The following is a 51,908-nucleotide window of genomic DNA, read 5'->3' as shown; positions in this document are numbered from 1 at the left end:
TACACCCTAAATATTTCTATTAAAAGAATTTACACACAATAGTTTACGTTACCATTCATTCCATTTTTAAAATCGAACATTTGTTCGAAAAAGAAGGCGGTGGTTTCCTTGACACCGACCATGCCCCCCGTTATAATAACCCTATTCTTTTACGAGCTCAGGAGCATTTTTATGAAGAGAACTTATCAGCCGAAGATAAGGAAAAGAAAAAGGAAACATGGATTTAGAATCCGAATGTGCACAAAAGCGGGAAGAAAAATCATCGCCAACCGGAGGAGAAAAAATAGACAACGACTTTCCGCATGATCCTCGGTGATTATGGTGAGGAAAACCACTCTCTCTTCGCTCAGGGACTTCAAAGGGATATATAAGTATGGATTGAAGGCTTCAAATAGGTACTTGACCATAAGGTTTCTCAAAAGGGAGAATAGCGGGGGAAACCGAATAGCCTTTTGCATCAGTGGCAGAATAGGGAAAGCGGCGGCTCGTAATAGATTGAAGCGTCTCCTTAGAGAAGCATACAGAACAAATGAAGAAAAATTTAAAAAATGCTATGATTTAATCGTGATTGCCCATCAACCTCTCAAGGAGAAAACCTTCGAAGAGGTAGAGCAAATTCTCATGAGCATCTCTGGGGAGGCCAACCTTTTAACGAGGAAATGAAGATACTCATTCTTTTGTTGATAAAAGGATATAGAAGATTCATTTCAAGATATTTGCCTCCTGTCTGCCGGTTTTATCCGAGTTGTTCCCAATATGCTATTCAAGCGATAGAGAGATATGGACTATGCAGGGGATTATTCCTTTCCATAAGTCGAGTCCTACGCTGCCATCCATTCTCTCCGGGAGGTTATGACCCAGTCAAATGAAAGGGGAAACACGATAATTGGGTGCAATATTAGAGCCCATAGAAAAAATATTGTTGGAAGCTCTTAAATTTTTTTATGGCTATGTTCACAGTTATGGTCTGGCTATAATTTTGCTTACGGTCGCCGTAAAGGTGGCTTTGCTTCCCTTGACCATTAAGCAGGTTAAGTCAGCACAGGAACTTCAAAGATTGCAACCTAAGCTAAAGAAGATTCAGGAGAAATACAAACACGATAAAGAAAAACTGCAAAAAGAATTGATGAAATTTTATTCTGAACATAAGGTTAACCCATTAAGCGGTTGTTTGCCCCTCCTCCTGCAGCTTCCCATCTTTATCGCGTTATTTAGAATGCTTTCAGTAAATAAAGAGCTAGCCCAAGCTGGTTTTTTGTGGCTCACAAACTTAAGTAAACCTGATCCCTATTTTATTCTGGTCGTATTAATCGTCGTATCGACCTATCTTTCTTCGAAGACCATGGGCACCGATCCTCAACAGGAAAAGATGATGACCTTTATGTCCTTATTCATGGGCTTGATAGCATTACGGCTACCGGCCGGAGTTTTATTGTACTGGGTTACCTTTAACGTTTTGACCGTAATTCAGCAGTATTTGACGTTGAGAGTTGAATCCACTCCAGTTCTGCCTTCAAAGGCGAAGGAATTACCCTCCCGGGACAAGGAGAGGGTTTAATTAGGAGGGTAGAAATGAACCGAGTCATCGAGGCTGAGGGAGCATCCACCGAGGAGGCGATCGAAAAAGCCTTAAAGGATATCGGTGAAAGCAGGAAGGATGTAGAAATAGAAGTTTTGAGCGAGAATGAGGGGGAAGTTGGGGTAAAAGTTAAGCTGGCCATAAGGGACAGGAGGGTAAGCAGAGGAATAGATTTCCTCAGAGACGTTCTCCGGGAAATGAAAATTGAGGCGGCTGTGAATCCCATCGAAGAAGAGGACCACATGCTCATAAACATCGAAGGGGAAGGCATGGGACCATTAATCGGTCGCCGTGGAAAAACGCTCGATGCTATGCAGTTTCTCCTCAACACTGTGGCAAATAAAGGAGCTTTCCACCGAAAGTACATCATACTGGATATTGAAAAATATAGAGCGCGAAGGAAGAAAGGACTTGAAGAATTGGCCAGAAAAATGGCGGAGAAAGCCACAGCCACGGGTAAGGCGGTAACCCTAAGACCCATGACCGCTTATGAACGCAAGATAATACATTCCATACTTCACGATTATCCAGACATTGAGACTAGGAGCGATGGAGAAGAACCTTATAGGAGAGTAACGATATATCCGAAGCATGAAAAGGTAAAGGATTAAGGTGTATCAGCTTGACTTGTTTATAGTCCAGTTAAGGGTTAGGTGTTAAGAGTTAAAAGGTTAAATGTATTATTAACAAGATGAGTTGACACCACTCGAATGTCTAAGATGTAAACCTAAGACCATCCCAATGCCAAAGGAGATTGTGACAAAAATTCTCGTTCCAAGAAATTTTGGCATAGCACCCCTAAAATGCATTTATTCAACCGAGTTCCACGTGGAACTACCTGCTCTTTTTCTGAGGCGAAATGCAGTTTAAATCGCCTCTAATCGCAGAGAGAGGGAAGCTAGAATGAAGGGAATCGAAGAAATACTCATTGAAGGAGCAAGAATTTTTGGGGTCGCCCTCACTCCTCAACGGGTGAACGCTTTCCTATTTTACCTTGATGAGTTAAAGAAATGGAATAGGCGGGTTAATCTCACTAGTCTTAAGGATGATCGTGATATAGTGGTTAAGCACTTTTTGGATTCTCTAAGCTGCCTGGTCAGCGATAAAATTGAGGGTTACTCCAAGGTGGTTGATGTGGGAACCGGAGCTGGTTTTCCCGGTCTCCCCATAAAGATCGCTAGACCCAAAATTGAATTGACGCTCCTTGATTCTTCAAAAAGAAGAGCGCAATTCCTCATATATATGGTTGAAGCGCTGAAGCTTGAGGACTCCCAGGTTGTTTGTCTCCGAGCTGAAGAATTCGCGAGAAAGGAAAAAGTTAGAGAATCCTTTGATATAGTTTTGGCGAGAGCCGTCTCCTCCCTTCCCGCCCTTATGGAGTACACCCTTCCTCTCCTCAAAATAGGAGGATACTTCATAGCCCAAAAGAGTCAGAAGCTTAAAAATGAGCTAGAAGTCTCCCAAAGGGCAGCTTCCATATTGGGTGGAGAAGTTGAGAAGGTGATGGATATAGCCATACCCTTCTTGAACGCACAAAGGTATCTGGTTCTAACCAAAAAAGCAATGCCCACCGCAGACCGATATCCACGGAGGACAGGAATACCCACTAAGAGACCACTGGGTTTTTGCAGCAAAAAATTTCAAAAAATTTCGTTTTTAAAAAAGGAATTTTGAATGCGATAAAGAATAATAGTTTTGGATATGGTACTAGAAATCTTTAGACGCAGAAAAGAAGCAAAATCTGCAGCAAGGGTCAGAGAAGGTGTGCATATCAAAACCCCCGAGTTAGCTGAGACCCCAAAGGATCTTCAATTCCGCGAAAAATCCTCTCTCCGGAAATCTAAAATTTTCGCTATTGCCAATCAAAAAGGAGGGGTGGGGAAAAGCACCACCGCAGTTAATTTAAGCGCGTGCCTCGCGCAATCAGGGTACAAAGTTCTACTCATAGATATCGATCCTCAAGGTAATGCCACAAGCGGTGTGGGGTTAGATAAAATTGAGCGAAAATATTGTATCTACAATGCTCTAGTTGAAGATAAGTCCCTTGGAGAACTCATAGAAAAGACCGATATCGAACATTTGTTTGCAATTCCTGCCACTCTTCAGCTGGCGGGAGCGGAGATAGAACTGGTTTCATCCATCTCTCGTGAGTGCAGACTAAAGAAGGCCATTGAACCCATAAGGGAAAAATTTGATTACATCATCATCGATTGTCCTCCCTCTTTGGGCCTCCTAACCATAAATGCCCTTACGGCTGCAGGCGAAATCATAATCCCCATTCAATGCGAATATTATGCTCTAGAGGGACTGAGCAAATTGTTAGAAAGCATAAGGCTGGTGAAAACTCACCTGAATCACGATTTGGAGATCGCGGGGGTTCTCATGACCATGCACGACATCCGAACCAAATTATCTCAGCAGGTCGTTGATGAGGTTGTAAAGTTTTTCCAAGATAAAGTCTATAACACCATCATTCCCCGGACGGTGAGGTTGAGCGAGGCTCCCAGTTATGGTCAACCCATCACCGTTTATGATGCTACATCTAAGGGAGCCGAAGCCTACAAAAATTTTGCAAAGGAAGTGATGCAACGTGGTTAAACGAGGATTGGGGCGAGGCTTGAGCGCACTCATTTCTACCTTAGGCCAGGAAGAGGAGGGGGTTTGGGCTGAGGAGATTCCCGTGGAGAATATCTCTCCAAACCCGAATCAACCTCGAAAGCAATTCGACCCCCAAGCTTTTGAGGAGCTCGTTGCCTCAATAAAGGAATTCGGTCTCGTTCAACCCGTGGTGGTAAGACCCAAGAGCGACGGCTTCGAGCTTGTAGCCGGAGAAAGAAGATGGAAAGCTGCCAAGGAAGCGGGGCTCACCACCATTCCCGCGGTGATCAAAGAATCGACGGATACGGAGTCTCTGGAGATTTCGCTCATCGAGAACCTGCAGCGAGAGGATCTAAACGCCATAGAGGAAGCCATGGCTTACCGCCAACTCATTGAGCAATACAACATCACTCAAGGAGAGCTGGCGAACCGTGTTGGGAGAAGTCGCGTTGCCATCACCAATACGCTACGCCTCTTACAATTGCCCGATGAGATAAAACAGCTCATTACCGACGGAGATATCTCTTCTGGTCATGCTCGTGCCCTTCTTTCCTTGGAGGATCCGGAGCAGCAGAAAAAATTGGCCAAGCGAGTTGTGGCTGAAGGGCTTTCCGTGAGGCAAACTGAGAACATGGTACGACTCTGGCAAATGTCCGGCGCCAAGCATCGCAGGGTTCTTCAGCCAAAGGCTTTTAAAACGATCGCCAAAAACTTGAGCGAGACGCTTTCCGCCAGGGTTAGAGTGAAGATGGCTCAAAAGAAGGGAAAAATCGAGATAGAATTCAAATCCATTGATGAGCTTGAGAGGATCTACAAACTGATAATGCAAAGGATCCCCGTGCAATAATCGAAAGCAAGCGGAGATGCGAAGGCATTCATCGAAGGTATAATAATCTATACCCCACCGCCCTCGGTGGGGTATAATTTTAGGCATTGAAGAGGAGAGGAGTTAGATGATATATCTGGACAACGCCGCAACCTCCTATCCCAAACCGAAGCCAGTGATGGAAGCAATCGAGGAATGTTTCAAGCGGGCGGGGAGCCCGGGCCGAGGGGCTCATAAAATGGCACTCGCAGCGAGCCGGGTCATTCTAGAAACGCGGGAGCTTTTAGCCGAGCTTTTCAACGTCAAAGATCCCGCAAACATAGTTTTCACTCTCAATGCCACCGAAGCCATAAACTTGGGACTCAAGGGGCTCCTTAAGCCCGGCGACAATGTCATCACCACGAGCATGGAGCACAATGCCGTGACCAGACCCTTAAAGGATTTAGAAGCACAAGGGATCAAGGTCACGAAGATAAAGTGCTCTCATAAGGGCCATCTTGACCTCGATGATCTCCGGGACTCCATCTCACACGATACTAAACTCATCGTGATGACCCATGCCTCAAACGTCACGGGAACACTGATGCCCATCGAGGACGTTGGGGAAATCGCGCGGGGAAAGGCCATTTTTTTCATGGTCGACGCAGCTCAAACTGCTGGGATCTTCCCTATAGACGTTCAAGACATGAACATCGATCTTTTGGCCTTTTGTGGGCATAAAGGGCTTTTGGGACCTCAAGGCACGGGTGGTCTTTATATAAACCCCGATATCGATCTCAAGGAGCTAAAACAGGGAGGCACTGGCGGATATTCCGATGACCCATTTCAGCCGCGCATCCGGCCGGAGAGATACGAGGCGGGAACCCCAAATACGCCCGGGATCGCCGGTTTGGGAGCGAGCTTAAAATTCATTCGAGATATAGGACTTCAAAGCATCCATGATTTGGAGAGGGATCTTACTCTTCATTTATTGGAGGGATTGAGGAAAATGCCCCGGATTAAACTCTATGGACCACAGGCCGGTGAGGAGAGAGCACCGGTGGTTTCCTTGAATGTGGAGGGAATGAACCCTCACGAAGTGGAGTTCATTTTGGATCAGGCCTTCGATATTACAGTTCGGTCTGGGCTACACTGCGCACCAGATGCTCATAGGACCATTGGCACAGAGGGGCTTGGGGCAGTGAGATTCAGCATGGGATACTTTAACACAATGGAGGATATAGATCAAGCCATAGAAACCATGCGATATATTTGTGAAAAAAGCTGACGATATCAGCGCAAGGGCTGGGAGAGAAATGACCACCAAATTGAGGAGAAATTGCCTCTTTTTTATCCCAGTTTTTCTGGTTATTGGATTATTCTCCCTGTTCTGCCCCGTGAGGACAGAGGCAAGAGAGAGCAGAAAGGTCATTCTCATTGTCATCGATGGGGTTGGCATCGAGGATTTAAGCCACCGTGATTTAATCCATCTCCATGGGCTGATCGAAAAAGGCGCCATGGGATTGATGAACACCAGGACGGCTTCGAGGATATCCCCTACTAACAATTATCTTTCCATTGGAGCGGGAGCGAAAGCGGAAGGCGGAGCCCTTGGGGGTTTAGCCTTCAATTCCTCTGAGGTTTATGAAACAAATCCCACCGGTGAAATCTTCTGGCAGCGGACGGGGATAAAACCCCCGCCAGATGGAGTAGTCACTTTGACCATTGCCAAGATTTCCCGCCAAAACGCAAGACTTCCTTGGAATATTTTTCCAGGAAGTTTGGGGACGGCATTGAAGGAGGCGAAGCTCAAAGCGGGTGTCCTCGGAAACGCCGATGTGGATCAAGAATTCCATCGAGAGATATCCTTAATATCCATGGATCAGCTGGGGAGAACTCCTTTTGGGGATGTTGGACGGAATATTCTTCGAAAAAATCCCATGAGCCCAGGTGGTTGGCAAACGGACTACGATGTTCTCCTTTCCAAATCCCTTCATCTCTTGAGAAAAGTCGATTTTCTGGCGATAGAGACGGGCGACACATCGCGGGTCAATGCCTGCTCCCCACTGCTCATGGATTGGAAGGTATCCAGTGAGAGAAAATCCGCTTTAAAGCGAGCAGATGAGTTCATCGGGAGGCTAATCTCGCGGATTGACCTGGGCAAGACCCTCATCATTGTGGTTACACCCACCCCACCGATTGAGATGATCAAGGAGGGCAATAGTCTCACACCCATCATCGTGGCTGGGGGAGGCATAAAGCCGGGGGTACTCACCTCTGAAACCACGAGAAGCCATGGAATTGTGAGCAACATCGACATTACCCCGACCATACTTTCATACCTCGAAGCCAAAATTTCCAGCGAAATGTTGGGATGCCCTCTCCAATCGGAACCACAAGACCAACCCATTTCCTATTTGCTCTCCCTCAATGAGCGAATATTCAATAGGTCTAAAATTCGCGTCCCCGCACTAAAAATGTACGTTACCACCATCGCACTCGTTCTGATCATCTCCACCATACTTTTGCTTATGGGTACGACTCGCAAGCGACTCAGAGCTCTGCAATTTCTGTTGCTGTGGCTTATCTGTGTCCCTGTCACCTTGCTTTTTTTGCCTTTTTCGATCTATTCTTCTCTCGCTTTGACTATGATTTTGGCCTTCCTGGGAAGTGCGGTGGTTGTGTTAATAAGTTTGTTGCCGTGTCTGCCGACAGGCAGGTCTGGAAGGAGAGCCCTTTCACCTATCATCTTCATAACCTTGCTCACTTCAGGCGTGCTTTTGCTGGATGTGCTCACGGGATCTCATCTCATGCAGCGTTCGATAATAGGATATTGCCCCATTATCGGGGCACGATTCTACGGTATAGGCAACGAATGCATGGGGATTTTAATCGGTTCAAGCATCGCTGGAATTACCGCGCTCCTGGAGATACCAAATTTTACTCGAAAATCCCATGTAAAGCTAGCTGGGCTGACCTTTCTGTGCCTGGTAGTCATATTCGGGCATCCAGCTCTGGGGACCAATGTCGGAGGAGCCATAGCCGCAGTTGTGGGATATCTTACCACCTATTTTGGGCTTCTGAAGCGCAAGATATCTTTGAAATTGATTCTCTTCATCGCCCTTGCGGTAATCATTGCTCTTGCATTCCTTATATTCCTCGATTTATTCGGGATATCGCCCCCATCCCATCTGGGGAAGGCCATCACCCTAATTCGAAAAGGAGGCTTAAGTGAGGGATTAAAGATAATTCAACGCAAGTTTGCCATGAATGTCAAGGGAACCAGGTACACTTTCTGGACGAGGGTCTTGATAGCGGTATTGGTGATTTTCCCCATTTTAATAATTCGACCGGCTGGTATCTTAAAGAAGATAAAAGGCGATTATCCCTGTCTCACTTCGGGGTTAATGGGCATAGCGGTTGCCAGCATTGTTGCCTTTATCTTCAACGATACGGGAGCAGCTGCTGCTGCAACTACCTGCATTTTTGCCGTCGTAACCCTCTTGTATATTATAATAGAAGAGCAAAGGACTTAACTATAAGAAAATCGAGGCAATGGGAGGAATGAGATGGAGGATCGGCGATTCGGCTATGAGGAATTCGGATTGGGACTCCTGCTCGGTGTAGCCTTGGGTTCCGTAATTGGTCTGCTCTTAGCTCCTCAATCTGGAGCGGCAACGAGAGAGAAGATCACCAGCAAGGCAACGGATCTGAAAACCTCTGTGCAAGAGCTCATTGAGCAAGCCGGGAAGAGCTTGGAACAGGCAGCAGCCAAGGGCGAAAGTGCCCTTGGGCTCGAGGGCAGGAGCATGAGACGGAAGCTGGATAAACTCAGGGCAGAGCTGGAGAAATATAATTTGAACAAGGTTTAAAAAGAGGACAAATTCGGTCATGAACACTAAGCCAAAAGTGGCTGTTTTAATGGGCGGACGGTCCGCGGAGCGAGAAATTTCCATAATGACTGGAGAGGAAATATATAAAGCTCTGGTTCAGAAGGGTTACCCGGCGGTCAAAGTATATTTGGATGAAAATGTGGTCGAGAATTTAAAGAGGGAAAGGGTGGATGTGGTATTCATCGCCCTCCATGGACGATACGGAGAGGATGGAACTGTCCAAGGAATGTTGGAGATCCTGGGATTGCCATATACCGGTTCGGGGGTTCTGGCCAGCGCTTTAGGCATAAATAAAATTATGGCCAAAAGGATTTTTAAGGCTTCCGGAGTGAACACCGCCGATTTTTGCACTATCTCTCAAGAGGAATACAAAAAAGATCCGGCTTCAGTCAGGGAGAAGCTGATCGGAGAGATCAGTTTTCCCATGGTCATTAAGCCCGCGCGGGAGGGCTCGACCATTGGTTTGAGTGTGGTTCAGAAAGCTGATCAACTCCATGCTGCCCTTCAAGATGCTTTCGGGTACGATGAGCAACTTTTAGTGGAGAAATTCATCGAAGGAACGGAGGTCACCGTGGGCATCTTGGGCGATAAAGACCCCGAGGCATTGCCCACTTTAGAGGTCATCTCCAAAAAAGGGATATATGACTACCAGGCAAAATATACACCAGGCATGAGCGAGCATATCATCCCCGCTCGCATTCCCCCCGAGCACCAAAGAGCGGTTCAGGAAATGGCACTCAAGGCCCATAAGGCTCTGGGTTGTCGGGGATTCTCTCGAGTGGACACCATTGTTACCAGGGAAGGGATTCCCTATATTTTGGAGGTAAATACCATTCCCGGGATGACCAGCTTAAGCCTCTTCCCCGATGCAGCCAGAGCGGCGGGTATCCCATTCCCCGATTTGGTCTCCAAAATAGTGGAAATGGCGCTGGAGAAGTAAATCATTTCCTTATTGCATTCCTTAGCGCATCGACGATTATCAGTGGAACCAAAGAAGCCGTGAGGATTATACCCCATTCCCTGGTGCCGAGAAACGCCGTGTGAAAGATGGATTGAAGCGGGGGAATGTACAGCACTCCCAAGTGGAGAATTATTGAACCCCAAATTGCAGCGAGAAGAGGCTTATTGGCTAGGGAGTGGAGGGTAAAAACCGAGTGCCGCTCACATCTAAAGTTCAAAGTGTGGAGGATTTGTGCAAGTACCATCGCCGTGAAAACCATGGATTGAGCGCTTCGAAGAGGGATCTTCAACCAGAATAGGCCGGCCATGAAGGCGAATAGAGCCCCTAAGGCAAGCACCAACCCCTGCCAAAGAATTTGTAACTGTCTTTCTTTGGTCAGTATGCCTTCACCAATTTGGCGGGGAGGACGGTGCATAAGATCTGGGGCCGGTGGATCCGTTCCCAAAGCCAGGGCGGGAAGACCATCGGTTACAAGATTTATCCAAAGTATCTGAATGGGCAGAAGCGGTAAGGGAAGTCCTGCAATCATGGCTAAAAACATGGTTAGAACCTCGCTAACGTTGCAGGAAAGAAGGAACAGAATGAATTTTTTGATGTTATCAAAGATCGATCTACCCTCGCGTATTGCGGTGACGATGGTGGCGAAGTTATCGTCGGTGAGGGTGATGTCGGAAGCTTCCTTGGTGACATCCGTTCCCGCTATCCCCATGGCTATACCAATATCCGCCATTTTAACCGCGGGAGCGTCGTTTACCCCATCACCAGTCATCCCCACGATGTGACCTCGATTTTTAAATGCCTTGATTATCTTGATCTTATCCTTTGGATCAACTCTCGCATAAACGGCGATTTCCTCAATCCTTGAAGTCAATTCCTCCTCGGATATTTCTTTGAGTTCCGGGCCGGTTATGACCTGTTTGCGATCGAGGAGATCGATCTCTTTGGCTATGGTTTCGGCAGTCAATTTATGGTCGCCGGTGACCATAGCCACCTGCACTTTGGCCTTGTGACAGGTCTTTATGGCTCCATAGACCTCGCTTCTTGGGGGATCGGTCATGCCCACGAGCCCAACAAATGTCAGATCCTTTTCTAACGCCTCCGGTTCAATCTCTGGTGGTTCAGAAAATTCCCTGTAGGCCATGGCCAGAACGCGGTAACCCCTCCGAGCCATACTGCCATTTTTGTGCAACAATCCCTTGCGCTCCTCTTCTGAGAGCGGTTTGATGCCGCCCCTATATATATTGGAGCACCGAGTCAAAACTACCTCGGGGGCTCCTTTAACCAAAGCCACATAACCCTCGACCCTCGACTCTTGACCTACCTGCCGGCAGGCAGGGCCGCCGACTAATTTATGAACCGTGGTCATCCTCTTGCGTTCAGAATCGAAGGGAATCTCATTTAAGCGTGGTGCTTGTTTTTCAAGCGCATCCTTCTTTAAGCCTACTTTCTCTGCGGCGATAAGAAGAGCTCCTTCGGTGGGATCTCCTACCGGTTTTCCATCTCGGAAACGAGCATCGTTGCAGAGAGCAGCGATTTTAAAGAGGAGAATGATGTTCTCAGAGGGAGCAATCTCCTTGCCATTGATCCTTAGCCGGCCTTCATCCGTTAATTTCCACATTTTATCTTCGAGGTAGATGAGATTTACGGTCATCTGGTTTTTGGTAAGCGTGCCCGTTTTATCGGTGCAGATCGCTGTGGCAGAGCCCAAGGTTTCCACCGCATGCAATCTCCGAACTATGGCATTTTTTTTCGCCATATTTTGGACTCCCAAAGCTAGGGTAACCGTGACTACCGCGGGGAGCCCTTCGGGGATGGCCGCTACGGCTAGGCTCACCGCGGCGAGAAACATGAGCGCCCAACTAAATCCCCTCAATATTCCACTGAGGAAAACAACGGAGCATACCAGCAAGCAGAGAAGAGCTATTCTCTTCCCCACTCTTTTGAGTTCCTTTTGAAGGGGGGTCTTCTCCCCTGCAACCTGAAGCATCCCCGCAATCTGACCCATTTCCGTGGACTTTCCAGTGGCCACGACCACAGCCTTTGCTCTTCCCCGAGCTGCAGCCGTTCCCATATACACCATATTTTTCCTATCTCCCAAAGGGAGAAGAGGATTGGAGACGGGTTTCGTGTGTTTGTTGACGGGTTGTGATTCGCCGGTGAGGGCAGATTCATCCGTGGCAAAGGCGGTGCATTCCATGATTCTGGCATCTGCGGGCACATGATCCCCCGTTTGAAGCAGGATGAGGTCTCCGGGAACGAGCTCTTTTGCCGGTATCTCCATCTCTTGACCCAGGCGAATAACCTTAGCCGTTGGAGCAGTGAGCCTCTTGAGAGCTTCCATGGCTTTTTCCGCTCTGAATTCCTGCACGAATCCTAAAATGGCATTGAGGATGAGTATGGCTGAAATCGCCAATGCATCAACGAGCTCCTTTAGCAGGAGCCCAGAAATGATGATGGCGACGATGAGCACATACACCAGAAAGTCTTTAAATTGGGAGAGAAAGATTTGGAGCGGAGTGGGCTTTTTCTCTTCTTCAAGCTCATTGAGGCCGAAACGAATCAGCCTATTCTGAGCCTGCTCGGGATGCAAACCCGCCTTTACATCCGTCTTCAGGATGCTCTCAATTTCTCTTATCTTCAGAGTGTGCCAATATTTGTTTTCGGGCATGAAGACATCTTTTTACCAAAAATTACAGCAATAAATATTGCTGCTTGTCAAAGTATACATTAAATTATTGGTAAAGACCAGGGTTCGAATTGCCTCACCTAAAATGTACATCAAATCCAATCGTTGCCTCAAATAAAAAAGTACTTGAAATGGATTGGAGGTTTGGTTGTCTCCTTAAAATGGATCACTTTTTGGAGGAGAGGAGGCAACCATGGGACTGAGCATGAGACAAAGACAGGCGATCACCAAAGAGCTCGCCTTGAGCTACCGAAGGGTGGGCAAGAAGAAAAAGGGGGGAGATCCTCACCTGTACACAAATTTCTTCCAACCGACGATGAAGCTCGTTGAGAAGACAAGAGTTGGCAGTAAGGTCAAAAAGAGATATGATCGGGCAAAGACACCCTTTAAGCGGGTATTAGAATCACCACATGTCCCCGAAGAAAACAAGGAGAGGCTCAAGGGGGAGTATGTTACACTTAATCCTGCGGAGCTCAAAAGAAAGATCACCAAACTACAGACAGAACTATTGAAGCTGGCGACCTCAAGGGAAAAGTTGAGAGGAAAACAAGAGAAAGGAAACAAAGATTTCGAATACATTTTTGATGAGGCAACGAATACTCATTTCGAATACCTTTTTACATGAGGCAACAAGGGTTGGTGTTAGGCTGTTTTAATGGTAGCTTTAGAGGGGAACTTCTAAGAGCTTAAAAAGGAGGGAGGAAAACCAGGGACGTTCCAGAAAAATATTGAGAGGCGCAAGAAAAATCAATAGGAGGGATAAACACGATGGGAGAAAAGATAACCTTAAGCGTTATTAAAGCAGATGTAGGAGGCTTTGTCGGGCACTCCGATGTACACCCGGCATTGCTCAAAAAAGCTGAGGAGTGTCTGGCTGAAGTCAAGAAAAAGGGATTGCTCATCGACTACTGCAGGAGCAAGGTGGGCGACGATATCGCCCTGATCATGACCCACAAGCGAGGGGTTGATGATGTAGAAATCCACCGCTTTGCCTGGGAGACCTTTGAGAAGGTTACCGAGGTTGCGAGGGAGTATGGACAGTATGGAGCCGGCCAAGACCTTTTAGCCGAGGCATTTTCGGGTAACGTCAAGGGCATGGGACCGGGCGTGGCCGAGATTGAATTCGTGGAACGGGAAAGTGAACCGGTCATCATCTTCCTGGCGGACAAGACCGAACCCGGTGCTTGGAACTATCCGCTTTTCAAGATGTTCGCTGATCCCTTTAATACCGCAGGCCTGGTCATAGACCCGAAGATGCACGATGGTTTCAATTTCGAGGTGGATGACCTCATTGAAAAGAGGAAAATAATGTTCTCCTGTCCCGATGAACTTTATGATATACTCGTCTTCATTGGGGCACCGGGACGATTCGTGATAAAATATGTCTTCCGCAAGGACGGCGAGGTCGCTGCGGCCACCTCAACTCAGCGCTTATCCCTCATCGCCGGAAGGTATGTGGGCAAAGATGATCCGGTGATGATCGTGAGATGTCAAAGTGGTTTGCCCGCTGTGGGCGAGGTCTTGGAGCCTTTTTCCATGCCTCACCTCGTTGCCGGTTGGATGCGAGGTTCTCACCACGGTCCATTGATGCCCGTTTCCTTTAAAAGTGACACACCAACCAGGTTTGATGGTCCTCCTCGTGTGGTTGCCCACGGCTTTCAACTATCGAGGGGGAGACTCATCGGTCCCAGGGACATTTTCGCCGATCCCGCCTTTGACCGTGCCCGGAGCATCGCCCTCAGGGTTGCGGACTACATTCGAAGGCATGGACCCTTTGAACCCCATCGCTTACCCTTGGAGGAGATGGAATACACCACCATGCCTTCGGTGATGGAGAAGCTCAAAGATAGATTCGTGGCCGTTGAGTGAGAATTTCATTTTTGTGGGGTTAATTAAGATTGAGCCGTTAAAAACAAAACTCATGATCTTGCCAATCTTTGTGGGTGGAATAATATTTTTTTCCCGCCCATACATCCCCGCAAGGCTCAATGGCGAACCTTTCTTGGTGAGAAGGGGAATCACCATAGGGCAGATGTTAAAGGGGAAGCGGATGCACCTCAAAAGAGGCGATCTTTACGATACGAATGGCCAGTTACTGGGGGAAGGATGTGGCGAACCACCCATTATCTGGTTGAATGGTCGCCGTGCAGGACTACGGGCTGTAGTAAAAAATGGGGATTCGATCATTGCCGCAAACGGTGGGCATCGAAGGGAGCGGGAACTGGAGAGAGTAAGGCTGACTTCCTCCAACTGTAGGGTGGTTGGGAGGGGAGCGATTCTCTCCCTCATCCAGGAGGGACTACCGGGCATCGAAATCGAAAGGACGAAGGCTTACACGGGGAAACTGTGCTCAAGAAGGATGATCAGGTCTCCTCGATCCACAATTTTTCATAGAACAGACCTCCCAACCGTAGGAAAGATCGCCTTGACCTTCGATGATGGTCCCGACCCCAAATATACACCAAAGGTGCTCGAAATTTTGAGGCAAAATGGAATTAAGGCCACATTCTTTGTCATCGGCGAGCGAGTTAAACGTTATCCCGAGATAATTAGAGAGGAAATTATGGAGGGCCACGAGATAGGAAATCACACCCTTTCTCACCCTAACCTACCGAGATGCAACTGTGAACGAATACATGTTGAAATTGAAGGCTGTGAGGAGATTCTTCGGCGTCTGGGCGCTCCAAAGCCCCGCTATTTCCGTCCCCCAAAGGGAGCAATAAATGGCGAAGTCTTCAAGATTGCACGAGAGAAAGGCTATCAAGTCATCCTATGGTCCGTTGCAATGGAAAATAGCTCGGTATCGAGCTCGAAGGAAATGCAAAAGAGAGTGGTTGAAGGCATCGGAGAAGGGGGAGTCATTTTGGCTCACGACGGAGGACTGGATAGAACGATGACCATAAGGGCTTTACCCGGTATAATTAAAAAATTGAAGGAGAGAGGATTTAAGTTTGTCACCCTCTCAGAACTCTTCCAATCCTGCGGATCTGAAGTGATCGACGATTTGACCCCGGAACTTGAAGGAGGGTCGGGATTTGAAACATACTAGATACAAACTAATCCGCCGCTGGTTACTCACCTTGGCCTTGGTTCTCGTATCCGTGGTTTTATTGAGGCAAACCGCTGGGGGGAAACTTCAGGAAATTGAACGACTCTTGCAGATCATTTTCTTGACCTTGAGTGTCTCACTTTTTTTGCTCGCCATTTTTCTGACTTATTATGTCTATCACGGTTTTGGTTCTCAGGAGGGAATATTCAGAGGGGACCCTCATGAACGTCTGGTCTCCATAAGCTTCGATGATGGTCCCAACCCCATATACACGCCTCAAATCCTCGATATATTAAAGGCAAAAGGTGTTAAGGCGACCTTTTTTGTGTTGGGCAGGCAGGTGGAGAAATATCCCGATATCGCCAGGAGGATAGTTGAGGAGGGCCACGATATCGGCAATCACACTTACTCTCACCGAGAATTAGTTCCGTCCACGAGGAGAATTGTTCTAAATCAGGTGAGGAAGGCCGATAGGGCGATCCAAAAAGCCACCGGCGTTAAAACTCGCCTCTTTCGTCCCCCTCGAGGAATGTATAGCAATGCCCTGCGGAAGATACTCCGAGAGGAGGGATATAGGATAATTTTGTGGACGGTGAGTACCGCTGACTGGAGTGGCATAAGCGCCAAAGCGATACTCCATCGGATTAAGCTATATGTGAGAAGGGGAGGGACAATTCTATTCCATGACAGCGGAGCCCTCTTTAGAAATGAGGGTGCTTCCCGTGAAAACACCGTACAGGCACTTCCCATGGTCATCGATTATCTCCAACAGAAAGGTTTCAAGATCGTTCCGATATCCGAGATGCTTAAGATGAGCGAAGGATTGATTGAAGAAGCGAAGGAATTCGAGCTATTCGAGGAGGTGTAAGCGAAATTCTTCCCCAGAGGAGCTGGGACGAGATTTTTAAACGAGTTGCAAAATACACGATCAACAAAGGATTGGCGATCATCGTCATCCTATCTTTAAGCATCGTCGCGTATCGAGTGGGGTGCACGCTTATCCATAGAGTCGTGCATTTCAGGGTGAGGAAGAAAGAGGAGATGACCCCGGAGGCAATCGCCACTCGCAAGAAAGCCCATACACTGGAAACCCTCTTTCAGAATCTGCTGAAATATTTGATCTTCTTCATTTGCGGTTTCATGATCTTAAAAGAATTGGGAGTGGATCCCGTCCCCATGATCGCCGCCGCTGGAGTCGTGGGCATCGCTTTGGGTTTCGGCGCTCAAAGCCTGGTGAGGGATGTGGTCTCCGGATTTTTCATCCTCTTTGAAAGCCAATACGCCGTCGACGACCTGGTGCATTTAAAAGCTGGACCCTATGAAGCCTATGGCATAGTGGAAGAGTTTGGACTCAGAGTAACCAAAATAAGGGATTTAAATGGGAACCTCCATTATGTACCCAATGGGAGTATAGTCGGCGTGGATAGGTACACCCATGGATATCTAGCCTATAATTTGGATTTCACCCTGCCAACCGATATTGAAGAGTCTGAGGCAAAAGAGGCTTTAAGCCACTTGAGTAAAGATTTAGTCCAAAGGCAACACTTTCTCCTAGCCCCGCCAAAGATGCTTGGCGTAATCCCCTTCGCCGATAAGATCCTCGTGAGGATAAGGATTTACATCGTTCCCTTTCAAGACCGGGTCATAGACGAGTGTGTCCAGCACATCTCCCAGGAACTCAAGGCGACTCTAGGTCTTGGAGAAATTCCCCCTCCCGCCATATATCAGATCAGTGAAGAGGCCTTATCCAAATACAAAAAATCGATTGTGATAAAGTAAAAGGGTTTTCTCCGCACTTACCCCTCCCTCGAATGACAAAAGTGTCAACCTAACTCGTTAATATTCAGGTTATGGTTCGCGGGTCAAGGGTCATGGGTTGCGAATGAGCAGCTTGTTCTCGACCAGGAAGTGAATTACTTCGGCCCAGCCGATTCTCATCTCATCATGAGTGAGGAAGACATTTTCCTGGGAAAGAATCTGCCTTCCGATATCGGAATATTTGCCCAAGGCGTTTTTGACTATGAATACGGCTCCCACTTGAGAACTTAGGGCAACATCGGAGGGAGCGTCCCCGATGGCGATAACGGCATTTTTGGGAAGTTTCCTTATCTCTCTATCCTTTTGCACACCCGATGCTTTATCGCTCCATCTTGGCAGCAGATGATAGGCATGGACTTCTGGAATCTCTTTTAAAGAGCCTCTCTGGTTGATAACGCCGTTGTCCACGATCTTAAGATCGGTGAAACTCTTTTCCCGGAGCAACTCATTGGCTTTGGTCACATCGATGTAACCCCTAAACAGGTGGGTGCACTCCTGCCCAACAGACCAGGGAGTATGGTATTCTAAGCGATTTGAAAAGGTTTTAAGGAGAAATTCTGGGGCTTTAGAATTAGCTATGGTATTGAAAACGCTTCCCTCGGTTATTTGAAAGTTCCCCACGTTTAGGATGACCTTTTCGCTCAGGTTATAAACTATTTCACAACCAAGTTCCGCTATATAATTTTTAAAACCTAAGATTCTGGCGTCCCCCAGGAGCTGATTTTTATTCCTCCCGGAAACCATGACCACATCTAAATTGCATTTGTGGGTCAGAATGATGGCTTCCGCCGTTTGCAGGGTATATTCTTTATCCGGTGTTAAAAAGAGGCATCCCCCCGGTCCCAGAAGGGTGCCATCGATGTCCGTGTAAATCACCCTCACTCCATGAATGAGATTTTTTATCTTCTCTGCGCTTTTCACTATCGTTCTTTCTTTTAAGGATCCCATCCCATTTGAGTTGATTATGGATCGACTTCCACCTACATTTCCTCGGCAGATACGGCTAGTTGTTTGCGATAGGCTGTGTATTCGGGGACGCTATTTATGGGCGGCCTTTTCGCTATCTTTATTTCGTTATCAACCAAGGTGTATGTTCCTTCTCGATACTTTACGGTCCGCAGAACTTTATTTAGTCTCGTAAGGAGCCTAATTTTGTTGTCCTCATCGAGGAGCTGAAAGACGGCCTGGTAGATGGCGAAGGCCATCCTCCCCAAGGCTCGAGTTGGCTGATTTGGGTGTATCCGCTTCTCCAAATCCACCTGAGCCATGGACATGAAACCAAATTGGCGCCAAATTTCCACGAGTAGCCCAAATTCCACCGCATATCCCGTATAGAAGGGGACACTTTCCAGCACTTCCCTTCTCCCCGCATATTCGCCGGAAAGAGGTTGAATAAAACAGGCTAGCTCAGGATAGAAGAGATTGAGGATTGGTCTTGCCAAAATTTCGGTGACTCTTCCGCCACCAGTTTCTTTTAAACGCCCCTGTTCCCGAATGGGACGCTGATAAAATCCCTTCACAAAAGCGATTTCTGGATTGTGCAGAAGGGGACCAACCAACCCATATACGAATCGAGGATGGATGTTTTCGATATCGGAATCGATCCAGACAATGATATCACCGGTGAGAACATGTAGACTTTTCCACAACGCCTCTCCCTTCCCCTGCTCGGTACCCATGGATGTCAAGACCTCATCGTCAAAGTAGATTTCCACACCTAACTCCTGCGCTATGGAAACCGTGGCATCTGAGGAGTGGCTATCGATGATGGCGATTTGATCCAAGAGGGGATACTTTTCTACTAAGCTTTCTTTGATGACGGAAATGATTTCTCCAATGGATTTTTCAACATTGAACGTGGGCAGCCCCAAGCTAATGAACAAATCTTGCTCTTTTTTGAGTTTCACTAGCTTGGAAATGTTTGAAAACTGCTTATGGTGGAAGGTACGCTCATTGAACCACTTTTTGATCATGGCCTAAAGCACCTCCTCTTTTTATTTGTACCTGCTTTAGAAAATCCTTCTCATTGCCCGCAGAGTCTCAAGCCAAACCCAGTTTACCATAATTCATCAATTTAAGCTCCGTGAATTTATTATAGCAGGTCCTCACTCTCTTGCTTGAAGCAGTCACATGGTTTACGATAAATTCTAATACCATTAGAAATCCAGACGGTGTAGGAATTGGAGGAAAGATGTCCGAAATCAGAAAGGATCCTACCAGTCACACTTGGATAGTCTTGTCCACCGAACGCGGGAAGAGGCCCAGCGATTTTAGAGAAAGGGAGGTTGGACCACCCAGTGCCTTAAGACCCTGCCCATTTTGCGGTGGTGAGGAGATGGCTCCTCCAGAAGAGGTACATGCCATATGGCCTGGGGAGATAGATAAGCGAACCAAAGGTTGGAAGACACGGGTGCTCCCCAACAAGTATCCAGCCCTTAGGCCTGAAATAGAACTTAGTCAAGCCGAGGCGGATACCATTTATCACCTCTTGAGCGGGGTGGGAGCTCACGAAGTGATCGTGGAGAGCCCAAACCACGAGGATACCCTGGCCACAATGCCCCCAAGTCAGATAGAGGCGGTTATTCGTACTTACTGTCAACGCTATAAGTTTTGGAGAAGGGACCCACGCATCACCTATGTGCTCATTTTTAAGAACTATGGGCTGGCGGCGGGGGCCTCCTTAGAACACCCTCATTCTCAATTGGTAGCTACCCCCATAATTCCACCCAGAATTTTTGAAGAGCTTGAGGAGGCCAAGGACTATTATTTACGGAACAAGGAATGCATTTATTGCAGGATGATAAAGGCGGAAGCGGAAGCTAAAGTGAGTAGAAAGGTACTGGAAAACGATACCATGTTCGCCCTTTGCCCCTTTGCCTCTCGATTTCCCTGCGAGTTGTACATACTTCCAAAGAAACATGCTGCAGCCCTTGAGGAGATAACGCAAAAGGAAGTGAGCGATTTAGCCAAAATGATTTCCAAGGTTTTCCGGAAAATGAGCAAGGTGTTAAATGACCCACCTTATAACCTCATGATTCACGTAGCACCCTTAAGGACACCGGGTTTGCTCTTTTATCACTGGCATATAGAGATAATCCCCAGGTTGACCATGCCCGCAGGATTTGAATGGGGGACGGGAATTTATATCAACATCATTTCACCGGAGGATGCCGCCAAGGCATTGAGGCAAGCCAAATGACCATTGCAGATGATCCTGGTGCGGGCAAAACCATCATGGCAGGACTGATCATCAAAGAATTGAAATTACGCGGTCTTGCAAGGCGGATTCTAGTAGTCGTTCCAGGGCATCTCAAAGACCAATGGAGAAGGGAATTAAAGGAGAAGTTTCAAGAACCCATCACAGTGATTGATAGAGGTTTATTGGGTGCCCACTATGCAGAGAATCCATGGCGAAGGGAGAATCAGGTTATTACATCCATTGACTTTACAAAGAGAAAGGAAATTTTGCCATCCCTTCGAAGCGTTGACTGGGATTAGGTCATAGTTGATGAGGCTTTGCAAGGGCTGATGTTATATATAGCTTTGGTAGGGCAGATGAACTCGACATTGATGCCATTAAGAGATTGGCCAGGAGTCTCTGTCGTTTCTTAAGTCCAGAGGATGCCCTTCAGGTTCAGGTCTCTCTGGACAAAGGTAAAGGTGGTTCTCCCTTGCAATACATTAAGAGTGTCCCCCTGGGAGGGGCATATATCTTAAGGAAGCTCTGGGAGAAGCTTGGGCTTCACAGGGTCATTGTAGAGTCTTTGAAGGAGCGTGAATATCGGGCACCTGTTGAGTGGGCGATCTTAAACGCCTAAGGCGCAAATGAAAGCATCTAGAGGCGCAGTAAATGGCTTGCCAAGAAGCGGAGAGAGGGAAAGCTTTCTTCAACGTCCATTGGATATCACTTGCGGATAATGAAAACCATCTTAAAGAGGGCGGTTATCTGGGGATACCTTGTAAACAATCCAGCACAATATGTGGAAAAGCCCCGGGCTGAAAGGAAGGAGATGGATTTCCTCTCGACTTCCGAGCTTCGAATGTTCCTGGAGAATGTAAAAATCAAGGATCCCGAATACTATCCCCTGTTCTTGACCACGGCTCTTACGGGAATGAGACGCGGAGAGCTTTTGGCCCTGAAGTGGTCGGACATCAATTGGGCCACAAATCAAATCCATGTCAGGCGCTCCCTGGTTTTAGGAAAGCTTCAGGAACCGAAGTCGAAGGCGGCTATAAGGGGAATCATCGTTCCCCCCTATCTTATATCCGTCTTAAAAAGACACAGGCTTTCTTGTCCACCGAGTGAACTCGATCTTGTCTTTCCAAACAAAGAGGGAAAGATAATGGACGCCGAGAATATGGTAAGGCGCCACTTCTTACCGGCTTTAAGGCGTGCCGGTCTTCGCAAGATAAGATTTCACGATCTTCGCCACACCTATACCTCTCTTCTCATCGCCCAGGGAGAAAACCTCAAGTTCATACAGCAGCAGCTAGGGCATTCCTCATTGCAGGTGACTTTGGACAGATACGGGCACTTAATGCCACAGGTGCAACACGGTGCCGGAGAGAGGCTTCAGAGCACTGTCTTTGGCGAATCTGTTAGAAAAATGTTAGAAAAATCAAAAGAGAAAGCATTCTCGACAATGTATACTGAGAATGCCTTCCCCTCTAACCTGCCAAAATAGTGGTGGGACTGGCGCGATTCGAACGCGCGACCTGCTGCTTAGGAGGCAGCCGCTCTATCCAACTGAGCTACAGCCCCGTATGTATCTGTCCTTTGATTATAAGAAGCCCACAAGCAAGGGTCAAGTCTTGTTGCCTCATGTAAAAAGGTATTCGAAATGAGTATTCGTTGCCTCATCAAAAATGTATTCGAAATCTTTGTTTCCTTTCTCTTGTTTTCCTCTCAACTTTTCCCTTGAGGTCGCCAGCTTCAATAGTTCTGTCTGTAGTTTGGTGATCTTTCTTTTGAGCTCCGCAGGATTAAGTGTAACATACTCCCCCTTGAGCCTCTCCTTGTTTTCTTCGGGGACATGTGGTGACTCTAATACCCGCTTAAAGGGTGTCTTTGCCCGATCATATCTCTTTTTGACCTTACTGCCAACTCTTGTCTTCTCAACGAGCTTCATCGTCGGTTGGAAGAAATTTGTGTACACCTCAAATAGTAATAGCTCATTTAACACCTTTAGCTCCTCTTCGGTATCGTACCTTGGGTAGCCCACAGTTTTTCTCACCACAGAATAGTTCTTCTGTTCCACAAAACAGTTGTCATTCTTCCTGTATGGTCTACTTCTGGTGAAGGTGATCTTTTCCCTTCCGCAGAACCTCAAGAGATGAGCATTGATGAACTCAGACCCATTATCTGAATCGATCCCTAAGACATCGAAGGGAACCTTCCTTGTCATCTCTTCAAGGGCCTCAAATACCCACCTCTGGGCCTTGTTTTTAACTGCTTTTGTCTCCGTCCAAGTTGTACAGATGTCAGTGGCATCCAGGGTTTGAATGAAGTCCCCCCTTGTACTTCCTCCATCATGGGAGACCATCTCTATCTCCAAAAATCCCAGCTTTTGCTCATCCCAGTCGGAGAAGGTTCTCACGAGTATCTTGTTTTTGAGTAGGGTTCCCGGTTTTGTGGTCGACCTTCCCTTGAGTTGAAGCTTTCTTTTCTCGTAGCCAAGAAGTCTGTCCATGGTTGCCGGGCTTATCTTAAAAGAGCCTTTCCCTCACCTAATCGCCAATCTCTAGTTCCCCAAATCCCTCCAAAACCGGAACTATCTCGGGAAGGAAGGGATGGAGTCTTTTGCCACAGATGCAGTCGCAGATGATCCAGATCCTCTTTAGGGCCAAGAGGACCTTTTGGTCATATTTCCTCTCGACTTTCCTCTGCCTTTTCTTTCTTTTCCTCCCAGGATTATCACCATATCCTTTCCTTCAAATCTTACCCTTATTTTTCTTCCCCAGTTCCTTAAAAGATATGCGGCATATGAGCGATTGTAACCGGTCAATTTGACGAACTCATCGAGGATCGATTCCTTCTCCTTTTTAGCTGCCCTTTGGTATCTAGTGCCGCATCAAACTTGCGGTAGAATACTTTATCAAGCAACCATTTCCCTTTTTGGATAATGGGAAAGACAGGGTAGTCATCTGTGCCAGAAAAGGAGGAAGAGATGGCAGTCTACGTCAGACCACTTTCGGAGCAAGAGACGCAACACATTTACCACCTGCTTGACAGCAATATCCCTGAGGAGGTGAAGAAGAGACTCCGTATAATCCTTTATTCAAGCCAGGGGTACAAAGCCCCAGAGATAACGCCTAAGGTTAATATCCACCCAAAGACTGTCCGCAAATGGATAAAGGTATATGATCAGCATGGCTTTGAGGGACTTCTCAAAAAAGGGGAAAATGGAGGTCTCCCCCAACTTTTGGGGACTCCATCTGTTGTGAGATCGTAAAGATAGCAACTGCAAGGCCTAAGGATTTGGGTGAGCCAATAACAGCCTGGTCTCTTATGAAACTAAAAGAGTATCTCATCCGGACTGGAGTTGTTTCCTCGATAAGCCATGAAAGCATCCGAAAGATTCTAAAGAAGGAAGGCATCTCCTTTCAGAGAACAAAGACTTGGATGGAGTCAAATGACCCCGAATTTGAGGTTAAAAAAACCGAGTACTTGACCTCTACACCAATCCGCCCAAAGATGGGATCTTACTCTGCTTCGATGAACTGGGGCCAGTTGAGGTTAAGCCTTATCCCGGAAGTTCCTGGCAAAAGAGAGGAAAGCCAGAAAGAATTCCTGCCCGCTACCGCCGGGGCGGAACAAGAAACTTACTCGCAGCCCTTGAGGTTGAAACAGGCAAAGTAAAAGGGAAGATGTTTTCGAGAAAAAGGCATCAAGAAGTAATTGAGTTCTTTGAGGAGTTAAGGAAGGATTATCCTCAAGATATGCTCTACATAATCCTGGATAATTTCTCGGCTCACAAACACAGAGAAGTTTACAAGTGGGCTGAGGAAGATGGCAGAGTTGAGCTTATCTTTCTTCCGACGAACTCAGCTTGGCTCAACCATATCGAGCCATTCTTTCAAAACTTGAAGAGATTTGCTGTTTCTGGCAGTAACTATAAAACCAAACAGGAGTTAGGCGAGGGCATCCTAAGCTATATCGACTATCACAACCAAAAATGTGAAAGGGCTTCCTTGACGAAAGTGGCATAGGGGAGCATTGAGGGGGCACTAGCTTACTTTTTTGGTCACTGCTTTTCTTTCTCCCATGGTTAGTGCCATAATGGTTGATCTTAAAAGGGCAACCTAAAAGCTCACTCCTTTTCAAGTAGATTTTTATTTGAGGCAACGATACAATTTGGAGTAGATTTTAGGTGAGGCAATTCGCAAGTTTGACATCCCTGAGAGTATGTAATATTATTTTTCTAAACCTAAATTTTATCAAAAGGCTTTGAAGGGAAGAGTACGTAAGACCAGCTAGGTGCAAGAGAGTCGGAGGTAGGTGAGAGTCCGATACCAGTATCTTGCGGAAAGCCGTCCCGGAGCCGCCAAGCCGAACGGAAAGTAGGTTTGGACGCGAGCTGCGTTAAAGGCGGAGGTACTATGAGTACTTTCCGAGGTCGGAATCGCAAGGTTCTGGCGAAAAGTGGTGGTACCGCGAGATCAACCTCTCGTCCGCTAGGATGAGAGGTTTTTGTTTAGTATGGTTGAATTCTTTAATGATGGGTGAAATCTATGACCGAATTCAAGTTCGATAAATGGGTGGAATTATATGCCCATAGAACTGCTTCCATGAAATCTTCTGGGATCAGAGATTTGCTGAGCGTCACGGCGAGACCGGATATTATCTCCCTCGCTGGTGGTCTGCCATATACGAGACTCTTTCGCTTTGAGAAGGTAGTTGAGGCCACAGAACATGCCATGCAACGAGAGGGAAGTGCAGCGCTTCAATATGGTCCATCCGAGGGGCATAAGGGATTGAAGAAGCACATAATAAAGCTCATGGAGGAAGAGGGCATAAAGGTCGATTTCGATGATATTTTGGTCACCGACGGGGCACAGCAAGCTTTGGATTTATTGAGCAAGATCTTCATCAATCCCGGCGATAAGATCATCGTGGAGGCACCAAGCTACGTGGGGGCACTCAATGCCTTCGCCAGTTATGAAGCCAATATTGTCTCCATCCCACTGGATAAGGATGGTTTACAGGTTGACCTTTTACAGGAGACCCTCGAAGAGTTTACAAAGAAAGGCGAGGTCCTCAAATTCATTTATTTGGTCCCCAATTTCCACAACCCCGCCGGAGTCACCCTTTCCCTGAAGAGACGCGAGCACCTCTTAAGTTTGGCAAGGGAGCATGGCTTAATCGTTGTGGAGGATAACGCCTACGGACGGCTGAGATTTGAGGGAGAGGACATAAAGAACTTGAAAGCCATGGACGATTCGGTAATTTACGTGGGGACTTTCTCAAAGATATTTTCTCCAGGTTTGAGACTGGGATGGGTTGTGGCGCCAAAACCAATTCTTGAAAAGCTTATATTTGCGAAACAGGCTGCCGACTTGTGCTCAAGCTCCTTCGCCCAAAGAGTCGTGGAGGAATACTTTACCCACAATCTGTGGAAGAGGCATATAGAGAAGTTAGTTGAAATTTATCGGAGCAGGAGGGATGCCATGCTCCAGGCTTTGGAGGAGTTCTTCCCCGACGAGGTGAGATGGACAAAGCCGCAGGGAGGTTTCTTCGTTTGGGTGGCTTTACCGGAGTATGTCGATACCACTGAGATGTTGGCGGAGGCAATTTCAGAAAAGGTCGCCTATGTTCCGGGCCGGGGATTCTTTGCCGATGCGAGCGGTAAGAATTACATGCGTTTGGCCTTTTGTTACCCGGAAGAAGAGGTCATACACGAGGGAATAAAGAGACTTTCCAAGGTCGTTAAAAGGTACATCATACTGTATAAATCGGTGGCTAAGAAATTACACCTTTAGGGGATTTCCCATGAAGAGGATCAGAATCAAACAGGTGGATACCTTCACCTCCGTACCCTTTGCCGGCAATCCCATAGCGGTGGTAACAGAGGGAGACGAGTTGACCGAGGGTGAAATGGCAAAAATTGCTCGAGAAATGGATCTTCAAACGGCATTCATTTTAAAACCCACCGAAAAGAAAGCCGATTTTAAAGTTCGCTTTTACACCCCAAAGACTGAGGTGGATCTCTTAAGTGACGCCAGTATTGCCGCCGTCCACACCATGGTGGAGGAAGCGAGGTTCTTCCCGAAGGGACCCGTCATGAAAATCGTTCAGCAAACGAAGGCTGGGATCCTCCCCATTGAAATTCATTGTCGTGGAGCAGAGATAAGAAAGATCATGACAACGCAGGTAAAACCAGTTTTTGCTCCCTTCGAAGGCTCACTGCAGAGGCTGGCCGATGCTCTTGGAATCGATCCATCGGAGATAGCCGGAGCCAGTTTCCCGGTGGAAATCGTTTCCACCAGCTTGCCCAGGCTCATGGTGCCACTCAAGCACCTACCCACACTTCAGGAAATGAAACCCGATTTTAACTCCCTTACTCAACTCGATGAGGAAATCGGGGCTTGCACTCACGTGTTCACCCTTGAAACGATTTCACCCATTGCCATGGTTCACACGAGATCCTTTGCTCCAAAGCTTGGCATCCCGGAGGAGGTCGCCAGCGGTATCGCCAATGGAGCTTTGGGAGCTTATCTGGTGAAGAATAAGATCATAAGGGGGAACTCACCGCTGACCCTCATCGCTGAGCAAGGGCATGTTCTCAACCGTCCAAGCGAGATCATAGTAGAATTGCACTTCACCGATACGGAGGTTCATCTGATTAAGGTGGGTGGTAAGGCGGTTACGGTCTTTGAAGGAGAAATTTTCCTATAGGGGGAGATGAAGGTGAGAGAGAAAATTGCCGTACTCATGGGAGGTCGCTCTTTGGAAAGGGAGGTATCGCTAAAAAGCGGCCGCAGGATTTCCGACGCCCTTAAGGAAAAGGGATACAAAGTCATACAGCTGGATATAAATGAAAATTTGGTCAATAACCTGCTAAGAGAGCATGTAGAACTGGTATATATCGCCCTTCATGGTAAGTACGGAGAGGATGGAACCGTCCAAGAGCTTCTGGAGATACTGGGTGTCCCTTACACGGGTCCAGGCGTTTACTCAAGTATAGTTGGTTTCGATAAGGTCCTATCAAAGGAAATTTTCCAAATCGAGGGAATCCCCACCCCAAAATTCTACGCGCTGAGCTCAGGGAGCTTTAAGGAGATGGGAGCCTCGGGTGTTCTGGGCGAGGTGATCAAAAAAATAGGTTTACCGATTGTGGTCAAACCCGCCTGCCAGGGTTCGGCTCTGGGCATAAAGTTCGTAAAGACGCCAGAAGAGTTGCCCAGTGCCTTGATTGGAGCCTTGAGTTACGATGATAAGGTGCTTTTGGAGGAATATATCAAGGGGAAAGAAGTGGCCGTAAGCATCATCGGAAACGCTAATCCTAAACCATTACCCGTGGTAGAAATTGTCCCCAAAAAAGAATTCTTCGATTTTGAGTCCATGTATACCATGGGAATGACCGATTACTTCGTGCCTGCAAGGATATCGAAGGAACTCACCGAAAAAGTCCAGAACACCGCGGTTAAAGTTCATCGTATCCTTAGGTGTCGCGATGTCTCACGAGTGGATATGATAATTGGCGAAGATGATGTCCCCTACGTACTTGAGCTCAATACCAGCCCCGGAATGACCGAAACGAGCCTTCTTCCCATGGCCGCCAAAGCGGCGGGAATGGAATTTCCAGATTTGGTGGACAAGCTAGTGAGATTAGCACTTGAAAGATAAATTCAGGTGCATTATTAACAAGATGGGTTAGCACTATGGTCGGGGTGAAGTGCTCCGAAAACACCCCGAAGAACGCTGTCGCGTCTACGGGGCAGGCGCAGTTACGGCCGTTTACCCCGTTGGCGAGTGAAACGAGTCCTTCGGGGCCGCTCGGGTCTCGCCTCGCTACAGAACTGTGAGTCTGTTCAAAAGTTTTCATAAGCGAGGCTCCGACACTTTCTTAACACTTACCCCTCCCTTAAATATATGTGTAAACCAAACTCGTTAATAGTCCAGTTCAGGGTCAGGTATAATTCGGTGGTCACATGAAGTACGATGCCATCATCGCCGGAGCGAGTTTCGCGGGATTGTCGGTCGCCACCCAACTTAGGGGAAAAATTCTGTTGATCGATCGCAAGGATATAGGCAGTTTGCCCACCTCCGCCTGCGCCACATATTACGAGGTATTGCGGTCATTGGGCTGCGAGGATTCAGTGCTTCAAATACTGGGGAGGGTAAGATTTCAAACCTCCTTTGGATGTACGGAATATCAAACCGTGGAGCCCCTTTGCACCTTCGATTATCGTGAATGCTGTCTCCGGTTGGCTCACAGATTTCATGGAGAATTCCTAAAAGCCAACGTCTTGGGTTTTGAAGATGGGCAGTTGATTACGGATAAGGGCTCCTTTTTCTCACCTTGCATTGTGGATTGTACGGGATGGCGGGCGAGGCTCGCCTCATCCATCCAGAAGGATTTTGTGAGCAAAGAGGAACTTTTTTTCGGGGTGGAAACCGAAGTTTACTACCAGAGCCAGGGCCAAGAGCTCTCTTTCTTCATGGATCCAAAGGTGATTGAGACCGGTTATGCCTGGATTTTCCCCGCCGGGGAAAGGTGTCGATTTGGGTTGGGAAGCTATACGGGGAATACGAATCTGATGAGCCGTTTGAGAGAATTCGTGACCAGTTTTGGACTGAGCATGGGGAGAGTGCATGGCGGATTCATCCCCTTTAAATTGCGAAAACCCACCGTTGGTCACCTATTTTTAGTGGGCGACTCCGCTGGACAAGCTTTCCCTACGACCGGCGAGGGAATAAGACAAAGCATTTATTTTGGTCAGAGGTGTGGGCAGATAATTCAAAAGGTCATCGATGGGGAATGCGCCTTAGGGGAGGCGTTAAAGGAGTACCAACATTTCGTCCACAGACACAGGTTTGCCTTTTCCCTCTTTTTAAGAATTCAAGGCTGGCTATTGAGGATGCCCAATAAAAGGATCGATTTGGCCGCTCGCATACTCGGTCGAGGTTTTCCCATAAAATTCATTCAGACGTTGTACATCAATTACATGAGGGTTAAACCGCTTCCTTGAAAGGGGGAGGGGTTTCTCCTACAATGAAGATGTTAAACAAAGGCACACTCTTGAGGGGGGTGAGGAAGAATGGCCGAAAGGCGTGGCGGATTTTTGGCGGGGCTCATAGGTTTTATTTTCGGAGGAATCGTTGGAGTTCTAACGGGTTTACTTTTCGCTCCCAGACCCGGGAGGGAAACCAGAGAGCAGCTGAAATCAAAAGCTGAAGAACTCATGGAAACGGGAAAGGAAGCCTATCAGGTCCAGAAAGAAAAATTGCGAGAGGCCATCGAGTCCGGCAAGGAGACTGCCTGTCAAAAAACTGAAGGTTTGAAGGAGAAAATTGAGGAAGCGAGGGAGAAAATAAAAAGCCAGGTAGAGACGGTAAAGGAGAAGATGGAAGCGAAGAAAAAGGCCAAGAAGGAAGAGTGACTTTCCCTTTAAAGAGCATGAACATAGAGGGCTGTGATCGATGAGAGTAAGTGATATTTTGAATCTCCCGGTGGTTGTTTTAGAGGAGGGCAAAGAAATAGGCAAGGTTAAAGATGTAATTTTTGATCCGGAGAACATGACTCTGCGAGTAATTGCCATCGGGATTAAGGGTCTCTTGGGGGGAGTTAAGTTTGTCCTGTATGAGAAGGTTGAAAGCATCGGAGAGAATGCACTGATACTTCCAAATCGCGATGTTTTGATCCCCTCAAAAAAAGCCCCTGAGATCAAGAATTTGATGGAAAAAAAGCTTGGAATTTTAAATACCCCGGTTTTAACGAGAGCTGGCACAAGGTTGGGGGAGGTAAGCGACGTAATAATACACGCGGATTCCGGAGCCCTTAGGGAGCTGGAGGTGACCCGGGGTTGGGTTAAGGATATAACCCGAGGGAGAAGTGGCATACCGGCAACCATGCTCGTCAGTGTGGGCGAGGATGCAGTAATCGTCTCGGATGAGGTTCAGGAAGAGTCTTTCGGGTTAAAGGAGGCCTTTGAGCATCTCGCCAAGAGCGCTGCGAAGACAAAAAAGGGCATCGATAGAGTCCTCGGGGAAAAGGAAGAAGCATATTGCCTGGGCAAAATGGCCGGGATGACGATCAAAGATGACCAGGACCGGATCATTATAGCTAAGGGAGAGATCATAGGCGAGGAACACGTCTGCAAGGCAAAGGAAAGGGGTAAACTTCACGAATTGGCTTTGAGCGTGGGCTTTTCCTTAGCTCAGGAAAAGTGGAAGGATATTCAAACCTCAAGGCAAAATAAGCGAAAGAAAGAGTTAAAAGATAAGTAAATGAAACGATTCATGGGCTAAGCACGCGCCTTACTCATCCTCTGTACCTGCCTCTTCAGTTTATTGTCCATAACCCTTTTGGGTCCAGCCTCTTACGATTTAAATGGATTTGAGATCGAACTGAGCGTCAAACCCTCCACTTCCATTTCCATTCCCCCATTGGGTGAGGTAAAAGCTCAAACTCACCTCTCACCATTGGAACTCAAAGTTACATTAATCAGAATCGATCTCCAAAAACTCAAGGGAATATCCATGGGAACCTTGAGGTCAGGAGAACTGCTGCGAAAATTGGAGGAAAGAGCGCGTGCAATCATTTGGAATTTCATATTTAGACTCTTCCTTTTCGCAGCTCTGGGAGGGGCGGCGGGTGCACTTTTTCTTCCCAAACGAAGCCTGATTTCAGTCCTCAAGGGCATTCTAATAGGTTTATGTCTCGCTTTGCTGCTCGTTGGAACCACTTATGGTACTTTTGATGCAGATGCATTGAGGCAACGCCCCCGGGTCATCGGCGCACTCGTGGCAGCCCCGTGGATCGTTGGTCGAGTGGAGGAAAAACTGAGCGCTATCGAGATTTTTCGAAAGGAAATCCGATTAATCGCGACAAACCTTCACAAATTTTATTCAAGGGTGGAAGCATGGGGACCCGTAGAGCTCGATAAGGAGACGATAAGAGTCCTACACATCTCAGATATTCACAACAACCCGGCGGCTGTGGATCTGGTTGAGCGGGTAGCAGGCAATTATGATTCTCCTCAGGTAATCGCCGAGCTCAAAAGAATTGAAAATATCGGGGTTTTGGAGGGTGAACCGGTGACCATCGGAGGGATTAAGTTGCTTGGTTTCCCCGATCCAGCCTCAAATTCGGTTCGGATGACACCTGCCTCCAACGGAGCGATGAAGAAGATTGCCCGAGAATTGGTCAGGGAAATAAAGTCCATGCAGAAACCCTTGATTTTGGCGGTTCACGATCGAAGGATGGCCGAGGAAGCCATGGGAGCTGTACCCATTATCCTGTGTGGTCATACCCATGTACCGAGTGTCAAAAAGATTAAGGGGACGGTTCTCATTAATGCTGGAACCACGGGAGCTGCAGGTTTGAGAACCTTCCGAGTCGAAGAGGATATCCCCTATTCCCTATATCTGCTTCACATACAGCTAAAGCCTCCAAGACTCATAGCCCTCGATTTCCTGGAAATTTCTGGGGTTAAGAGGGGGTTTTCCCTGGAGCGAACCTTAATAAAAGCGCAAGGAGTTAAAAGCGAAAGGTGAGTTCCATCCCAAATCTATAAAGGGATAGGCAAAGGATGCCGATAACAAATAGAGAGTAAGTTGGTTTTGGAGGCGAAAGATGTACAACGGGTTTACAAGCGCTCTGAGAAAAGAAGAGGGCTATGTAGCAATCTTTACCACTTTGATGGTCCTCGCCGTGCTCACGGTTTTCCTCACGGGCACCATCGGTTTGACGGTAAATGGTTTAGAAATCGCCCAATTTAAAAAGAGTCAAACCAATGCCCTATACGTAGCTGAATCGGGAATCAATTATGCGTTGTGGAATCTCAATACTCCCTCAGCTCTCGGTGGGCACGCGGATGATTCAACTCCTTGGCGACCCGATGGCAGCCTGGAATATTGGCTGGAAAACAACAAATCCAAGTACACCATGAAGGTCGTGGATGGACCCGGAGAGAACGAGCTGACTATTACCTCTAAAGGTAGGGTCAAAGTATCGCATGGATCGGGTTGGGTGACAAGAACCGTAGAGGTCATAGCCAGGAAGCAACTTCCGCAGGTCTTCAATTATGCAATCGCTTCCAATTTCAATTTAGATATGTCCGGGAATGCCAAAACGAACTCAGCTCCCCTCGATCATATGGGAAACATACATGCCAATACGAACATTAGAATCAGTGGAAATCCCGAGATAGATGGTTTGGCCACGGCTACGGGATCGATCATCATTTCCGGTCGCCCCACTTTCACTCAAGGGACCCAAACTGGAGTAAGCCCAGTGGACTTCCCCACCGTGAATACCCTGGGTTTTTATAATCAAGCATTGGTCAATGGAGAAACCTGGGGTGATGTAAATATCAGCAGGAGCGGCACCTATGTGGTACAGGGAGTGATTCACGGAAATTTGAGGGTTAGCGGCGATGCTCAGGTTGAGATAAGAGGGGTGGTTTATGTCACAGGTGACGTCCGAATTTCGGGGAATGGGAGCACGGGAGATGGTACCATCGTCGCCGAAGGCAGGATTTCGCTTTCCGGAAATTCCATCTACACACCGGGTAGTACCAATAAGCTGGCCTTCATCAGTCTGGCAAGCGGCAATGCCATAACCATTTCTGGAAATCCGGAACTCGGTGGAGTTCTCTACGCACCCAATGGTGCCTTGGCGATTTCAGGTAATCCCGAAATATTTGGAGCTGCGTCCGCTAAGTATGTCTACCTCTCAGGCAATCCAACTTTCACATACGATACGGATTTGATATCAGATCCACCAGTTTTGCCCGGTACTGATTATCGGGTAGTTTCTTGGAAGGAGCTGTAAGGGGAGGAAATGTTCATGGCTGGGCTTAAGAACAAGGATGGATTTTCAATTAGCGAAGTCGTTGTGGCCGTGGCGTTAGTAATGCTCATTGCGGCCATGGTCCTCCCCGCTTTCATTTTCAGTTCGGAGACAAGTTCTAAGGCGAAATTCAGGGTCATTGCGGCGAGTTTAGCCCGAAAGGAGGCAGAGGAGGTTAAATCCTTGGGTACCTTAGCCACAACGGTACCCTATTATCAACTCAGCGAAGCTCCGCAATTTGGCATTGAGAGATTGGTGACCATAGACAGCCCAGAAGTGGGGATGAATACCGTAAAAATTCACGTTTATGAACACCCCAAGGATGACAAGGCACCTCTTGCCTCCTATACCTTCTATATCCTGCGGGATGGAGGAGTTTAATTCATGGGCGGAAGCATCTCAGGGATCCTTAAGAAGAAATCCGGCTTAAGCACCATTGCGGAACTGGTTATAGGTTCCGCGATAATGATCTTGGTGATATTCTCCATCTATGCCCTATTTTACAGCGGTATCCAGACCGAGAAGTTGACCAGGACCGAATGGGATATTCAAAGAGAATCGCAGAAAGCTTTGGATGATATGAGCAACGAAATAAGAGGTGCTGCCCAGGTTCTCGATGCTCAATCGGACGGGATAGTTTTCAAAAATACCAGCGATGTTATAGTTCGATATTATTTATCGGGCACGAATCTCATGCGCATCGAAGGTGCAAGTTACTCCGGAGGCGTGGTTAAACTAGAGGACGTGAGCTCCTTCCAACTGAGTTATTACGATTCGAACAACAATCAAACCTGGATACCCAGTTCAGTCGAGGCGGTCAAAATATCCCTCACCGTCACTCGCTCTTCCGATCCCGCTTGCAGTATTTCGCTGATATCCAGGGTGAAGCTGAGGAACTAATCTACTTTTTATCCAGATTTCTGTGGAGCTTGGCGAGCTCTGCGGTGAATTCGTCTATATCCTTAAACTCTCGATAAACGGAAGCGAAGCGCACATAAGCCACCTTATCTATTTCTCTCAATCTCTTCAAGGCCATTTCGCCGATTTCCTTCGATGGTACCTCATATTTGAATTGATTGCGGAGTTCACTCTCGATATCGGTGACGATATTTTCCAACTGGGAGAGAGTAATCTCCCTCTTCACCGTGGCCCTTTGCAAGCCTTTTAAGAGTTTGGCTCTATCGAAGGGCTCACGCTGACCATTTTTTTTGATGACCATCAGGGGGATTTCTTCCTGCCTCTCATAGGTGGTGAATCTCCGCTGGCACTCGAGGCACTCTCTTCTTCGCCGGATAGCGTCCCCGGCTTCAGTTGCTCTTGAATCTATTACCTTTGTCTCTAAATAACCACAAAAGGGACACTTCATGGCCTGTTAAACCGCTCCGCTTATTTCACAAATGACTATACCTTTGAATGGTATTTATGCCACACCTGTATTATTTTTATGATGCTTCCCTTTTTATACTCCTTTTTGCAACCTCAGGCAAGTGAGCTGATGTTTAAGTTTATGGGGGATGGATTAAAGAGGTTGTTTTTGAAGGAAAAGAGGGCTCAGAACGAAAATAAATTGACAGTGATGGTAAAAATAGAGACTTTATCTGAGGAAAAGTTCAGGCGAATGATCCCTGAGCTCATAAGGACTTACATATCTGCTTACCAGGATTTTCCAGAATATGCTTACCCCAATCGCCGTGAAGTTAAAAGGTATTTGAAGTGGCTATTCAAAGGCGATCCTCAAGGGTTTTTCATGGCGATCTGGGATAGTAAGACCGTGGGTTTCATCGCTGTACATTCTAAGTGGTATGACTGGCAGGAGGATCTCGTGGGTGAGATTCATGAGTTGGCGGTGGATAAGAGGTATCAAGGGAAGGGGATTGGAAAGGCTCTAATTCAGGAGGTCGTGGAGTATCTGAAATCCAAGGGTCGGAAGAGGATCACCCTCTGGGTAGGCGGAAGAAATGAACGGGCAATAAAGGTATATGAGAAACTGGGATTCATGAAGCTCTACCGGTGGGGAATCTGGCTGAGAATGATCCTGTACACGTAATTTTCAACATGGGAAATAATTTAGGTTGACAAATTTACATTTATAATGACATTTTATAATGACATTTTAATAGGAGTTGAGGGTCATGCTCAAATTTGTTAAAGCGACAACATTACGCGACCATCTAGCTGATGTATTGAAGGAGGTTTCTAAAGGTGAAGACCATTTTATTGTGACCAAAAAGGGACGCCCCCATATCCGCTCTGGTAAATCTGGATTTCTTTGAGGATCTTTTAGCTGCTACCAATCCAGAATATCTGAAAAGCATCAAGGAAGCCCGAGCCGATTATAAAGCTGGTATTTTTAGTCACGAAGAGGTATTTGGGGAGCTGTAGTGGCCTACCGGCTTGTCTACACCCATAGGACTGTTAAGGATATTAGAAAACTTGATATAGTTGCCAGGCGACGTCTAAAGAAAGCTCTTGAGAAACTTCTCTGGCCATTGGCTCATTCTACAAAATTAATTGATCCCAAAATTGGCGAATACCGGTTCAGAGTAGGCGATTATCAGGTGATTTTTGATATGATAGGTGAGGAGATTGTTATTTTGAGGGTGCTCTGAGGATCTTTTTCCAGAGCCTGCATAAGACTCTTCCAAAGGATAAAATCTGACCGTCCACTATAAGCTTGGTTTGTGAGCAACTTCCTAAGCTCTACGAATTTCTCGGTTGTTTTCGCCATAATTCACAACTTGCTTTATTAATTCTATGTAAAAGCACCTGCCAATTATTTTCTATTTGGTCTTTGAATGTGGCGGTTAATTTTATGTTTATTATAAACATCAAAAACTTTCTTGCAGAACTTGATTACGAACATATGTTCGTAATATATTTGAAATGCCTTTCTTAAAATAAGTCTCATAATCGACTATAATTTAAAGAGAAACTAACAAGGGAAGGTCAATATGAATAACAAACTATATTTTCAAGCAGGATCAATATGTATCTACCGATGATATTTTAAAAACAGAATTTCAAGCCATAATTGCTCCCAAAATAAGAGTGGGAGAGAGGATAGAAGGAGAAGAGAAAAGAAGTTTTGTTTTACGCCTAGAGGTCGATGAGGTGGGCTAAGATTTTTGCCATGGTTTCAAGGTCCTTTATGGAGATGGACTCATGGGATGAGTGAGCATGAGCCAAGTCGCCTGCTCCGAAGATGAGGGTGGGGATCCCCTTTGCCATAAGGTTTTCAGCATCGGTCCAGCTCCGCATCCCACAAAATCTTGGCTCTCGTTGGGTGACTTCTTTGAATGCTTTCGAAAGGGTCCTCACTATTTTCTCTGATTGCTCGACCGAGAACGGCGGCGAGATATCCAATATCTTTAAGGAAGCCCCCTCTCCTTCGGTTAAACCCTTAATCTGTTTTATCGCTTCTTCGACATCTACGCCTGGAAGGATGACTACATCAAGTTGAATCTTACATTTCTCGGGAACCATCCCCACATCGCATCCGCCTTCTATGACTCCCAAGTTAACCCACGATTTTGGGAGGAGAGCATGCCTTTGTCTTAAAAAGGGGAGTGTTTTGATTCTTTCGTAGATTTCAAGGGCTTTAGTATGGCATTTCCCCCTATCGGGTGTGGCGGCATGTACCCCTTTCCCCTTTACTTCGATTTCCACCTCCACGGCGCCAGCCTCGGCGATGGCGATATCCAGGTTCGTCGGTTCCAGAACTACAGCCGCTTCAACTTCTACTTCGAGAATTTCCGAGCTTTTTCCCTCGTTTTCTTCGTCCACCACGAGGGCAATTACGCAATCCCTCTTGCTAAACTTGACCGCTTCCAGGAGTGCCGCTATCTGTCCTTTGGCATCCACCGCCCCTCTCCCTATGAGGTTTCCCCCCTGAACTTGAGGCGAATATGGACGAGGGTGGAGGTAAGGCGGGAAAGTATCGGTGTGAGTGCAAAGGAGAAGTTCCCAGATATTGCTGAATCCTTTCCTCCTGCCACGGTGGGCTGGGGATGGATACCAACTCCTTTAGGATTTCGAGGATCTCCAAATCTCCTCTCCTTTGCCATGTCTGCCGACAGGCAGGCAGTCGATTATCCTTTCCTCGGTCACGATTTTATGGACGGGAATATCGTGGGGGGCGGTGGGAACTTCATTCACGAGCTGGAGTTCGTAGGCTAAGCCGACCAGGATCGTCTGGGGATTTATTTTATTTAAGAATCTATCGTAGCAACCGCCTCCGTAACCAAGTCTGTGTCCGCGCTCATCAAAAACTATTCCGGGCAATATGACCATGTCGATTTCTAAAGCGTCCACCGGTTGGGTCTGTTTCGGCTCCAAAATCCCATAGGCACCTGGTTGTAAATCCTGATCAAAGTCTTGAATGCGTGAGGCGTCCAGTTCTCCGCTTTGGGTTTCAAGGATGGGAAGAACGACCCTTTTCCCCAGGGCAAGAGCTTTCCTTATCATCGATTCGGTCCTGACCTCACTCTTGAAGGAGGCATAAAACATGATGGTCCAAGCCTCTTTAAATTGAGTCATTTCAAAAAGGCGCTCCTCGATTTTTTTGCTTTTTTTCATCATCTCTTTGCTACCTTGATTGTTCCTTTGCTCGAGGATATCTTTGCGCAGCGATCTTTTCTTCAGCATTTATATCACCTAACTAAGATAATATTCTGGTGACAAAGCTTTTCAAATTTCTTAACAAAATGGGAGAAATGAAAGATGCTTTTGATATATTATAAAGGCAAAAGATTTGGATAAAAAGGCGATATCGGTGCATGAAAGGGAATTTTTGAAGGAATTGAAGGATTTGGCGAGAGAAAAACCGGATGAGATCGTGCGGTTGGTCATCCATCTCGCACGGCCTCCCAAAAATCTTCCCTCCGTTCTTGAAAAGCGTGGTGTGCGGGTGAAACATGAATATAGACTGATAAATGCGGTGGCCATTGAGACTTCCGCCAAGATGGCCTTAGAGCTTGAGAAAGAGGCATGGGTGGTAAAAATCGAGGAGGATAAGGAAGTTAAAGCTTTGTAAGTTGAAGGTTGAAATTAGAGGCCACTGGTCATGGGTATAAATAATCAAAGGGCATAGGCTAGACATAAATTCTTAATTAAGCACATCTCAAATTCAAAATTCAAAATGAAAAGTGCAAAATGACAATCTAAAATTTAAAATGGTTTAAAAGAACAATATTTTACATTTTGATATGTCATTTTTATTTTTGATTTTTGCATTTTGCATTGACCTGGAATAAACAGCATACTGGAAGAAACTCCTGTGGACGAATTATGTCCAGGGTTAAATCAAAGGGTGAATAAAGGACTGGTTTTGAAGAGGGCAGGATGTATGTATATCACACCGGAGCTTGTAGCGAGAATCAAAAGGAAAGAACCCCATGAGCACATTCATGTAATCGTCAAGGTAGGTCAAGTGGGGAGGGAATGTGCCTCCAAGCTCATGGAGAAGCCCTATTACACCATCCGCCATCAAATAAGGCTAATCAATGTCTTTTCCTTGGCTTTACCTGCTGGGGAGGTTGAAAGGCTTGCCGAAGAACCTTGGGTTGAAAGAATAGAAATGGATAGAAAGGTTTATGCGACTTTGGATACCTCGGTTCCGCTGATAGGAGTCCCAAAAATTTGGGGGGAGTACATGGGGAAAGGGGTTAATATCGCCATTGTGGATACGGGAGTGGATAAAAACCACCCGGATCTCTTCCCCAGGGTGGTGGCGACGAGGGATTTTACTCTGGAGGGTTTCAGGGATCTCAATGGACATGGGACCCATGTGGCGGGAATAGCCACAGGTAGTGGCGCTTCCTCGAAGGGGAGGTATAGAGGAGTGGCACCGGAGGCAAATATCTTGGCAGCCAAGGTTCTAAAGGGTGATGGTATTGGCAGGATGAGTGATGTAATGGCGGGAATTGAGTGGGCTGTGGAGATGGGAGCCCACATCGTAAATTTATCTTTGGGCTCCGAGGGTCCCTGCGATGGAACGGATGCCTTGAGCGAGACGTGCGATGCAGCCGTTGGTCAGGGTGTTATAATTTGCGTCGCGGCTGGAAATGATGGTCCGAAGAAATATACCATCGGAAGTCCTGGTTGCGCAAGGAATGTGATAACCGTGGGAGCCTCCACGGATAGGGATAAGGTGGCGAAGTTTTCCTCCCGAGGACCCACCGCCGATGAGAGGTTAAAACCCGATGTGGTAGCCCCTGGTGTGGATATAATCTCTTGCCGCGCGGATGAGGTATTGATGGGCAAACCGGTTAATGACCATTATACCTCCGCTACCGGGACAAGCATGGCCACTCCACACGTGGCTGGCCTTAGTGCCCTACTCCTCCAAGCAAAACCGGTCGCCTCACCACGTTTGATAAAGGAAGCTTTCATCCATACGGCAAAGGATTTAGGCGTGGACCAATATGCCCAAGGGGCGGGAAGAATAGTCGCCGAAGATGCTTTAAGGTATGTTCAAACACACGAAAATCCACCGGAAGCTCCAGAACTTGGACCGACAAAACCCGGTTGCCTGGCAACTTTTTGGGAGATCGTACATTTTGTTAAAAAGAGGCTCAAGGGGGATTAATCCTGATCCTCTTGATCGAGGTATATCTCTTCAGTATCGTGGTTATAGCCGATTAATTCAGCATATCTACCCCACTCAATGAGGGTATGAACTAAGCTTTCCGCGTCCTCTTCAGATAGGTTCGTCTCAAAGAGTTCAACAACGAATTCTCTGTCCAAGTGTCTGTCGACTCTTGCCTTCAAGGTTGATATTACCTCTTGGAATACTTTGATCTTTTTTAGCTGCCTTTTTACGATTAACTTTCTTTCATTGACGTCCGATTCCAATAATTTTTTACCCAACGCTGTAAGCTTTATATCCCCGTCGCTTACCTCAGAGAGCTCCAACAACTCCGAAGCTTCGATCACTGGCAATATATCCTCCAAATCATATTGAAGCTCCCTAGTAAGCCTGAATACATCTTCCTTTCCCCCTGCGTCGTCAATGAATTCAAGCAAACCAATCACATTACTAATGCCGGTTCGGGGCAGCGGCTCCACGCTCATCTTAATTTCTCTTTCCTCCTTTACCTTAATGCCCTACGATAAGCGAGTAGATTTTATCGGTTATTTTGTTGAAATTCTCATCCCTCCGATCCCTTGGTCGAGAAAGTTCAATGCGTATATTATCGATCACCTTTCCCGGTCTTGACGATATCACCACCACCTTCTCGCCCATATAAACTGCCTCTTCAATGCTATGGGTGACCATCACCACCCCTCTAAAGGGAAGGCTTTTGTCTTGCCATAAATCCAACACCTCCTCGCGGAGGTTTTCCGCGGTCAAGGCATCCAGTGCAGAGAAGGGCTCATCCATCAGGAGCAGTTCTGGTTCCACCACCAGTGCTCGGGCGAGTCCCACCCTCTGCTTCATCCCCCCTGATAACTCCCGGGGATACGCCTCTTCAAATCCCTCCAATCCCACTTTATCGATGTATTTTTCCGCTCTTTTTATCCCTTGCTCGGGTGGTATGCCTCGAGCTTCCAATCCCAGGCATACATTTTGCATGACCGTAAGCCAGGGAAGGAGTGCGAAGGATTGAAAGACCAGTGCTACGTGCAGGTTGGCATTTTGAATGGGTTTTCCTCGGTATAAGATCTCTCCGGTAGTGGGTTTATCGAGTCCCGCAATCATCCTTAAAAGGGTGCTTTTACCGCACCCGGAAGGTCCAACCACACATACGAATTTACCTTCTGAAACATCGAAAGTGATATCTTCGATGATGGTAATCCTCTTACTGTCTTCAAAGAATGATTTTGATATATTTTTTACTTCAAGTAAAACCATTAAAATCCTCCCTAAAATTCTATGACATATTTCGTTGCCGCCTTCTCATAAAGTCTTCGCCAGACAAACCTATTCATGATCACGATGGTTAAAATCATTCCCGTCAAAGATAATAATATCATTAAGCTGTCGCCCATTTCATATGTTGCTTTATCGAGCAACATTCCAATCCCAAAGGCGGTGTGGGTTTTACCCCTGAAGAACAGATATTCCGAGACGATCAAGGCATTCCAGCCGCCTCCCCAGCCGGTGATGCTCCCCGTGATCAGAGAGGGGAAAATGGCGGGGAGGATGAGTCTTTTCCAATAATTCCATCCGGATACCCCGAAGGATTTGACGGCTTGATCCAAATCTGCGGGGATGGATCTCACCCCCGCAAGTAAGTTAAACAGTACGTACCATTGCATTCCGGTCAAAACTAAAAGGATCGATGCTAAATCCATCCCGCCCCAGAGATAGTGGATAACCACGATCACGATGAGGGGGAAAAGTGCCGTGGCTGGAATGGAAGCCGCTATCTGAATTAGGGGAGTGAGGACCCTGGAGAGTCTTTCGTTCTTTCCAATCAATACGGCCATTGGAATGGTCCAGGCTAAGCAGAGGATGTATGCTGCCGATAATCTGGCGAAGGAGGCTAGAATGGCCAAGGGGATGAGCTTAGCTTCTGCGGGGAAAGGTCTGGAGAAAATATTCATTAAGCCAATCGTCACCCAGTATGCGATGTAGATAGCACCCCCGCATATGGGGATAAGAGCCATAGCTTTAACACCTTTGACCAGGCTTCGCCAGAAAGTCCAACCTTTGAGACGGGAATAAAGTTTCTTGATGGGGCGATCGATTATTTCCACCAATTTTAAGAATTTTATCTCAATATAATTCAACCTCAGGAAGATGATGATATCTTTATACAGGGAAAATAGTGGGCTTTGAGGAGCAGTCTCTCCCGTGGCCGTCATTTGGTAGGTGAACTTGTTCGCCCAGAGTGAAAGGGGTCTCCACACCAAGGTATCCAGGGCGACTATGATTAAAATCAGCACCATAAGACCCCACAGAATCAAGTCAAATCTTCCCTTGGCGGAGCTCAATAGAAGGAAACTCCCCAACCCGGGTAATCTATGCCGTATGCATCCCAAGGAAATAATTTCGCAGGCCATTAAAAAATACCATCCTCCAGCCCAGGACATCATGCTATTGTAGATCAATTTTGGTACACAAGCGGGGAGGAAAAGACGCTTGAACCTCAGCCATCCCCTGAGACCATAGGCTGCACTCGCCCGTCGGAGATCCTTGGGAATGGTGATAATGGATTCATAGACACCGAAGGCCATGTTCCAAGCCTGGCTGGTGAAGATGAGGAAAATCGAGGCCAATTCGATTCCGAACCTTTCTCCCCGGAACACGCTTATGAAGAGAAGAACGGCTACGGGAAAGAAGCCTAAGACCGGAACCGATTGAAGGATATCCAGGGCGGGAAGGAGTGTCTTTTCGGCCCATTTTCTGGTGGCAGAAGCATAACCATAGGCGATGGCGAAGATGAAGGAGAAAACGTATGCCACCAGCATGCGGGAGAAGGAGCAGAAGGCGAAGAAGGGAAGATTTCTCGCCTCCCCCGGCATGTAACCCGCGATGTATCTTAGGACCAAAAGCAAAAAGATAAATGGAATTAAGATCATCAATCCAACTTTTAATCTGTTCACGTGTCCCTCTCATTATTGGTCGAAGAATTCTAAAGAATTGTAACATATTTTACCAACCATGGTTGCTCCCCCTATTTCATTTTGTTTTGAACCTTTGGATTGTTCAACTGAGTTCACAACGAAGTTTTGGTCATTTAATATCGTTTAGAATTGGTGCTTTGTGCTTAGAATTTAAAATCATCCTTTGCTTAAGGATAATGTTTTAGCAAAAGGAGCTTCTGCCGCAGGCGATTTATGTCTAGGCTACATATTGATATCTAGCACAATTGTTGTAGTATGAATTTTACATACATCATACATGGGTCGTAATTTCAGAATTTGCTGTATGATTAAAATATCCAGTAATTTATGGCCCACTTATGTACATCATTGAATCGTATGGGTGGTGTGTGGTGGCATCAAAACCAAACATAATAGAAGCGCATAATCTAGTGAAAAAATTCGATGGATTTGAGGCCGTCAGAGGAGTGACTTTTTCGGTCAAAAGGGGAGAGATTTTTGGCTTTTTGGGTCCCAACGGAGCAGGGAAGACCACGACCATCAATATGCTTTGCACTCTACTCAAACCCACCTCTGGCAGTGCGGTAGTCAATGGATTTGATGTAAGTAAAGACCCAAATGCGGTGCGCCAATCCATAGGGTTGGTCTTTCAGGACCCAAGCCTGGATAATAGACTCACCGCCAGAGAAAATCTCGAGTTTCACGCCATGATCTACAACCTCTCCGTCGAGGATATGCAGGAGAGGATCTTGGAAGTCCTTCGCCTCGTGGAGTTGGAGGAAAGGCAGAATGATTTGGTCATCAATTTTTCCGGCGGCATGAAAAGACGATTGGAAATTGCTCGGGGTCTCCTGCATTATCCGAAGGTTCTCTTTTTGGACGAGCCCACTTTGGGTCTAGATCCTCAAACCAGGAATCACATCTGGCAATACATTCACGAACTAAAAAAGCGAGAGGACATCACCATTTTCTTGACCACGCACTATATGGATGAAGCTGAGAATTGCGACCGCGTGAGTATCATTGATTATGGAAGGATAGTGGCTCTGGATACCCCAGATAATCTGAAGAAGGGAGTGGGCGGGGATATCATTCAAATTAAAACGGTTGACGATGATAAGGCATTGAGGGAAATCAAGGCAAAATACAATATTTCGGTGGGCCGCGACGGCTCCGGTCTGCGTTTTAGTATCATCGATGGAGAAAGGTTTATACCGGAATTTATCAGTGCTTTTGGCGTGAAGATAACATTCGTCAATTGGAGACGCCCCACACTCGATGATGTATTCCTTGAATTGACGGGTCATGCCATCAGGGACGAAAGTGCAAGTCCTTTGGATATATTTAGACAAAGTACCAGGATGAGAAAACGATAATTTTAAATTGAGGTCTAACCTTTATTCCCGTAGAAACAGGTCTTTAGACTGGTAAAGCTGGATTAACGGACCTGAAGGTCCGTTTCTATGAAGTGTTTGCCATGACCCGCCTGCCAGCGCCTGATGCCCTGTCCGCTTGTGCCTTGCAGTGGCAGGCGGGCGCAGGCTATGGCGGGCAGGATGAGTGAAGTTTTCTTGTCTAGAACCAGCAAACGTGGGGGAGAATATAAATGAAGGAACTGAAGGGTATTTATACGATTTGGTTGAGAGATGTTAAGAGATTTTGGCGCGACAAACCGCGAATCGTAGGTGCCATCGCTCAGCCCGCTCTATTTTTATTCGTCTTGGGAACGGGTTTGGGCGGAGGTCTCGGTAAAGCCTTTGCCCATGGTGGTTTCATCCCCGGAGTCGAGGACTACGTGGTCTTCATATACCCGGGCATCATTGGGATGACCCTCCTTTTTACCTCAGTTTTTTCCGCATTATCCATCGTCTGGGACAGAGAATTCGGTTTCCTAAAGGAGGTTTTGGTTGCCCCAATATCTCGCTCGGCGGTGGCTTTGGGGAAAGCCCTGGGTGGGGCAACGGTGGCGCTTTTTCAAGGAACACTCATGCTCGTCTTCGCACCCCTCATTGGAGTGAGCCTTACATTTGCAATGGTTATCAAACTTTTGATCCTCATGTTCTTGGTTTCTCTCTCCTTGACTTCCATGGGAATAGTCATCGCAGCTCGGATGAGGAGCATGGAAGGTTTTCACATGATCGTGAATTTTTTGACCCTTCCCATGTTTTTCCTATCTGGAGCCATGTTTCCGGTAAGGGGCCTACCATCATGGATGGATTATCTCGTGAGAATTAATCCCTTAACCTATGGTGTGGATATCCTCCGGTATACGGTGATTGGATTCAAGGAACACTCGATTTCCGGGGATCTCTTGGTGGCCATAGGCTTCGGTCTGGTCATGATTTGCTTAGGGGTCTTCGAATTCAACCGGCAAGAGTAGATCAGGTAACGACTATTGACAGAAAGATGAGAGAGAATTATTATTTGAAAAATACCATGGCGAGGTGGCTGAGAATATCCAGGTGACCTTTATCTTGGCGAGTAATCCTTCGTTGAGATAAAGGTTTTTTGCTTCTAATTAATTCTTGTGGTATTTCCGGGAGGCGATAGCAGATGTATGTGATAGTGGTGGGTTGCGGACGCGTGGGAGCACAGCTGGCAATGATGTTGGCCGATGAGGGCCACGACGTCGTGGTGATCGATAGAAGGTCCGATTCCTTTAAACGTTTGGGTTCCGGATTTAATGGTCTTACCTTGGTTGGAAATGGTTTTGATCAGGAGGCTTTGAAGAGGGCGGGCATAGATAAAGCCGATGCCTTTGCTGCGGTCACGGACCTGGACAATGCCAATATTATGGCGGGTCAGGTGGCAAAATATGTATTTAAGGTTCCTCGAGTGGTATCCAGGGTTTATTATCCCGATAGGGAGCACACTTATCATAGACTCGGTCTGGAAACTGTTTGTGGGACCACCATGGTAGCTCGATTCATCCACGATAAAATCCTTGGGCAATACTTCGTTCCACATTTCAGTCTAGGAGAAGATGGAGCGGAGATCGTAGAATTTCCCGCTTCTAAAACGATCATTGGGCGAAAAGCCTCCGAAATTGAACTGTTAGGAGAGTTTCGCCTCGTTTCCATCTTGAGGGATAAGCGGGTTCTAATCCCCACACCAGATAGTAAAATTGAGGAGGAGGATACCATTATAGGCGTGGTCAAATCCGCTGCCCTTGAGAAGATCAGGGAATCTTACGATCTTAAGTTCGATTGAAAGGAAGTGGGAGAAATGTACATAATCATCGGTGGTGGGGGCAAAGTCGGAGCGGCTTTAGCGAAGACTTTATCTTTAAAGGGTCACACGGTGGTGATGGTTGAGAAAAGTCGGGAGAAATGCGAAAGAATTGCTGAAGAATCTCCCAATGTTTTGGTGATAAAGGGAGATGCCTGCGATATCAGATACCTTGAAGAAGCGGGAGTGGACAGGGCGGATGTCCTAGCCGCCGTCACCGGGGATGACGATGATAACCTGGTTATGTGTCAGCTCGCCAAGGAGACCTTCAATGTTCCCAGGGTTGTGGCTAGGGTTAACGATCCCAGGAACGAAAATATCTTCCTCACCTTGGGAATAGAGGCCATATCGAGCACCACGGTCATCGCCAAGCTCATCGAGGAGGAAGCCACCATTGGGGATATCATTACCCTGCAAGCGCTCAAGAAAGGAAGACTCGCGCTGGTGGAACTGGATCTTTCCCAAGATAGCCCTGTGGCAGGCAAGAAGGTCTCTGAACTCGGATTTCCCAAGGACTGTGTCCTCGTCTCCATCGTGAGAGGCGATGAGATAATCATCCCCAGGGGTAGCACTGTGCTGCAAAGCGGCGATGGTGTTATCGCCCTGACCTCTGTGGATAAGGAAGAAAATTTCAGAAATACCCTCCTCGGAAAGGCCCAGCCAAGTAGACGTTGAAGCAGGCGGTGCGAATTATGAGGGAGAAGACAAGGCGCTATCTTGGTTACGTCGTGGGCGTAGGAATAGAAATCTTCTTCGTTCTGACCATAATGTTAATTGCCTACGTCGTGGGCTGGCTCTTCTTGAGGTGTCTCTAGTGCTACTTCGCCCCACGCTTTTGGACTTCAAGATCATTGGTTTTTATACTGGAAGATTGGTGCTGGGTGTGGGCATGGCCAAATTCATTCCCCTCGTCGTTTCCCTCCTCTGTCGAGAATGGAATATAGCCGTCATCTTCGTTATCGGTGCAGCATCCTGTTTCATAGTCGGATATCTTTTATCCATATTTTGCCGAGTTGAGAAGGAAATGAATTGGCTCCGCGGTTAAGGGAAAGTGATTGGGAGGATAAATGCTACTGCGTCCCAGAAAATCCGATTTTAAGATCATTGGTTATTACATTGGTAAGGTTATAATCACCGTTGGGCTTTTGATGTTCATTCCCTTGGTTGTGGGGTTGCTGTATCGGGAGTGGAACGCTTGCATAGACTTTATCGTGGGGGCGACCGCTTGTTTTCTCGTGGGATATTTATTGGTCATTTGTTGCCGACACGAAGCCATCATGTCTTGGATGCATGGAATGGTGGTGGCCTCGGTTTCGTGGATAATCGCTATGGTTGTGGGAGCTTTACCCCATTTCCTAAGCGGACACTTTGGAAGCTACCTCGATGCCTGCTTCGACATCATGAGCGGGTGTACAACTACTGGTTTATATTTGCTACAGGATTTGGACCACATCTCTTATGCCTTGAATACATGGAGACACTTACTCACTTACGTCGGCGGTCAGGGAATTATAGTGATCGCTCTGACCTTCTTGGTCCGGGGCACAGGTTTAGTCAAAATGTATGTGGGAGAGGCTAAGGAGGAACAACTCTTACCCAATGTCATTAACACCGCTCGAGCCATTTGGTTCATAAGTTTGACCTATCTTTTTCTGGGCTCATTGGTTCTTTGGATTGCGGCGATGTGCGAAGGGATACCGATGCCCAGAGCTTTTCTTCATGGCATCTGGTTGTTCATGGGAGCCTGGAGCACGGGAGGTTTTGCACCACAGTCTCAAAATCTCCTTTACTACCATAGCTTGCTTATAGAGATATTGACTCTGATCATCTTCGTGATGGGCTCTTTTAATTTCGCCGTTCACTATGCAATTTGGACGGGCAATCGGAGGGAGATCTATCGGAACATCGAGCTACTTTCATTCTCTACCACGCTAATAGTCCTCTTCGTTTTGGTCACAGCTGGTCTGATGAAGACGGGCATATATTCAGATGCCATTGAAATTTTCAGGAAAGGTTTTTATATTTTGGTCTCCGGACATACGACCACGGGCAATCAAACCATTTATGGCAGGCAATTCATCGAGCAATGGGGTCCACCGGCCATGTTGGCTACCTGCCTCGCAATGGCCATTGGCGCAAGCACCTGTTCAACTGCGGGAGGCATAAAGGGTTTGAGGGTAGGCATCGTATTCAAAGCATTAGTTCAAGACATTAAAAGAGTTATCCTTCCAGAATCCGCTTTGGTGGTGGAGCGGATTCATCACATCAAGGAGATAGTATTGGATGAGAGAATTATACGTTCAGCGGTTTTAATCACCCTCTTATATGTCCTTTCATACATTTTTGGTGCCTTAGTGGGCATTTATTGCGGCTATCCTCCCTTTCAAGCATTATTTGATGCGGTCTCCGCGGGGAGCAATACTGGACTTTCCTGCGGAGTAACTTCCCCAAACATGCCCGCTCTAATGAAGGTAACCTACATATTCCAGATGTGGGCTGGCAGAATGGAGTTCGTCTCAGTTTTTGCCTTAATAGGCTTCATAGTTTCCGTGGTGAGAGGTAAGTGAGGCTGCGATCAACTTTTTGCGCGATCATGATACTCTTGCTGGTAACCTCCACGGCAATGGCCGCTTCTATCTCAAGTACTGAACTAATTGAGAACTCAAGGGAATTTGATGGGAAGAAGGTCATCTATCGGGGAGAGGTTGTGGGCGATGTGATGATAAGAGGGAATCATGCCTGGATAAATGTTTACGACGGCGAAAATGCACTTGGGATATGGTGCTCTGCCGATTTAGCCAGGAAGATAAGGCACAAGGGAGAGTACAGGTACCTTGGAGATACGATTCTCATTGAGGGAATCTTTCATCGGGCATGTCCTGAGCATGGTGGCGATATGGATATTCATGCCATCAAGGTAGATGTAATAAAGAGGGGACACACTGTTGCCCATCCTTTTAATATAAGAAGAGCTTTGATAGCCCTCGTCCTTTTGATGATAAGCGGAGGGCTGTTTGCGATCAATCAATTGAAAGTGAAAAAATTGCAGAGGCAGCGGCTCTGAAGTCTTAACAAATTCACCTTCTTGCCCTATAATTTGAACCAGGCGGATGTAGTTCAGTTGGTAGAACGTCAGCTTCCCAAGCTGAAGGTCGCGGGTTCAAGTCCCGTCATCCGCTCCAAGTAATGTTAACTAATCGCTTTTTGTTCCAAATAGTTCGCAAATTTTGTACGCTCAATTTTTGTGCCAAGCTCAAGGTATCCATTTATGAAGAACTTGCGGGGACAGTCCCCCTAACAACCTTTTCACCTACTATTTTAAAACATTATTTCACGAAAAATAGGCGTCTTGACAGGCATGAACAAAAGTATTTATATTTTATTCGAAACTGAATGTGGCTTCGCTTTTTAGCCGCGCTGCTCCTATTTTTGAATGGAGCTTTTTCTTTATTTCCCTGGGGTTTTTTGGCGAAGGAGGAAAGCTCATGTCTTTGGCTATCTTGGCGGGAATTGCCGCACTTTGCGCAGTCTGTGGGCTTATCACGGCTGCCTACTGTGCTTATACCGTTCTTGAGCATCCCGTTGGGACCGAAAAAATGGCTGAAATTTCTCGCGCCATCCAAGAAGGTGCAAATGCCTTTCTGAGCAGGGAATATAGATATGTAGCCGTTTTTTTGGTGGTCATAGCAACGCTCATTTTCTTTCTCATCAGCAAACTAACGGCGATTGCCTACTTATGCGGAGCCGTTCTATCGGGATTGGCCGGTTTCATAGGTTTAACCATAGCCACCCGAGCCAATGCCAGGACCACCAGGGCGGCTGAAGAGGGAGTGGCGGAAGCCCTGGGAGTGGCCTTTCGTGGCGGGGCGGTCATGGGTTTAACGGTAGCAGGTCTTGGCCTTTTCGGCTTGAGTATCTGTTATCTCGTCTTCCAATGCTGGCTAAATCTCCCTAATGCCCCGGATATTATCGCCGGTTTTGGTCTGGGGGCCAGTTCAATTGCTCTCTTCGCTCGAGTTGGTGGGGGGATTTATACCAAAGCCGCCGACGTGGGAGCGGATTTGGTGGGCAAGGTTGAAGCTGGTATCCCCGAGGATGATCCCAGAAATCCCGCGGTCATCGCCGATAATGTGGGGGATAATGTCGGCGATGTGGCGGGTATGGGAGCAGATTTGTACGAGTCTTATGTGGGTTCCATCGTTGCCCCGCTTGTTTTGGGTGCCATACTCCTTGGTTGGAAGGGCATGATTTTGCCTCTCCTCATCGCATCCGTGGGCATTATCTGCTCCATTCTCGGCTCTCTTTTTGTGCGTGCCCGAGAGGAGGTCCACCTTAGTCGAGCTCTGAGTATGGGGACTTACTCCGCTGCTCTTTTTACCACCCTGGCTTGTGCTGTACTGGTGTATCTCATGTTGGGAGCGGGTAGGATGGGTTTCTTCTGGTCGATTGTGGCTGGATTGGCTGCGGGAATGGCCATTGGTCAGGTCTCCGAATATTACACTTCCGATAAATACAATCCCGTCAAGGAAATCGCGCAGTCTTCGTTCACCGGTGCCGCAACAAATATCCTCGCGGGAATTTCTGCGGGGATGGGAAGCACCGCTTTTTCCATCATCATCCTCTGTGTGGCGATCTTCATCGCGTATATAGCCGGAGAGGCGGCGATGAAAGGCGTGGTAATCAACGGGGTTGGTGGAGGAGTTTACGGCATTTCGCTTGCGGCCATTGGTATGCTCTCCACCACGGGTATAGTAGTCTCCGTGGATGCCTATGGCCCCATAGCGGATAATGCTGGTGGCATCGCCGAGATGTCAAAGAGACCTTCTGGAATAAGGAGGATTACTGATAGTCTGGACGCACTGGGTAACACCACGGCGGCAATCGCAAAGGGATTTGCCATTGCTTCAGCTGCGGTTACCGCATTGGCTCTCTTTAAAGCCTTTTGTGCCGTCTGCAAGCTTCCAACCATCGATATCGCCCGGGCCGATACTATAATCGGGCTATTTCTTGGAGGAATGTTCCCCTTCCTCTTCTCATCATTGGCCATTAAAGCCGTGGGAAGGGCAGCCTTCAAGATGATTGAGGAGGTAAGACGGCAATTCAGAGAAATCCCCGGTTTGAGAGAGGGCAAGGAGGGTGCTAAACCTCAGTATGCCAGGTGTGTCGATATATCAACCACCGCCGCATTGAGGGAGATGATCATCCCCGGCTCCATCGCCGTGTTTAGCCCCATCGTCATCGGTTTATGGAGTCCTCAAGCACTTGGCGGTTATCTGGCTGGGGCGCTGGTTTGTGGTTTCTTGATGGCTATCTTTATGGCCAATGCCGGGGGAGCTTGGGATAATGCCAAGAAATACATTGAGGCCGGGAATCTCGGCGGGAAAGGGACACCAACCCACGCGGCATCCGTGGTCGGAGATACCGTTGGGGACCCATTTAAAGATACCGCCGGACCCTGCATGAATATTTTGATCAAGGTCATGACTGTGGTGGCCTTGATATTTGCACCACTATTCGTCAGATAAACGGATGTTAAGGGTCAAAAATCTTTCGCCAATCTCCTACTTTATTAACTTCATGCTAAAAAGTAGAATTTGAATGATGTAGGGGCGGGTCTTGTGCCCGCCCAAAGAGAAATAGCGGGAGATGAACTCCCAGTCCGTAGGATAACGAACTCGATTCGGCCGGGCGATGTCGGCGAGCCTGCTAGAGAAAGTGAAGCCCAA

General features: G+C 47.2%; 55 protein-coding genes, 2 tRNA genes, 1 pseudogene and 1 other annotated feature. Of the genes and pseudogenes, 47 read left to right on the top strand and 11 right to left on the bottom strand.

The genetic code is table 11. The features are described 5' to 3' along the window. The first annotated feature begins 171 nt into the window (after positions 1-171). From rpmH to QMD66_05750, 12 genes are all read left to right on the top strand, one after another. Positions 172-306 carry a 50S ribosomal protein L34 gene (gene rpmH / locus QMD66_05805; protein MDI6822352.1) on the top strand — a complete coding sequence of 45 codons (135 nt, stop codon included), beginning with the start codon at positions 172-174 and terminating at the stop codon, positions 304-306. A gap of 15 nt (positions 307-321) precedes the next feature. Next, complete coding sequence (gene rnpA / locus QMD66_05800) at positions 322-663, top strand: ribonuclease P protein component (GenBank protein ID MDI6822351.1); 342 nt, start codon at positions 322-324, stop codon at positions 661-663. Further along, positions 660-869 carry a membrane protein insertion efficiency factor YidD gene (yidD, locus tag QMD66_05795; GenBank protein ID MDI6822350.1) on the top strand — a complete coding sequence of 70 codons (210 nt, stop codon included), beginning with the start codon at positions 660-662 and terminating at the stop codon, positions 867-869. Before rnpA ends, yidD begins: the two co-directional genes overlap by 4 nt. Before the next feature lie 17 nt (positions 870-886). Next, positions 887-1,558: a YidC/Oxa1 family membrane protein insertase gene (locus QMD66_05790; GenBank protein ID MDI6822349.1), complete on the top strand. Its 672-nt coding sequence runs from the start codon at positions 887-889 to the stop codon at positions 1,556-1,558. Between the two features lie 14 nt (positions 1,559-1,572). Beyond that, positions 1,573-2,190 (top strand): RNA-binding cell elongation regulator Jag/EloR, encoded by a 618-nt coding sequence (gene jag, locus QMD66_05785; protein MDI6822348.1) that lies wholly within the window; start codon positions 1,573-1,575, stop codon positions 2,188-2,190. Between the two features lie 292 nt (positions 2,191-2,482). Continuing rightward, on the top strand, positions 2,483-3,253 hold the full coding sequence (rsmG, locus tag QMD66_05780) for a 16S rRNA (guanine(527)-N(7))-methyltransferase RsmG (protein MDI6822347.1): 771 nt from the start codon (positions 2,483-2,485) through the stop codon (positions 3,251-3,253). Positions 3,254-3,280: 27 nt separating this feature from the next. After that, a complete protein-coding gene (locus tag QMD66_05775) occupies positions 3,281-4,177 on the top strand; it encodes an AAA family ATPase (GenBank protein MDI6822346.1) in 897 nt (298 codons plus the stop codon). Continuing rightward, positions 4,170-5,024: a ParB/RepB/Spo0J family partition protein gene (locus QMD66_05770; protein ID MDI6822345.1), complete on the top strand. Its 855-nt coding sequence runs from the start codon at positions 4,170-4,172 to the stop codon at positions 5,022-5,024. Before QMD66_05775 ends, QMD66_05770 begins: the two co-directional genes overlap by 8 nt. Before the next feature lie 106 nt (positions 5,025-5,130). Further along, a complete protein-coding gene (locus QMD66_05765; GenBank protein MDI6822344.1) occupies positions 5,131-6,270 on the top strand; it encodes an aminotransferase class V-fold PLP-dependent enzyme in 1,140 nt (379 codons plus the stop codon). Positions 6,271-6,298: 28 nt separating this feature from the next. Next, entirely contained in the window at positions 6,299-8,518 is a 2,220-nt protein-coding gene (locus QMD66_05760; GenBank protein MDI6822343.1) for a hypothetical protein, read from the top strand. 33 nt (positions 8,519-8,551) lie between these two features. Further along, entirely contained in the window at positions 8,552-8,854 is a 303-nt protein-coding gene (locus tag QMD66_05755; GenBank protein MDI6822342.1) for a YtxH domain-containing protein, read from the top strand. 19 nt (positions 8,855-8,873) lie between these two features. After that, positions 8,874-9,815: a D-alanine--D-alanine ligase gene (locus QMD66_05750; GenBank protein MDI6822341.1), complete on the top strand. Its 942-nt coding sequence runs from the start codon at positions 8,874-8,876 to the stop codon at positions 9,813-9,815. Between the two features lies 1 nt (position 9,816). On the opposite strand, the gene QMD66_05745 is transcribed toward QMD66_05750, so the two are convergent. Continuing rightward, on the bottom strand, positions 9,817-12,504 hold the full coding sequence (locus QMD66_05745; protein ID MDI6822340.1) for a calcium-translocating P-type ATPase, SERCA-type: 2,688 nt from the start codon (positions 12,502-12,504) through the stop codon (positions 9,817-9,819). Between the two features lie 211 nt (positions 12,505-12,715). Here QMD66_05745 and QMD66_05740 point away from each other — a divergent pair, with 211 nt between their 5' ends. The 5 genes from QMD66_05740 to QMD66_05720 all read left to right on the top strand — a co-directional run bounded on the left by QMD66_05740 (position 12,716) and on the right by QMD66_05720 (position 17,350). Continuing rightward, entirely contained in the window at positions 12,716-13,147 is a 432-nt protein-coding gene (locus tag QMD66_05740) for a hypothetical protein (protein ID MDI6822339.1), read from the top strand. 143 nt (positions 13,148-13,290) lie between these two features. After that, positions 13,291-14,391 (top strand): fructose-1,6-bisphosphate aldolase/phosphatase, encoded by a 1,101-nt coding sequence (gene fbp / locus QMD66_05735; GenBank protein MDI6822338.1) that lies wholly within the window; start codon positions 13,291-13,293, stop codon positions 14,389-14,391. Between the two features lie 13 nt (positions 14,392-14,404). Beyond that, positions 14,405-15,571: a polysaccharide deacetylase family protein gene (locus QMD66_05730; GenBank protein ID MDI6822337.1), complete on the top strand. Its 1,167-nt coding sequence runs from the start codon at positions 14,405-14,407 to the stop codon at positions 15,569-15,571. Then, positions 15,558-16,439: a polysaccharide deacetylase family protein gene (locus QMD66_05725; GenBank protein MDI6822336.1), complete on the top strand. Its 882-nt coding sequence runs from the start codon at positions 15,558-15,560 to the stop codon at positions 16,437-16,439. Before QMD66_05730 ends, QMD66_05725 begins: the two co-directional genes overlap by 14 nt. Positions 16,440-16,510: 71 nt before the next feature. Next, positions 16,511-17,350, top strand: a complete 840-nt coding sequence (locus QMD66_05720) for a mechanosensitive ion channel (protein MDI6822335.1) — start codon at positions 16,511-16,513, stop codon at positions 17,348-17,350. A 90-nt stretch (positions 17,351-17,440) separates the two neighbouring features. Here QMD66_05720 and QMD66_05715 read toward each other — a convergent pair whose 3' ends face one another. Further along, on the bottom strand, positions 17,441-18,310 hold the full coding sequence (locus QMD66_05715) for an HAD hydrolase family protein (protein ID MDI6822334.1): 870 nt from the start codon (positions 18,308-18,310) through the stop codon (positions 17,441-17,443). A gap of 59 nt (positions 18,311-18,369) precedes the next feature. Further along, positions 18,370-19,362, bottom strand: a complete 993-nt coding sequence (locus QMD66_05710; GenBank protein ID MDI6822333.1) for a glucosyl-3-phosphoglycerate synthase — start codon at positions 19,360-19,362, stop codon at positions 18,370-18,372. 218 nt (positions 19,363-19,580) lie between these two features. Between QMD66_05710 and galT the strand changes: the two genes are divergently transcribed. The 4 genes and pseudogenes from galT (at position 19,581) to QMD66_05690 (ending at position 22,074) form a co-directional block, all read left to right on the top strand. Continuing rightward, positions 19,581-20,588: a galactose-1-phosphate uridylyltransferase gene (gene galT / locus QMD66_05705; GenBank protein ID MDI6822332.1), complete on the top strand. Its 1,008-nt coding sequence runs from the start codon at positions 19,581-19,583 to the stop codon at positions 20,586-20,588. Between the two features lie 2 nt (positions 20,589-20,590). Continuing rightward, positions 20,591-20,884: pseudogene (locus tag QMD66_05700) on the top strand (SNF2-related protein). An 89-nt stretch (positions 20,885-20,973) separates the two neighbouring features. Continuing rightward, entirely contained in the window at positions 20,974-21,207 is a 234-nt protein-coding gene (locus QMD66_05695) for a hypothetical protein (GenBank protein ID MDI6822331.1), read from the top strand. A 99-nt stretch (positions 21,208-21,306) separates the two neighbouring features. Next, positions 21,307-22,074 carry a site-specific integrase gene (locus QMD66_05690; protein MDI6822330.1) on the top strand — a complete coding sequence of 256 codons (768 nt, stop codon included), beginning with the start codon at positions 21,307-21,309 and terminating at the stop codon, positions 22,072-22,074. Here the strand turns inward: QMD66_05690 and QMD66_05685 are convergent. Next, positions 22,075-22,151, bottom strand: a tRNA-Arg gene (locus tag QMD66_05685). A gap of 58 nt (positions 22,152-22,209) precedes the next feature. Beyond that, positions 22,210-23,079: a transposase family protein gene (locus QMD66_05680; GenBank protein MDI6822329.1), complete on the bottom strand. Its 870-nt coding sequence runs from the start codon at positions 23,077-23,079 to the stop codon at positions 22,210-22,212. A gap of 477 nt (positions 23,080-23,556) precedes the next feature. On the opposite strand from QMD66_05680, the gene QMD66_05675 reads away from it, so the two are divergent. The 12 genes from QMD66_05675 (at position 23,557) to QMD66_05620 (ending at position 34,305) form a co-directional block, all read left to right on the top strand. Continuing rightward, on the top strand, positions 23,557-23,841 hold the full coding sequence (locus QMD66_05675; GenBank protein ID MDI6822328.1) for a helix-turn-helix domain-containing protein: 285 nt from the start codon (positions 23,557-23,559) through the stop codon (positions 23,839-23,841). 268 nt (positions 23,842-24,109) lie between these two features. Beyond that, positions 24,110-24,598, top strand: coding sequence for an IS630 family transposase (locus QMD66_05670; protein MDI6822327.1), 489 nt, complete (start codon positions 24,110-24,112; stop codon positions 24,596-24,598). Between the two features lie 229 nt (positions 24,599-24,827). Further along, positions 24,828-25,067: a binding site (T-box leader), on the top strand. Positions 25,068-25,120: 53 nt separating this feature from the next. Continuing rightward, positions 25,121-26,368 (top strand): PLP-dependent aminotransferase family protein, encoded by a 1,248-nt coding sequence (locus QMD66_05665; GenBank protein ID MDI6822326.1) that lies wholly within the window; start codon positions 25,121-25,123, stop codon positions 26,366-26,368. Between the two features lie 10 nt (positions 26,369-26,378). After that, positions 26,379-27,284: a PhzF family phenazine biosynthesis protein gene (locus QMD66_05660; protein MDI6822325.1), complete on the top strand. Its 906-nt coding sequence runs from the start codon at positions 26,379-26,381 to the stop codon at positions 27,282-27,284. A gap of 12 nt (positions 27,285-27,296) precedes the next feature. After that, entirely contained in the window at positions 27,297-28,235 is a 939-nt protein-coding gene (locus QMD66_05655; GenBank protein MDI6822324.1) for a D-alanine--D-alanine ligase, read from the top strand. Positions 28,236-28,540: 305 nt separating this feature from the next. Beyond that, positions 28,541-29,581, top strand: coding sequence for a hypothetical protein (locus tag QMD66_05650; GenBank protein MDI6822323.1), 1,041 nt, complete (start codon positions 28,541-28,543; stop codon positions 29,579-29,581). Between the two features lie 69 nt (positions 29,582-29,650). Next, complete coding sequence (locus QMD66_05645) at positions 29,651-29,992, top strand: YtxH domain-containing protein (GenBank protein ID MDI6822322.1); 342 nt, start codon at positions 29,651-29,653, stop codon at positions 29,990-29,992. Positions 29,993-30,032: 40 nt separating this feature from the next. Continuing rightward, on the top strand, positions 30,033-30,839 hold the full coding sequence (locus tag QMD66_05640) for a PRC-barrel domain-containing protein (protein MDI6822321.1): 807 nt from the start codon (positions 30,033-30,035) through the stop codon (positions 30,837-30,839). Between the two features lie 63 nt (positions 30,840-30,902). Next, positions 30,903-32,108: a metallophosphoesterase family protein gene (locus tag QMD66_05635; GenBank protein MDI6822320.1), complete on the top strand. Its 1,206-nt coding sequence runs from the start codon at positions 30,903-30,905 to the stop codon at positions 32,106-32,108. A 79-nt stretch (positions 32,109-32,187) separates the two neighbouring features. Further along, a complete protein-coding gene (locus QMD66_05630; protein ID MDI6822319.1) occupies positions 32,188-33,387 on the top strand; it encodes a hypothetical protein in 1,200 nt (399 codons plus the stop codon). Positions 33,388-33,402: 15 nt separating this feature from the next. Beyond that, complete coding sequence (locus QMD66_05625) at positions 33,403-33,786, top strand: hypothetical protein (protein ID MDI6822318.1); 384 nt, start codon at positions 33,403-33,405, stop codon at positions 33,784-33,786. Between the two features lie 3 nt (positions 33,787-33,789). Continuing rightward, positions 33,790-34,305, top strand: coding sequence for a hypothetical protein (locus QMD66_05620; protein ID MDI6822317.1), 516 nt, complete (start codon positions 33,790-33,792; stop codon positions 34,303-34,305). A gap of 1 nt (position 34,306) precedes the next feature. On the opposite strand, the gene nrdR is transcribed toward QMD66_05620, so the two are convergent. Next, on the bottom strand, positions 34,307-34,771 hold the full coding sequence (nrdR, locus tag QMD66_05615) for a transcriptional regulator NrdR (GenBank protein ID MDI6822316.1): 465 nt from the start codon (positions 34,769-34,771) through the stop codon (positions 34,307-34,309). Positions 34,772-34,939: 168 nt separating this feature from the next. On the opposite strand from nrdR, the gene QMD66_05610 reads away from it, so the two are divergent. Together QMD66_05610 and QMD66_05605 are read left to right on the top strand one after the other, a co-directional pair. Next, entirely contained in the window at positions 34,940-35,452 is a 513-nt protein-coding gene (locus QMD66_05610; GenBank protein ID MDI6822315.1) for a GNAT family N-acetyltransferase, read from the top strand. A 334-nt stretch (positions 35,453-35,786) separates the two neighbouring features. Further along, complete coding sequence (locus QMD66_05605) at positions 35,787-36,014, top strand: type II toxin-antitoxin system RelE/ParE family toxin (protein MDI6822314.1); 228 nt, start codon at positions 35,787-35,789, stop codon at positions 36,012-36,014. Positions 36,015-36,501: 487 nt separating this feature from the next. Here QMD66_05605 and QMD66_05600 read toward each other — a convergent pair whose 3' ends face one another. Together QMD66_05600 and QMD66_05595 are read right to left on the bottom strand one after the other, a co-directional pair. Beyond that, a complete protein-coding gene (locus QMD66_05600; GenBank protein MDI6822313.1) occupies positions 36,502-37,374 on the bottom strand; it encodes a M20/M25/M40 family metallo-hydrolase in 873 nt (290 codons plus the stop codon). A 54-nt stretch (positions 37,375-37,428) separates the two neighbouring features. Beyond that, complete coding sequence (locus tag QMD66_05595) at positions 37,429-38,049, bottom strand: 5-formyltetrahydrofolate cyclo-ligase (protein MDI6822312.1); 621 nt, start codon at positions 38,047-38,049, stop codon at positions 37,429-37,431. Between the two features lie 127 nt (positions 38,050-38,176). On the opposite strand from QMD66_05595, the gene QMD66_05590 reads away from it, so the two are divergent. Together QMD66_05590 and QMD66_05585 are read left to right on the top strand one after the other, a co-directional pair. Further along, on the top strand, positions 38,177-38,437 hold the full coding sequence (locus tag QMD66_05590; GenBank protein ID MDI6822311.1) for a protease inhibitor I9 family protein: 261 nt from the start codon (positions 38,177-38,179) through the stop codon (positions 38,435-38,437). Positions 38,438-38,749: 312 nt separating this feature from the next. After that, positions 38,750-39,991 (top strand): S8 family peptidase, encoded by a 1,242-nt coding sequence (locus QMD66_05585; protein MDI6822310.1) that lies wholly within the window; start codon positions 38,750-38,752, stop codon positions 39,989-39,991. Here QMD66_05585 and QMD66_05580 read toward each other — a convergent pair. The 3 genes from QMD66_05580 to QMD66_05570 are packed head-to-tail and all read right to left on the bottom strand — an operon-like array spanning position 39,988 to position 42,954. Further along, positions 39,988-40,476 (bottom strand): AAA-associated domain-containing protein, encoded by a 489-nt coding sequence (locus QMD66_05580; GenBank protein ID MDI6822309.1) that lies wholly within the window; start codon positions 40,474-40,476, stop codon positions 39,988-39,990. The two genes, QMD66_05585 and QMD66_05580, sit on opposite strands and share 4 nt — an antisense overlap. Positions 40,477-40,501: 25 nt before the next feature. After that, a complete protein-coding gene (locus QMD66_05575) occupies positions 40,502-41,257 on the bottom strand; it encodes an ABC transporter ATP-binding protein (GenBank protein MDI6822308.1) in 756 nt (251 codons plus the stop codon). Between the two features lie 11 nt (positions 41,258-41,268). Next, the gene (locus QMD66_05570; protein ID MDI6822307.1) at positions 41,269-42,954 is read right to left on the bottom strand and encodes an ABC transporter permease subunit; all 1,686 of its coding nucleotides are present in this window, start codon (positions 42,952-42,954) and stop codon (positions 41,269-41,271) included. A 389-nt stretch (positions 42,955-43,343) separates the two neighbouring features. On the opposite strand from QMD66_05570, the gene QMD66_05565 reads away from it, so the two are divergent. The 10 genes from QMD66_05565 (at position 43,344) to QMD66_05520 (ending at position 51,707) form a co-directional block, all read left to right on the top strand. Beyond that, positions 43,344-44,330, top strand: coding sequence for an ATP-binding cassette domain-containing protein (locus QMD66_05565; GenBank protein MDI6822306.1), 987 nt, complete (start codon positions 43,344-43,346; stop codon positions 44,328-44,330). Positions 44,331-44,560: 230 nt separating this feature from the next. Then, positions 44,561-45,334: an ABC transporter permease gene (locus QMD66_05560; protein ID MDI6822305.1), complete on the top strand. Its 774-nt coding sequence runs from the start codon at positions 44,561-44,563 to the stop codon at positions 45,332-45,334. 173 nt (positions 45,335-45,507) lie between these two features. Next, positions 45,508-46,164: a TrkA family potassium uptake protein gene (locus QMD66_05555; protein MDI6822304.1), complete on the top strand. Its 657-nt coding sequence runs from the start codon at positions 45,508-45,510 to the stop codon at positions 46,162-46,164. A 15-nt stretch (positions 46,165-46,179) separates the two neighbouring features. Next, entirely contained in the window at positions 46,180-46,857 is a 678-nt protein-coding gene (locus tag QMD66_05550) for a TrkA family potassium uptake protein (protein ID MDI6822303.1), read from the top strand. A 17-nt stretch (positions 46,858-46,874) separates the two neighbouring features. Then, on the top strand, positions 46,875-46,997 hold the full coding sequence (locus QMD66_05545) for a hypothetical protein (protein ID MDI6822302.1): 123 nt from the start codon (positions 46,875-46,877) through the stop codon (positions 46,995-46,997). After that, the gene (locus tag QMD66_05540) at positions 46,988-47,227 is read left to right on the top strand and encodes a hypothetical protein (GenBank protein MDI6822301.1); all 240 of its coding nucleotides are present in this window, start codon (positions 46,988-46,990) and stop codon (positions 47,225-47,227) included. The genes QMD66_05545 and QMD66_05540 overlap by 10 nt, the downstream gene beginning before the upstream one ends. A gap of 22 nt (positions 47,228-47,249) precedes the next feature. Then, a complete protein-coding gene (locus tag QMD66_05535; GenBank protein MDI6822300.1) occupies positions 47,250-48,749 on the top strand; it encodes a TrkH family potassium uptake protein in 1,500 nt (499 codons plus the stop codon). Further along, positions 48,746-49,246, top strand: coding sequence for a DNA-binding protein (locus tag QMD66_05530; protein MDI6822299.1), 501 nt, complete (start codon positions 48,746-48,748; stop codon positions 49,244-49,246). The genes QMD66_05535 and QMD66_05530 overlap by 4 nt, the downstream gene beginning before the upstream one ends. Before the next feature lie 42 nt (positions 49,247-49,288). Beyond that, positions 49,289-49,364, top strand: a tRNA-Gly gene (locus QMD66_05525). 303 nt (positions 49,365-49,667) lie between these two features. Then, entirely contained in the window at positions 49,668-51,707 is a 2,040-nt protein-coding gene (locus tag QMD66_05520) for a sodium-translocating pyrophosphatase (protein MDI6822298.1), read from the top strand. Positions 51,708-51,908 lie beyond the last annotated feature (201 nt).

Source organism: Actinomycetota bacterium (assembly GCA_030018275.1).
In the GTDB taxonomy this organism is placed as follows: domain Bacteria; phylum Actinomycetota; class Aquicultoria; order Subteraquimicrobiales; family Subteraquimicrobiaceae; genus Subteraquimicrobium.
Note: the sequence above shows the minus strand (reverse complement) of the source record. Positions and strands in the feature narration are given on the sequence as shown.

Coding starts and splice junctions, on each gene's coding strand:
- rpmH (MDI6822352.1), top strand. CDS start 172: ATGAAGAGAACTTATCAGCCGAAGATAAGGAAAAGAAAAAGGAAACAT.
- yidD (MDI6822350.1), top strand. CDS start 660: ATGAAGATACTCATTCTTTTGTTGATAAAAGGATATAGAAGATTCATT.
- jag (MDI6822348.1), top strand. CDS start 1,573: ATGAACCGAGTCATCGAGGCTGAGGGAGCATCCACCGAGGAGGCGATC.
- rsmG (MDI6822347.1), top strand. CDS start 2,483: ATGAAGGGAATCGAAGAAATACTCATTGAAGGAGCAAGAATTTTTGGG.
- QMD66_05775 (MDI6822346.1), top strand. CDS start 3,281: ATGGTACTAGAAATCTTTAGACGCAGAAAAGAAGCAAAATCTGCAGCA.
- QMD66_05765 (MDI6822344.1), top strand. CDS start 5,131: ATGATATATCTGGACAACGCCGCAACCTCCTATCCCAAACCGAAGCCA.
- QMD66_05760 (MDI6822343.1), top strand. CDS start 6,299: ATGACCACCAAATTGAGGAGAAATTGCCTCTTTTTTATCCCAGTTTTT.
- QMD66_05755 (MDI6822342.1), top strand. CDS start 8,552: ATGGAGGATCGGCGATTCGGCTATGAGGAATTCGGATTGGGACTCCTG.
- QMD66_05750 (MDI6822341.1), top strand. CDS start 8,874: ATGAACACTAAGCCAAAAGTGGCTGTTTTAATGGGCGGACGGTCCGCG.
- QMD66_05745 (MDI6822340.1), bottom strand. CDS start 12,504: ATGCCCGAAAACAAATATTGGCACACTCTGAAGATAAGAGAAATTGAG.
- QMD66_05740 (MDI6822339.1), top strand. CDS start 12,716: ATGGGACTGAGCATGAGACAAAGACAGGCGATCACCAAAGAGCTCGCC.
- fbp (MDI6822338.1), top strand. CDS start 13,291: ATGGGAGAAAAGATAACCTTAAGCGTTATTAAAGCAGATGTAGGAGGC.
- QMD66_05710 (MDI6822333.1), bottom strand. CDS start 19,362: ATGATCAAAAAGTGGTTCAATGAGCGTACCTTCCACCATAAGCAGTTT.
- galT (MDI6822332.1), top strand. CDS start 19,581: ATGTCCGAAATCAGAAAGGATCCTACCAGTCACACTTGGATAGTCTTG.
- QMD66_05690 (MDI6822330.1), top strand. CDS start 21,307: ATGAAAACCATCTTAAAGAGGGCGGTTATCTGGGGATACCTTGTAAAC.
- QMD66_05680 (MDI6822329.1), bottom strand. CDS start 23,079: ATGGACAGACTTCTTGGCTACGAGAAAAGAAAGCTTCAACTCAAGGGA.
- QMD66_05675 (MDI6822328.1), top strand. CDS start 23,557: ATGGCAGTCTACGTCAGACCACTTTCGGAGCAAGAGACGCAACACATT.
- QMD66_05665 (MDI6822326.1), top strand. CDS start 25,121: ATGACCGAATTCAAGTTCGATAAATGGGTGGAATTATATGCCCATAGA.
- QMD66_05660 (MDI6822325.1), top strand. CDS start 26,379: ATGAAGAGGATCAGAATCAAACAGGTGGATACCTTCACCTCCGTACCC.
- QMD66_05650 (MDI6822323.1), top strand. CDS start 28,541: ATGAAGTACGATGCCATCATCGCCGGAGCGAGTTTCGCGGGATTGTCG.
- QMD66_05645 (MDI6822322.1), top strand. CDS start 29,651: ATGGCCGAAAGGCGTGGCGGATTTTTGGCGGGGCTCATAGGTTTTATT.
- QMD66_05640 (MDI6822321.1), top strand. CDS start 30,033: ATGAGAGTAAGTGATATTTTGAATCTCCCGGTGGTTGTTTTAGAGGAG.
- QMD66_05630 (MDI6822319.1), top strand. CDS start 32,188: ATGTACAACGGGTTTACAAGCGCTCTGAGAAAAGAAGAGGGCTATGTA.
- QMD66_05625 (MDI6822318.1), top strand. CDS start 33,403: ATGGCTGGGCTTAAGAACAAGGATGGATTTTCAATTAGCGAAGTCGTT.
- QMD66_05620 (MDI6822317.1), top strand. CDS start 33,790: ATGGGCGGAAGCATCTCAGGGATCCTTAAGAAGAAATCCGGCTTAAGC.
- nrdR (MDI6822316.1), bottom strand. CDS start 34,771: ATGAAGTGTCCCTTTTGTGGTTATTTAGAGACAAAGGTAATAGATTCA.
- QMD66_05595 (MDI6822312.1), bottom strand. CDS start 38,049: ATGCTGAAGAAAAGATCGCTGCGCAAAGATATCCTCGAGCAAAGGAAC.
- QMD66_05585 (MDI6822310.1), top strand. CDS start 38,750: ATGTATATCACACCGGAGCTTGTAGCGAGAATCAAAAGGAAAGAACCC.
- QMD66_05580 (MDI6822309.1), bottom strand. CDS start 40,476: ATGAGCGTGGAGCCGCTGCCCCGAACCGGCATTAGTAATGTGATTGGT.
- QMD66_05575 (MDI6822308.1), bottom strand. CDS start 41,257: ATGGTTTTACTTGAAGTAAAAAATATATCAAAATCATTCTTTGAAGAC.
- QMD66_05560 (MDI6822305.1), top strand. CDS start 44,561: ATGAAGGAACTGAAGGGTATTTATACGATTTGGTTGAGAGATGTTAAG.
- QMD66_05555 (MDI6822304.1), top strand. CDS start 45,508: ATGTATGTGATAGTGGTGGGTTGCGGACGCGTGGGAGCACAGCTGGCA.
- QMD66_05550 (MDI6822303.1), top strand. CDS start 46,180: ATGTACATAATCATCGGTGGTGGGGGCAAAGTCGGAGCGGCTTTAGCG.
- QMD66_05545 (MDI6822302.1), top strand. CDS start 46,875: ATGAGGGAGAAGACAAGGCGCTATCTTGGTTACGTCGTGGGCGTAGGA.
- QMD66_05535 (MDI6822300.1), top strand. CDS start 47,250: ATGCTACTGCGTCCCAGAAAATCCGATTTTAAGATCATTGGTTATTAC.
- QMD66_05520 (MDI6822298.1), top strand. CDS start 49,668: ATGTCTTTGGCTATCTTGGCGGGAATTGCCGCACTTTGCGCAGTCTGT.